This is a genomic window from Frankia sp. Cppng1_Ct_nod, from assembly GCF_920656135.1.
GTDB lineage: Bacteria > Actinomycetota > Actinomycetes > Frankiales > Frankiaceae > Protofrankia > Protofrankia meridionalis.
Genome location: NZ_CAKKTK010000034.1, coordinates 1 through 45518, shown reverse-complemented (window position 1 = coordinate 45518; position 45518 = coordinate 1). Strand labels below are relative to the sequence as shown.

General features: G+C 69.5%; 41 protein-coding genes. 20 read left to right on the top strand and 21 right to left on the bottom strand.

Annotated elements, in window-relative coordinates; all coding sequences use genetic code 11:
- Positions 1–1526 precede the first annotated feature (1526 nt).
- Positions 1527–2345, top strand: a complete 819-nt coding sequence (locus tag NBW77_RS12005) for a tetratricopeptide repeat protein (protein ID WP_131747541.1) — start codon at positions 1527–1529, stop codon at positions 2343–2345.
- Between the two features lie 112 nt (positions 2346–2457).
- Here NBW77_RS12005 and NBW77_RS12000 read toward each other — a convergent pair whose 3' ends face one another.
- Entirely contained in the window at positions 2458–3765 is a 1308-nt protein-coding gene (locus tag NBW77_RS12000; protein ID WP_250279699.1) for a DUF1015 family protein, read from the bottom strand.
- 267 nt (positions 3766–4032) lie between these two features.
- On the opposite strand from NBW77_RS12000, the gene NBW77_RS11995 reads away from it, so the two are divergent.
- The 3 genes from NBW77_RS11995 (at position 4033) to NBW77_RS11985 (ending at position 6156) form a co-directional block, all read left to right on the top strand.
- Complete coding sequence (locus NBW77_RS11995) at positions 4033–4500, top strand: tetratricopeptide repeat protein (RefSeq protein WP_131747540.1); 468 nt, start codon at positions 4033–4035, stop codon at positions 4498–4500.
- 50 nt (positions 4501–4550) lie between these two features.
- Positions 4551–5705, top strand: a complete 1155-nt coding sequence (locus NBW77_RS11990) for an HAD-IIA family hydrolase (protein ID WP_242605953.1) — start codon at positions 4551–4553, stop codon at positions 5703–5705.
- Positions 5706–5808: 103 nt separating this feature from the next.
- The gene (locus tag NBW77_RS11985) at positions 5809–6156 is read left to right on the top strand and encodes a hypothetical protein (RefSeq protein ID WP_165486209.1); all 348 of its coding nucleotides are present in this window, start codon (positions 5809–5811) and stop codon (positions 6154–6156) included.
- A 173-nt stretch (positions 6157–6329) separates the two neighbouring features.
- Here NBW77_RS11985 and NBW77_RS11980 read toward each other — a convergent pair whose 3' ends face one another.
- A complete protein-coding gene (locus NBW77_RS11980; protein ID WP_131747537.1) occupies positions 6330–6917 on the bottom strand; it encodes a hypothetical protein in 588 nt (195 codons plus the stop codon).
- 137 nt (positions 6918–7054) lie between these two features.
- Complete coding sequence (locus tag NBW77_RS11975; RefSeq protein WP_131747536.1) at positions 7055–7393, bottom strand: SCP2 sterol-binding domain-containing protein; 339 nt, start codon at positions 7391–7393, stop codon at positions 7055–7057.
- 448 nt (positions 7394–7841) lie between these two features.
- Here NBW77_RS11975 and NBW77_RS11970 point away from each other — a divergent pair, with 448 nt between their 5' ends.
- From NBW77_RS11970 to NBW77_RS11940, 7 genes are all read left to right on the top strand, one after another.
- On the top strand, positions 7842–8060 hold the full coding sequence (locus tag NBW77_RS11970) for a hypothetical protein (RefSeq protein WP_131747535.1): 219 nt from the start codon (positions 7842–7844) through the stop codon (positions 8058–8060).
- Positions 8061–8080: 20 nt separating this feature from the next.
- Complete coding sequence (locus NBW77_RS11965) at positions 8081–8968, top strand: TlyA family RNA methyltransferase (RefSeq protein WP_131747534.1); 888 nt, start codon at positions 8081–8083, stop codon at positions 8966–8968.
- Complete coding sequence (locus tag NBW77_RS11960) at positions 8965–9852, top strand: NAD kinase (RefSeq protein ID WP_250279698.1); 888 nt, start codon at positions 8965–8967, stop codon at positions 9850–9852. Before NBW77_RS11965 ends, NBW77_RS11960 begins: the two co-directional genes overlap by 4 nt.
- 68 nt (positions 9853–9920) lie before the next feature.
- Positions 9921–11675 (top strand): DNA repair protein RecN, encoded by a 1755-nt coding sequence (recN, locus tag NBW77_RS11955; RefSeq protein ID WP_250279697.1) that lies wholly within the window; start codon positions 9921–9923, stop codon positions 11673–11675.
- Between the two features lie 298 nt (positions 11676–11973).
- Positions 11974–12588 (top strand): malonic semialdehyde reductase, encoded by a 615-nt coding sequence (locus tag NBW77_RS11950; protein WP_131747533.1) that lies wholly within the window; start codon positions 11974–11976, stop codon positions 12586–12588.
- Positions 12589–12936: 348 nt separating this feature from the next.
- The gene (gene pyrG / locus NBW77_RS11945) at positions 12937–14718 is read left to right on the top strand and encodes a CTP synthase (protein ID WP_131747532.1); all 1782 of its coding nucleotides are present in this window, start codon (positions 12937–12939) and stop codon (positions 14716–14718) included.
- 11 nt (positions 14719–14729) lie between these two features.
- Positions 14730–15407, top strand: a complete 678-nt coding sequence (locus NBW77_RS11940; protein WP_131747548.1) for an NUDIX domain-containing protein — start codon at positions 14730–14732, stop codon at positions 15405–15407.
- Positions 15408–15461: 54 nt separating this feature from the next.
- Here NBW77_RS11940 and NBW77_RS11935 read toward each other — a convergent pair whose 3' ends face one another.
- Both NBW77_RS11935 and NBW77_RS11930 read right to left on the bottom strand, forming a co-directional pair.
- Positions 15462–16373 carry a PKD domain-containing protein gene (locus tag NBW77_RS11935; protein WP_242605952.1) on the bottom strand — a complete coding sequence of 304 codons (912 nt, stop codon included), beginning with the start codon at positions 16371–16373 and terminating at the stop codon, positions 15462–15464.
- Positions 16370–16975, bottom strand: a complete 606-nt coding sequence (locus tag NBW77_RS11930) for a hypothetical protein (RefSeq protein ID WP_131747530.1) — start codon at positions 16973–16975, stop codon at positions 16370–16372. The genes NBW77_RS11935 and NBW77_RS11930 overlap by 4 nt, the downstream gene beginning before the upstream one ends.
- 90 nt (positions 16976–17065) lie before the next feature.
- Here NBW77_RS11930 and NBW77_RS11925 point away from each other — a divergent pair, with 90 nt between their 5' ends.
- Positions 17066–18163, top strand: a complete 1098-nt coding sequence (locus NBW77_RS11925) for a site-specific tyrosine recombinase XerD (protein WP_502799476.1) — start codon at positions 17066–17068, stop codon at positions 18161–18163.
- Between the two features lie 175 nt (positions 18164–18338).
- Here NBW77_RS11925 and NBW77_RS11920 read toward each other — a convergent pair whose 3' ends face one another.
- Entirely contained in the window at positions 18339–18557 is a 219-nt protein-coding gene (locus tag NBW77_RS11920; protein ID WP_131747529.1) for a hypothetical protein, read from the bottom strand.
- Positions 18558–19022: 465 nt separating this feature from the next.
- Here NBW77_RS11920 and npdG point away from each other — a divergent pair, with 465 nt between their 5' ends.
- Together npdG and NBW77_RS11910 are read left to right on the top strand one after the other, a co-directional pair.
- Positions 19023–19703 carry an NADPH-dependent F420 reductase gene (gene npdG / locus NBW77_RS11915; RefSeq protein WP_131747528.1) on the top strand — a complete coding sequence of 227 codons (681 nt, stop codon included), beginning with the start codon at positions 19023–19025 and terminating at the stop codon, positions 19701–19703.
- Positions 19704–19830: 127 nt separating this feature from the next.
- Positions 19831–20610 (top strand): helical backbone metal receptor, encoded by a 780-nt coding sequence (locus NBW77_RS11910; RefSeq protein WP_131747527.1) that lies wholly within the window; start codon positions 19831–19833, stop codon positions 20608–20610.
- 91 nt (positions 20611–20701) lie between these two features.
- Here NBW77_RS11910 and panB read toward each other — a convergent pair whose 3' ends face one another.
- A complete protein-coding gene (panB, locus tag NBW77_RS11905) occupies positions 20702–21634 on the bottom strand; it encodes a 3-methyl-2-oxobutanoate hydroxymethyltransferase (protein WP_131747526.1) in 933 nt (310 codons plus the stop codon).
- Positions 21635–22098: 464 nt separating this feature from the next.
- On the opposite strand from panB, the gene NBW77_RS11900 reads away from it, so the two are divergent.
- Complete coding sequence (locus NBW77_RS11900) at positions 22099–22794, top strand: TetR/AcrR family transcriptional regulator (RefSeq protein ID WP_250279696.1); 696 nt, start codon at positions 22099–22101, stop codon at positions 22792–22794.
- Here NBW77_RS11900 and NBW77_RS11895 read toward each other — a convergent pair.
- Complete coding sequence (locus NBW77_RS11895; RefSeq protein ID WP_131747524.1) at positions 22780–24651, bottom strand: NAD+ synthase; 1872 nt, start codon at positions 24649–24651, stop codon at positions 22780–22782. The two genes, NBW77_RS11900 and NBW77_RS11895, sit on opposite strands and share 15 nt — an antisense overlap.
- A 226-nt stretch (positions 24652–24877) precedes the next feature.
- On the opposite strand from NBW77_RS11895, the gene glnA (NBW77_RS11890) reads away from it, so the two are divergent.
- Entirely contained in the window at positions 24878–26236 is a 1359-nt protein-coding gene (glnA, locus tag NBW77_RS11890; RefSeq protein ID WP_131747523.1) for a type I glutamate--ammonia ligase, read from the top strand.
- Positions 26237–26249: 13 nt separating this feature from the next.
- On the opposite strand, the gene NBW77_RS11885 is transcribed toward glnA (NBW77_RS11890), so the two are convergent.
- On the bottom strand, positions 26250–26654 hold the full coding sequence (locus NBW77_RS11885) for a helix-turn-helix domain-containing protein (RefSeq protein WP_131747545.1): 405 nt from the start codon (positions 26652–26654) through the stop codon (positions 26250–26252).
- A gap of 319 nt (positions 26655–26973) precedes the next feature.
- On the opposite strand from NBW77_RS11885, the gene NBW77_RS11880 reads away from it, so the two are divergent.
- Together NBW77_RS11880 and NBW77_RS11875 are read left to right on the top strand one after the other, a co-directional pair.
- Positions 26974–27423 carry a peroxiredoxin gene (locus NBW77_RS11880; RefSeq protein WP_131747522.1) on the top strand — a complete coding sequence of 150 codons (450 nt, stop codon included), beginning with the start codon at positions 26974–26976 and terminating at the stop codon, positions 27421–27423.
- 186 nt (positions 27424–27609) lie between these two features.
- Positions 27610–30714 carry a bifunctional [glutamine synthetase] adenylyltransferase/[glutamine synthetase]-adenylyl-L-tyrosine phosphorylase gene (locus NBW77_RS11875; RefSeq protein WP_250279700.1) on the top strand — a complete coding sequence of 1035 codons (3105 nt, stop codon included), beginning with the start codon at positions 27610–27612 and terminating at the stop codon, positions 30712–30714.
- A gap of 62 nt (positions 30715–30776) precedes the next feature.
- Here NBW77_RS11875 and glnII read toward each other — a convergent pair whose 3' ends face one another.
- Complete coding sequence (gene glnII / locus NBW77_RS11870) at positions 30777–31838, bottom strand: glutamine synthetase GlnII (protein WP_131747521.1); 1062 nt, start codon at positions 31836–31838, stop codon at positions 30777–30779.
- A 355-nt stretch (positions 31839–32193) separates the two neighbouring features.
- On the bottom strand, positions 32194–33618 hold the full coding sequence (gene glnA / locus NBW77_RS11865; protein WP_131747520.1) for a type I glutamate--ammonia ligase: 1425 nt from the start codon (positions 33616–33618) through the stop codon (positions 32194–32196).
- Positions 33619–33800: 182 nt separating this feature from the next.
- Between glnA (NBW77_RS11865) and NBW77_RS11860 the strand changes: the two genes are divergently transcribed.
- A complete protein-coding gene (locus tag NBW77_RS11860) occupies positions 33801–34268 on the top strand; it encodes an RDD family protein (RefSeq protein WP_131747519.1) in 468 nt (155 codons plus the stop codon).
- A gap of 63 nt (positions 34269–34331) precedes the next feature.
- Here NBW77_RS11860 and NBW77_RS11855 read toward each other — a convergent pair whose 3' ends face one another.
- From NBW77_RS11855 to NBW77_RS11830, 6 genes are all read right to left on the bottom strand, one after another.
- Positions 34332–35075, bottom strand: a complete 744-nt coding sequence (locus NBW77_RS11855; RefSeq protein WP_131747518.1) for a DUF4191 domain-containing protein — start codon at positions 35073–35075, stop codon at positions 34332–34334.
- Between the two features lie 53 nt (positions 35076–35128).
- Positions 35129–35338, bottom strand: coding sequence for a hypothetical protein (locus tag NBW77_RS11850; RefSeq protein ID WP_131747517.1), 210 nt, complete (start codon positions 35336–35338; stop codon positions 35129–35131).
- 122 nt (positions 35339–35460) lie between these two features.
- Positions 35461–36441, bottom strand: a complete 981-nt coding sequence (lipA, locus tag NBW77_RS11845; RefSeq protein WP_131747516.1) for a lipoyl synthase — start codon at positions 36439–36441, stop codon at positions 35461–35463.
- Positions 36438–37178: a lipoyl(octanoyl) transferase LipB gene (gene lipB / locus NBW77_RS11840; RefSeq protein ID WP_250279695.1), complete on the bottom strand. Its 741-nt coding sequence runs from the start codon at positions 37176–37178 to the stop codon at positions 36438–36440. Before lipB ends, lipA begins: the two co-directional genes overlap by 4 nt.
- Complete coding sequence (locus NBW77_RS11835) at positions 37175–37900, bottom strand: Type 1 glutamine amidotransferase-like domain-containing protein (RefSeq protein WP_131747515.1); 726 nt, start codon at positions 37898–37900, stop codon at positions 37175–37177. Before NBW77_RS11835 ends, lipB begins: the two co-directional genes overlap by 4 nt.
- 78 nt (positions 37901–37978) lie before the next feature.
- Positions 37979–38230, bottom strand: coding sequence for a hypothetical protein (locus NBW77_RS11830; protein WP_131747514.1), 252 nt, complete (start codon positions 38228–38230; stop codon positions 37979–37981).
- A 214-nt stretch (positions 38231–38444) separates the two neighbouring features.
- Here NBW77_RS11830 and NBW77_RS11825 point away from each other — a divergent pair, with 214 nt between their 5' ends.
- Positions 38445–40040: a protein kinase gene (locus NBW77_RS11825; RefSeq protein WP_250279694.1), complete on the top strand. Its 1596-nt coding sequence runs from the start codon at positions 38445–38447 to the stop codon at positions 40038–40040.
- Positions 40041–40088: 48 nt separating this feature from the next.
- Here NBW77_RS11825 and NBW77_RS11820 read toward each other — a convergent pair whose 3' ends face one another.
- From NBW77_RS11820 to NBW77_RS11805, 4 genes are all read right to left on the bottom strand, one after another.
- Entirely contained in the window at positions 40089–40997 is a 909-nt protein-coding gene (locus NBW77_RS11820; protein WP_131747513.1) for a TIGR01777 family oxidoreductase, read from the bottom strand.
- 93 nt (positions 40998–41090) lie between these two features.
- Entirely contained in the window at positions 41091–42479 is a 1389-nt protein-coding gene (gene sucB / locus NBW77_RS11815; RefSeq protein ID WP_502799475.1) for a 2-oxoglutarate dehydrogenase, E2 component, dihydrolipoamide succinyltransferase, read from the bottom strand.
- A 178-nt stretch (positions 42480–42657) separates the two neighbouring features.
- A complete protein-coding gene (gene lpdA, locus NBW77_RS11810; RefSeq protein WP_131747493.1) occupies positions 42658–44040 on the bottom strand; it encodes a dihydrolipoyl dehydrogenase in 1383 nt (460 codons plus the stop codon).
- Positions 44041–44276: 236 nt separating this feature from the next.
- Positions 44277–45518, bottom strand: a 1242-nt coding sequence (locus NBW77_RS11805) for a leucyl aminopeptidase (RefSeq protein ID WP_250279693.1), incomplete at its 5' end; no start/stop codon positions are given.

Below are 45518 nucleotides of genomic sequence, written 5' to 3'. Positions count from 1 at the left end.
AAGAGTGTTACCCGGAGAGACCGGCACCGATACGGACGCGAATGGCGCGGGCCGAGGGAGGCAGCGACGTGGAGAACAAGAAGGGCGACGGTGGTCGTCCCCGTCGCAGCCAGCGCGACAGCGCGACCCAGGCAACCACTTCAGCAACAAGCTCACATGCGGGGGCTTCAGGAACGAGGACACCGGCTCGTCGCTCCGCAGGTACGCAGCGGGATGCCCGGTCCTCCGGTGACGGCCTGGCGGAGAAGCGTTGGCGTACGGCCCGCGAGGCCCGACGTGAGGCCGGGACCACCGGTGGACGTCAGCAGGGTGGACGTCAGCAGGGCCGCTATCGCGACCAGTCATCGGCGGACGGTCGCCCCACATACGGCAACCCTGCCCGGCGATCCTCCTCCGGTGGGGACCGCCCGTCGGAGTACGGGTCGAGTGTCCGGGGTGGGCCCGGATCCCGGCCCCGGGTGCAGAACGATGAAGGTGGCCGTAGGTCACTTCGCCCGGCGGGTACCCGTGCGGGTGCGGGTGCGCGTGGCGAAGCGCGGCAGCCCGCTGAGGACAGGCGCGAGTTCCGCGGATCTGACCGGGGAGGGCACCGGCAGAGCGGGGCGGGGCGCACGGAATCCGCGCAACATCCGGAAAGCAGGCAACGCCCGGCCGCGCAACGGCCTGCCGGGCAGGGGAACGCTGCCGAGAGGTGGGCACGGCAGGGGTCCAGAAGCGACGGGTCGGCGGCATCGCCTCGGACGTCGGGTGATCGGACGTCGGGTGATCGGACGTGGCGTGATTCGTCCGTTTCTCGCGGGCGGGGTGGCAGCGAACGGGGGCCGGAGAGGGACCGAGGCTTCGGGCCGTCACGTGCCGGAGCCGCAGAGCGTGGCCGCGGTTCGGATGACCGCAGGTCGTTCGGCAGGCCCACGGGCGAGCGCTCCGCACAGCCGCCCCGGGTGTCTCGAGGTGAGGCGCCCTCTCGGGCATCCCGGGGTGATGGGCCTGTCCGTAGCCGTGGCGCCGACGATCGCTTCACCGATCGACGAGGTGGAGCTGACGGCACACGTCGTACGCCGCCTGCCGCGGTGGCTCCGAGGACGGCTGCTGGCCGGTCCGCTTCCGATCGCTACGCTGCCCCTTCCCCTGGCCGTAGCACTGGGGAGCGGCCCGCTGACCACTCCCGCGGATCTGCCCCGCAGCGGCGGACGCCGTCGGGTGAGACCTCGCAGCGTCCGGGGCGCTCGGGTGATTCCCGTGATTCCCGGGAGCGGGAGCGGGGCGCGCAGCGTCCGGGCGGCGATCGGAGATCGGACGGACGGACGGCTCCTGCGGACCGGTCGGGTTCAGCCCCCTCCGAGATGAGCAGACAGGGCACGCCGGGACGCAACGCACCGCGTTCGGGTGCACCTGACCGCGGCGCGTCCAGGCAGGGGACGTCCGGGCGCGGCACGCCGGAATCGCGTACGCGTGGGGGCAGACCGACCGGATCGAGATCGTCGGGACCTGAGCGCGCCAGGCCCACCGCCGGCCGCGGTGGTGCGGTGGGCTCCGCCGGAACAGGGGCTCCTCGAAATCGTCCGACGGGTACCGACAGCGGAACGGATGCCAGCGGACGAACGGCTCGCGACACGGGGAGCAGACGCACACAGCGACCGGGACGGCTGCCCGCGCCGGCGCTCCCGGACACCGCCCGCGCCGAACTGCTGGACCATGAGATCACCCGGGAGCTGCGAGGTCTCGGTATCTCGGTTGCCGAGACCGTCGCCCGGCACCTGGTCGCCGCGGGTATCCATCTCGACGAGGATCCCGCGCTCGCGCTTGAGCACGCCCGGGCTGCCGCGGTGCTTGCGTCCCGTATCGCCGCTGTGCGCGAAGCGGTCGGACTCGCCGCCTATCACGCCGGGGAATTCACCACGGCGCTCGCGGAACTACGTGCGGCGCGCCGTATCGACGGCTCCCCGCGACACCTTCCCGTGATGGCGGACGTGGAACGGGGGCTCGGACGTCCCGAGCGGGCGTTGTTGCTCGCCCGCGATCCGGGTGCGGCCGAACTTGACGAGGCAGGCCGGATCGAGCTGCTGATCGTCCTGTCGGGGGCACGCCGCGACCTGGGTGAGCCGCAGGCAGCGGTCCTGCTGTTGCAGGACGAGGTGACCGCATCCGGGCTGAAGCAATGGACCCCGCGACTGTGGTACGCCTATGCTGAGGCGCTTTTGGCCGCGGGCCGTCCCACCGACGCGACGCGCTGGTTCACCTCGGCGGCGACCATTGACGAGGCCGGCGAGACCGACGCCGCCGACCGGGCCGCGCTGCTCGACGACGGCGAGCCGGACCCGACCGCGGACAAGGCCGGTTCCTGACCTCCGCCGGTTCCTGACTTCAGCAAGCATCCGGCGCCGGGCATGATGCCCGGCGCCGGATCTGTTAATCGGGAATATGGCGGTTGATCCGAACCACAGCAGGTGGCCCGGACTACTGCGCGTCCACAGGACGGATCAGCAGGCCGCTTCGTGGCTTGGGGGTGAACAACGTGGACTTGCGCGGCATGCGTTCGCCGGCGGCAGCCACGGCGGCGACATCCGCTGCCGGCGTCGGGTTCAGCAGGAGCGCGGTCGCGCCCGTCTCGACAGCGGCCGCGATGGCGGCGGGGGCGTCGTGACGGTAGCCGACCACGTCCTCGGTGTCCGCCAGGCCCCAGACCTTCACGATCAGTGCGAGATGCGCGACGGTGACGTCCAGCCCGCGGAAGGCGGCGGACCGGTCCGCTGGTAGTGCCTCCGCGAGCAGCGCCGGATCCGGATCCGTCAGCAGGAACGCCACCTGGCCGTCAGTGATGACAAAGGCATGGCCGTCCTGGCCGGCCTTGGCCAGTTCGCTCAGCAGATCCGCCCCGGTCGGGTCTCCGACGGCGTCCATGGCAGTTACCCGGAAGGCCGGGGCGGCCCGGTGGGCTGCCTCGACGACATCGAGGCCGGCCACGACCCGGTGGATCGCGTGGACCTGTGGCCCGGACACCCGCGCGTCGGCGAGGAACGCCAGGCCGAAGTCCCACGGCCCCGGGCCGTCCCCGGCGGCGTGCCGGTCCGCCTGATAGCGGCGGTAGGTCGCATACCGGTGATGCCCGTCGGCGATCACCGCCCGTCGCTCGTGCAGGTCCTCGGCGATGCGGGTCAGCATGTCCGGGTCGGTCAGCGCCCAGATCCGGTGTGAGACGCCGTCGTCGGTCGTGGTGGTCAGCAGCGGTGGGGTGGTGACGGTGGCCGAGACGATCTGGCTGGTGGCCCCGCCACCTTCGTACAGCAGAAAGATCGGCTCAAGGTTCGCCTCGGTGGCGACGGTCAGGGCGAGTCGGTCGGTGACCGGGCCCGCCATCGTGTTCTCATGGGGAAGGATGATCCCCGCGTCCGGGTCGGCGAGAGCGACGGCACCGACCAGACCCCGCTGGATGTGGCCGCCGTGCGACTCCTCGTAGACGTACAGCGCGGGGGTTTCGTCGCGACGCAGGACCCCGGTGGAAATCCACTTACGCAGCGTGTCCCCGGCGCGGGGGTACCGACTCGCGGGGGAGCCCTCGTCGATGTCACGGGGAAGGATCAGCCGGACGACGTTGTGGGGATGCGTGGCCTCCAGCGCCGTGACCCCGGCATCGTCGATCACGTCGTACGGCGGGGCGGTTCGCGCCGCCAGGTCGGGACCGTCACCGACCGCGTACCGCAGTGCCCGGAACGGCGAGAGGACCAGCCCGTCGGGCGTCGGCAGGACCGGATCGGGAGCACCCATGCCCGAATCGTATGGGGTTACCAGCACAGGTGCTCGGACCCGGTCGAGCAACGGTGCGTGTGCAGGGAAACCGATCAGTGCGATCGGTGGGAGCGTAACCCTGTTTCCGGCGACACTGGGAGGCGGAGCATATCAACTAGACGTCCGGCCGCCATCGGCGTCGGCTGACGTGCGCGTCGGTGGTCTGGCAGGCGCCGTACAGCAGGCGTGATTTCCACCATATGGCGATACGGCAGGTGCGACGCAGCGACAACGAGGGAGGCGCGGATGTCGGGTGGGCACGATGGACCGGTGGCCGGTGAACCAGGTGGATCGTCTCGCGGGTGGCTGTCGTCCGCCGGCACCGGCCCCGGTGGAGGCAGCCCCGGTGGTGAGGTCTACGACTGGTATACCCGGGGGATCGCCCTGCTCGATCGGGGCAACGCGAACGCCGCCGTGCAGCTGCTGGCTCATGCGGTGGCCGCGGAACCGGGCTCGCGCAGTGTCCGGGAGGCGCTGGCCCGCGCTCAGTTCGACGCCGGCCAGTACCGCGCCGCTCGGGAGAGTTTCGCTTGGATAGTCGACCACGACCCGGCGGACGACTATGCGCAGTTCGGGCTCGGGATGGCGGCCCGCCGAACGGGCGACCTGCGCGCCGCCGTGGAGCATCTGGCACTCGCCGCGGCGATGCGTCCGGACCTCCGGCATTACGGCCAGGCCCTGCGGGGTGCCCGGGCCGCCCTCAACCGGCCATGACCGGCTACGGCAACCCGGCCGTGACGGAAAGCAGGGGCCCGATGTGCCCGATGGGCTCGTCGCATCCGCTGTCGGCGTCGCCGTCCGTGCTCGTCGACGCCTTTGACGTCGCCCTGATGGACCTCGACGGCGTGGTGTACCGCGGATCCGAAGCGGTGCCACACGCCTCGCGGGCGATCGCGTCCGCCCGCGCCCACGGGATGCGTGTGGTGTTCGTGACCAACAACGCCCTGCGCACGCCGGACGAGGTCGCGCGCCGGCTGGCGTCGTTCGGCGTGCCCGCGGTCCCGACCGATGTCATCACCTCGGCGCAGGCCGCCGCCCGGGTACTCGCCGCACGTCTGCCCGGCGGTGCTGCTGTCCTGGTCCTCGGTGGTCGGGGGCTGCGCGACGCGGTGAACGACGTGGGCCTGCGGCCTGTTGCGACCGTCGAGGAGCAGCCCGCCGCGGTGGTCCAGGGATTTGACCCCGACATCGACTACGCCCGGCTTTCCGAGGCGGCCCTCGCGATCCGGGCTGGCGCGGTGTGGGTCGCGAGCAATGCCGATGCGACCGTGCCGACCGAACGTGGCCTGATGCCGGGTAACGGCTCACTGGTCGCGATGCTGCGTACCGCGACCGGTTCCGAGCCGATAGTGGTCGGCAAGCCTGAGCGGGCATTGCACGAGGAGTCGGTCCGCCGCAGTGGGGCGCGCTACCCGCTGGTGGTCGGAGATCGCCTGGACACCGACATCTCCTCCGCGGTCCGCTCGGGTACACCGTCCCTGCTGGTGCTGACCGGGGTAGTCGGTCCGGGTGACCTTCTGCGCGCCGAGCCGCTGTACCGACCCACCTACCTGTCGGCCGACCTGCGCGGCCTGTTCGCCGGCCACCCGAGCGTCGTGGTGAACGGTGATGGGGTGCCGCCGCAGGGGGTGGAAGTGGGCGGCGGCCCGCGCTCTGACGACGTGTCGGCGGTGTGCGGCAGCTGGGTCGCGCAGGTGCGCGATTCGACCTTGACCTGGCGCCGAGCAGGGCCGACGACCCGGGCAGGCGGTACGCGCGGCACTGTGGACGGCGTTTTGTCAGCTGACGGCATGCCACCGGACGACGGGCTGGACGCCCTGCGGGCAGCGTGCGCCGCCGGGTGGGCCGCGGCGGACCGGGGCGCTCCCGTCCGGGCGCTGGCCGGTACCAGGCCGCCCGGCTGTGCCGATCTTGGTTAGCGTCCGTTCGACGTCCGGAGCAGATGGCCCCTACAGCCCTGTACTACGGCCTGGCGCGGGCACGGGGTCTTGAGTTTCCGGGTTGTAGTCGCGGTACCGCGTTGTGTTGCCTGACGCCGACGGCGGTGATGATGATCCCGAGGAGCGGCAGCCAGATCTCGAGGGAAGCGATCTGGACGTGGCGCAGGACGACCTGCGTGTCGTCGGTGGTGACGCCAACAAGCCAGCCGACCGCGCTCCCGAGCACGCCGGAGAGGATCTCCAACCTGCGGCCGGGATGGGAGCCACCCCTGATCGCGGACACAATCTCGGCGGGCCCGTCGACGATCCAGAACAGAGCGTCGCCGAGAAACTGGGCATGAGGCTCGACCACTACGAGGTGCTGCACGGCACCGACAGCGCCGTCCATACGATCAGCCGCACCGAGTGGGTGGCATGGACCACCGGCTGACCTCACCATGTCTGGCACTGGCAGCATGAGCGGCCGACTCGGCGAAACTTGACGACCGGCAGCCGGACGTCGAGTTTGAACTCGACGCCGTCCTATCGCGGTGGGTACGGAAGTGAGCCCCGGGAGATCCTGCCGGACGACAGGGCCTGGGGCTTCGCGCTGTCTACCCTCCGTCAGTACCCGATCGAGATGATCGTCAGCCGGGACTCGATCGTCTTCACGAACGCCGGCTCGCCGGTGCGGGCACGCGTCATCGCCCCGCAGACGGCGTCGGCAGCCACAGCAGCGGCTCCGCCGGGCCGGGGGAGATGATCCATCCGTAGGACACTGGACACGGCCTTGATTGCGCGGAGAACGTCAATCATTTTCCAGTCGCGCTGGTCGTCTGCCGGTCCCCGGGATTCCAACACCATCCGTATGACGCCCATCTGGTCGAGTTCGTAGCACAGGCGCTTCAGGCACTGCTTCCGCCGGCGTTCGGATTGTTCACCCTGCCGCCCGTCGTAGACGACCACCAGGTGCTCGACAGGTGCCCCGGCCACCTCTTCGATGATGGCGTGACGGCGCCTGTCGGACTCGTCGCGCCAGTGAAGCTTGCGCTGCCCGGGCTGCAGCAGTTCCCGCATTATGTTACGTGTTTGTCCTAGATTGTCAGTATCCCCCACTGCGGCGGCGAGCATGTAGGTATTCGGGTCGAGCCGGCTGTCCGACTCCGTCTCGTCGACGTAGGCATGCCACCCGAGGGAAGGCCCGGCGCTCACGGTGCCGACCTGGACAGCCGGAAAGACGGTGGGTCGCCGCCCACCCGCCGAAACCGGGACCCGTCGGTCACGTCAACCGAGTCTGCCAGCACCCCGTCACAGGTCCGGGCGCAGCCCAGCGCGGACGCCGGATCGCCCTACAGCAGTGAGCGCATCCGCAGCAGATCCCGGATGCTCGCGTCCACCTTCAGCCGGCCGCTCGACCAGGCCGAGGTGAACCGGAGGCTTCCGTCGGCCATGGCGATGAGATCGTCGCTGCTGACGGTGAACGTCACCTGGGCCGCTTCGCGTTCGCCCTCGTCGATGTCGAGGAGGTTGCCGCCGCGGAGTTCCGCGGAGAAGCTCGTCCCCAGATCGGGGATCCGGCACACGATCGTGCGATCGGGCGTCAGACCGCGCACGCGGTCGTCCGCGAGTTCGTTGAGCCGGTCCGCCAGCGTGCGTAACGCCGCCGCGCACTGCTGCGTGGTCGCCATGCCGGCCGGTTCCTCCCTTCCGCTGGGCCGTGTCCCCCGGGGAGGCAGCATTCCCCACGAGGGTCGGGGCCGCCACCGGTGGCCTGTCAGCGAGTGGCTAGGCCATCGCGCACCGCACCGCACCACCGTTGATCATATTTGCCGTCGACCATTCCGTTGCCGATGGTGGTCCCGGTGACATGTCACCGGCATGACGTCGCCATGACGAACGGCGGTCCGTTGTCCAGGAGGCTAGTCTTCGTGGGTCGGTCGGTGGGTCTTCGACACGGCTCGAGGGTGAATCCGCGACCGGCGGCCACCGGTCGCGCCGAGGCGAAACACGTGCACGCGGTGTACCTGTCCGCAACGGTCACCACTGCGGACGGGATCCGGGCATGCTGGATGGGACGACAGCGGCGTGCCGCGGGGTGACGGCCCTGCCGTCGCTGTTACGGAAGAGGAACACCTCATGACCGTTGACGTCCCGGACGATGTCCGTGGCGCGCTCGCCCAGGTGGACCGGTTGCCCGCACTGCCGGTGTCAGCGCACGTCGCTGTTTTCGAGGAGGTCCACCGGCTCCTGGACGGCGTGCTGTCGGATCTTGACGGGGTCGCGCCCACCGGTTCGCGGTCGGGGATGCCCGGCCCGCCGCGTCCGCCCGACAAGTCCGGCCGGGCATCAGCGTGAGTGGGACGAGGCGTTCTGTCATGGTCCGCAGGACACGGCTGGATCGGGAACTCGTCCGGCGGGGCCTCGCGCGTTCCCGGGAGCAGGCCGGCGAGGCGATCACGGCGGGCCGTGTCCGGGTGGCGGGGCGTCCGGCCACCAAACCCGCGACGGTCGTGGACGACGCGACGCCGATTGTGATCGTCGCCGGCGACGATCCCGGCTATGCGTCGCGGGGCGCGCACAAGCTGCTCGCGGCCCTGTCCACCTTCGGCGGTGATGATCCACCCCTGCGGGTGGCGGGGCGGCGATGCATGGACGCCGGGGCGTCCACCGGTGGCTTCACCGACGTCCTGCTGCGCCACGGTGCCGGTGAGGTCGTCGCGGTCGACGTCGGATACGGCCAGCTGGCGTGGAACCTGCGTACCGACCCGCGGGTCCGCGTGCTCGAGCGCACCAACGTCCGGTACCTCACCGTCGAGGACATCGGGGAACCGGTCGACGTGGTCGTCGCCGACCTGTCGTTCATCTCCCTGCGGCTGGTGCTGCCGGCGCTGCGGACGTGCGCCCGGCCTGACGCGGATTTCGTCGTCCTGGTCAAACCGCAGTTCGAGGTCGGGCGTGCGGGGCTCGGACCGGGCGGGGTGGTGCGGGACGTGACCCTGCACGAATGGGCGGTGCGGGAGGTGGCCGCGGCCGGGGCCGGGCTGTCGCTCGGTGTCCGCGGGGTCGTCGCGAGCCCGCTGCCAGGCCCGGCGGGCAACGTCGAGTATTTGCTGTGGCTTACCGGGAACGTTCCGTTCCTGTCCGGGCCGCGGCTCGTTGAGGCGATCACCGCCGCGGTCGCAGCCGGCCCCGCCGGTCCCGGTGCGCGCGGCGAGGCTTCCCGGCCGGACGGTTCCGTCGAGCCGGATGAGGACCGAGGATGAGCCGGGAGGTCCTGGTGGTGATCCATCCGCGCCGTTCGGTCGTGCGTGAGATCGCGCAGCGGGTTCTCGACCAGTTCGTCGCCGCGGGGGTCGCTCCGCGGGTCCTGCGGGACGAGGCCGAACTGCTCGACCTGCACTGCGAGAACGTCGTCCCCCCGGATGACGCCGCCGCGCTCGGGGTTGAACTCGTCCTCGTCCTCGGCGGGGACGGCAGTCTGCTGCGGGGCGCGGAACTCGCCCGCAGCGCCGAGGCCCCGCTGCTCGGGGTGAACCTCGGCCACGTCGGTTTCCTCGCCGAGGCCGAACCGGACGCGCTGGAGTCCACCGTCGACCATGTCGTCCGCAAGGACTACCAGGTCGAGGAACGGATGACCGTCGACGTGACCGTCCGCCACCGCGGTGAACTGACCTACCAGGGCTGGGCGCTCAACGAGGTGTCCCTGGAGAAGGTCGACCGGTCCCGGATGCTGGAATGCATCGTCGAGGTCGACAACCGCCCGCTGTCGCGGTGGGGATGCGACGGCATGATCTGCTCGACACCGACCGGGTCCACGGCCTACGCGTTCTCGGCCGGCGGCCCGGTCATGTGGCCGGGCGTCGAAGCCCTGCTGGTCGCGCCCATCAGTGCCCACGCCCTGTTCGCCCGACCGCTGGTGCTGGCTCCGACGTCGTCGGTCGCCGTGGAGGTGCTGCCCTCGACCCCGGCCGTACTGTCCTGCGACGGCCGGCGGTCGGTGGACGTCGTGGCGTTCTCCCGGGTCGAGGTGACGAGGGGACGCCGCCCGGTGCGGCTCGCAGTGGTGCACCCGCGGTCGTTCACGGACCGGCTGGTGGCGAAGTTCGGCCTGCCGGTGTCGGGATGGCGGGGGCGGACAAGGACCTGACCCGGCACTGACGGCTCATCTCGGGTGTGACTGTCACCGCGGACGTGACACGCCATAGAGTCACGTCTGTGCTCGAGGAGATTCGCATCCGCGGCCTCGGAGTCATCGACGACGCCGTGCTCGAGCTGGCATCCGGTCTGACCGTGGTCAGCGGTGAGACCGGAGCCGGAAAGACCATGATCGTCCAGGGTCTCGGGCTGCTCACCGGTGGGCGGGCCGACGCCGGCCTGGTCCGCCCAGGGGTGGCCCGGGCGTTCGTCGACGGGCGGATGGTCGTCGCGTCGGACGGTCCGGTGGTCGAACGCGTCCGGGATGTCGGCGGTGAGTGCGACGACGACGGCCTCGTGATCGGACGGACGCTGAGCGCCGAGGGACGCTCCCGCGCGCATGTCGGTGGGCGAGCGGTCCCGGCCACCGTCCTCGCCGAGATCACCGACGGCCTGATCGCCGTGCACGGCCAGTCCGACCAGCAACGGCTGCTGCGGGCGGGTGAGCAGCGCGCCGCCCTCGACCGGTTCGCGGGTGACGCGGTCGCCCGGCCGCTGGCGGTCTACACGGACGCGTACACGCGGCTGCGGAAGGTTTCCGTGCAGCTCGCCGAGATCGTCGAACGGGCCCGGGAGCGTTCGACCGAGGCCGAGCTTCTGCGGATCGGACTTGCCGAGATCGAACGGGTCGACCCGGCACCCGGTGAGGACACGGCGCTAGACGCCGAGCTGTCCCGGCTGGAACACGCCGAAACGCTGGTGGCGGCGGCGAGCAGCGCCCACGCGGTGCTGGTGAGCGACCCCGCGACCGGTGACGGTACGCCGGGCGCCGCCGACCTGCTGGGCACCGCGCACCGCATCGTCGCCGCGCAGGCGTCCCTCGATCCCGACCTGTCGGACCTGGCCGGCCGTCTCCACGAGGTGGGGATGCTGCTCGCCGACGTTGCCGCGGACCTTGCCTCCTACGCTGCCGGGGTCGAGTCCGACCCGGTCCGCCTCGCCGCCGCCCAGGACCGTAAGGCGGCACTGCTGGGCCTGTCCCGCGCGCACGGTACAGATCTGACCGGGGTTCTGGCATGGGCCGAGACGGCCGGGTGGCGGCTGCTCGAGCTCGACTCCGACACGGACCGGGTCGGCGCGTTGACGTCCGAACGCGACCGGCTGGTGGCCGAGCTCGCCGCGCATGCGGATGAGATCAGTACGGCTCGCCGCGCCGCCGCGGACCGGTTCGCCGCGGCCGTGGCCACCGAGCTCGCGGTCCTGGCGATGCCCAGGGCGCGGGTCGAGGCGGTGGTCTCCCGGCGTGCCGATCCCGTGGGCATCCCCGTCGACGGACAGTTGGTCGCCTACGGGCCGACCGGGGTCGACGAGGTGGAACTGCGCCTGGTGCCGCATCCGGGAGCGCCGTCACGTCCCGTGCATAAAGGGGCGTCCGGTGGCGAGCTGTCCCGGGTGATGCTTGCCATCGAGGTGGTGCTCGCCGCCGGCGACGTGACCACGACGATGGTCTTCGACGAGGTGGACGCCGGGGTGGGTGGACGCGCCGCGGTCGAGGTCGGGCGGCGGCTCGCCCGGCTCGCCCGGACCCACCAGGTGATCTGCATCACCCATCTGCCGCAGGTGGCGGCCTTCGCCGACCGCCATCTGGTGGTGACGAAGGCCGACGACGGTTCGGTGACCCGCAGCGGTGTGGTGACCCTGGACGACGCCGGCCGGGTGCGGGAACTGTCCCGGATGCTCGCCGGCGTCGAGGAGAGCACGATGGCGCGTGGCCACGCCGAGGAGCTGCTGGCCAACGCCGCCGCCGACAAGAACGCCGCCGACAAGGCGCGGTAGCCCGGACCGTCTCTTCATCGTGGGCCGGCATCGAATGGTGAACCCCGCCAGCTGTAGGTGGAAACCGTCGCTATGACAACGGAAATGACCTACACGGTCCGTCGAGAGCGCACCTGGAGCCGGGAACCGGAACCGAGGCGAAGGTCACAGCGGTGTGGGGACGCTGGGCGTGTACTTGTGTGTTCAAGCAGTATCCCCTGAGGCCCCCGGGCGCGTGAGAGGAGCAGTGATCGCGTGCCCTTTGGCCTCGATCGCCGGGCCTCATGGCAACCATCGACTATCAGGAGTCCCTACCTTAATGACCATCACCGATACCGGCAGTAGCGCTCTTGTGCTGGATGCCGCTGCTGCGGATCTGCTGTTCCACACGGCCCGAACTGCGAACACCTTCAGTGACGAGCCGGTGTCCGATGAGCAGGTCCGCGCTATCTACGATCTGGTCAAGTGGGCGCCGACCAGCATGAACGCGCAGCCGTTGCGGATCGTCCTGGTCCGCTCGTCCGAGGCACGCGAGCGGCTGGTACCGCACCTCAGCCCGGGTAACCAGACGAAGACGCAGTCCGCGCCGCTGGTGGCCATCGTTGCCGCGGATGTCGACTTCCACGAGAACCTGCCGCAGGTCTTCCCGCATCTGCCGAACGCCAGGGACTTCTTCACCGAGCCGGTCGCCCGCGAGCAGACCGCGCGCTTCAACGCCGGCCTGCAGATCGGTTACCTCATTCTGGGGATCCGTGCCGTGGGGCTCGCCGCCGGCCCGATGACGGGCCTTGACACCGCCGCCGTCGACAAGGAGTTCTTCGCCGACCAGCCACTGCGCACCCTGGCTGTGATCAACATTGGCAGGCCCGGAGAGAACCCGTGGTTCGGCCGCAGCCCACGGCTGGACTACGAGCAGGTCGTCTCGGTTCTCTGACGCCCGTTTCCCGCACTCGCACCCTGCCCCTGTGCGACCGGCGCGTTCCGGTGGACGATCTGGCCGTCGCGACCGAGAACGCGGTGCCGGCCGACGAGGACCAGCCCGAGTTCGCCGGCCCCGAGTTCGCCGCCCATGGTGTAGGCGGGCAGGGCTGCGGTGACACGTGCCCGATCGATCAGCGGTACGAATCCCCCTTCCGTCCCAGTGACGGACGGTATGGGCCTACTGGTGGGTACGGATCTGCCGGACGTGGTCGAGGCGGGCGGGGAGCAGGGGTGTTACCGTGAAATCCCGTGGACTGGCCGGGTACGGTCCGGCTGGCAATACCCACGGAAGGGTCTCAGCGTGGCGCAGGCGCACGTGACCAGGCACATCTTTGTGACCGGAGGTGTGGCCTCCAGTCTCGGCAAGGGGCTTACCGCCTCCAGCCTCGGTCGCCTCCTCAAGGCACGTGGCCTCCGGGTCACCATGCAGAAGCTTGATCCATACCTCAACGTCGACCCCGGCACGATGAACCCGTTCCAGCACGGGGAGGTCTTCGTCACCGACGACGGTGCCGAGACCGATCTCGACATCGGCCACTACGAGCGGTTCCTGGACGTCGATCTGGACGGCAGCGCCAACGTCACCACCGGCCAGGTCTACTCGGAGGTGATCGCGCGGGAACGCCGCGGCGGTTATCTCGGGCAGACCGTGCAGGTCGTTCCGCACATCACCGACGAGATCAAGGACCGGATCCGTCGGCTTGCCACCGACGCGGTGGACGTGGTCATCACCGAGGTGGGCGGAACCGTCGGTGACATCGAGTCGCTGCCCTACCTGGAGGCGATCCGGCAGGTCCGCCACGAGGTGGGACGCGACAACGTCCTGACCGTCCACGTGAGCCTGGTGCCCTACCTCGCTCCGTCCGGAGAGCTCAAGACCAAGCCGACACAGCACTCGGTCGCGGCGCTGCGCAGTATCGGCCTCCAGCCGGACGCGGTGGTCTGCCGCTCGGACCGCCCGTTGCCGGATGCGCTCAAGAACAAGATCGCGCTGATGTGCGACGTGGACGACGAGGCCGTGGTCGGGGCGCCGGACGCGGTCTCCATCTACGACATTCCCAAGGTGCTGCACCGCGAGGGGCTCGACGCCTACGCGGTCCGCCGTCTCGGCCTGCCCTTCCGCGACGTCGACTGGACCGAGTGGGACACCCTGCTGCGCCGGGTCCACTGCCCGGCCGGGCTGGTCACCATCGCGATTGTCGGCAAGTACGTAGACCTGCCGGACGCCTACCTGTCGGTGACCGAGGCGGTGCGCGCGGGCGGGTTCGCGGTGAACGCCCGGGTGGAGATCAGGTGGGTGCCGGCGGACTGCTGCTCGTCCCCGGAGACCACCGCCGCCGCGCTGGACGGGGTGGACGGGGTGCTCGTCCCGGGCGGCTTCGGCATCCGCGGGATCGAAGGCAAGATCGAAGCGTTGCGGCACGCGCGGAAGAACATGATCCCCGCTCTCGGTCTCTGTCTGGGCCTGCAGTGCATGGTGATCGAGGCCGCCCGCAACATGGCCGGGCTCGTGGACGCGAACTCCACCGAGTTCGAGCCGGACACACCGCATCCGGTGATCTCCACCATGGCGGACCAGCGGGCGGTGGTCGCGGGCGAGCGGGACATGGGCGGCACGATGCGCCTCGGGCTGTACCCGTGTGCGCTGGTGCCCGGGACGCTTGCTCGACGGGTGTACGGGACCGCGGAGGTCGGCGAGCGCCACCGGCACCGTTACGAGGTCAACAACGACTATCGTGAACGGCTCACCGCGGCCGGGCTGGTGATCTCCGGGACGTCGCCGGACGGTCGGCTCGTCGAGGTCGTCGAGCTTCCGCCCGAGGTCAATCCCTTCTACGTCGGTACGCAGGCGCATCCGGAGTTCCGGTCCCGGCCGACCCGTGCTCACCCGCTGTTTCGTGGGCTGGCCGCGGCAGCGGTCACCCATGCCGAGCAACGCACCGGGGTGCTGCCCGTCGAGGTCCCGGCCGGAATCCGGGACGGCACAATCGGAGACCCCGGAATCGGAAACCCCGGAATCGGGACCGTGGGCGGCCAGTCGCCGTCCACCGGCATGAACGGTGAGGAGCTGGTGTCGTCGTGACCGCCCACAACATGACCGCCGATGACGGGATCGCCGATGGGGTGACGGCGGACGACGGGACCGGCTACCGGTCCGAAACCGGACACCACTACGAGGTTGTGGACAGCGAGGTCACTTTCGCTGGACGGATCATCGCGGTTCGCCGGGACATCGTGCGGATGCCGGACGGAGTCGTGTCCCAGCGTGACATTGTCATGCACCCGGGAGCCGTCGGTGTGGTCGCGCTCGACGAGGCCGGCCGGGTGGTGATGGTGCATCAGTACCGCCATCCGGTCCGCCGGGCGCTGTGGGAGCTGCCCGCCGGAATCCTGGACGTGGCAGGGGAGCCGCCCGCGCAGGCGGCAGCCCGCGAGCTCGCCGAGGAGGCGGGCCTGACCGCCACCCGGTGGGATCTGCTGGTCGACGTCCTCGCCTCGCCCGGGATGACCGACGAGGCGTACCGGGTCTTCCTCGCTCGTGATCTTGTGGAGATCCCGGCCGTGGACCGGCACGTCGGCGTCCACGAAGAAGCGGACATGCGGACGGCGCGGGTGGACCTCGACGAGGCCGTGGCCCGCGTCCTGTCCGGCTCGATCACCAACGCGATGGCCGTGGTCGGGCTGCTCGCGGCGGCGACGGCACGGGCGGACGGATTCAACTCGCTGCGTCCGGTGGACGCGCCGTGGCAGGACCGTCCCGGCGCCGGCTGATCCCGCGCGCTGATCCCGCGCGCTGATCACCCGCGCGCTGTTACCCGTGTGCCGTCAGCCGTTGCCGGTGAGAACCCCGGTGGCCTCGTCGACGACGATGGCCGCGTTCACGGCGAGGACGACCGGGGCGAGCGGGAACGCCTGCGCGACACCAGGCACGGCAAACGTGCCTGCCCAGGTCACCGTCAGCGTGACGGTGTAGGTGCCGGGCCGGGCGTAGGCATGTGCGACGTAGGCGTCGGGGTGGTCCTTGGGCGAGATCGCCGGATCGTAGGGGCGGCCGGGTGCATCCTGGCCGAACGTGCCATCCCCGAAGTCCCAGCGGTAGTGGGGCACCGCGCTGATCGTGGCCAGCACGGGCTGGTCGACGTTGAAGGTGAAGGCCGGGGGGACCGGCGTGTAGAGGACCGTGAGGAGGTTGGCGAAACTTCGCCCGTTCGGCTGGATGACGAGCGTGGGCCGTGGCAGCGCCTGTTCCCGCAGGTAGTTCACGAGTGCTGCCTGTACCTGGGGCAGGGTCGGGGGTGCGCCGGGCGCGGCGGCCGGGTCGCACCCCGCGTTCGTCGCTATCGCCGCGTCCGGGAAGGCCGCCCACAGGGCATTCTGGAAGTTGGCGAGGGCCTCCTGGGGCTTGAGATTGCAGAAGTCGACCGGTACGGAGCAGTCCGGGCATGGATCGGTTACTCCGGCACGCGCCGTGGTGCCCGCCCCGGTGGCAGGCGTCCGCTTCAGCCGTCCGTCGCTGAAGGTGTAGATGTAGCCGTTGTCGGTGGCGCGTGTGTCGCAGGATCCCCACGGCGTCGAGCAGATCAGGTTTGTCCGCTGGGCGTCCGGCGCCGCGTCGACGGAGGTCGCCGTCGGCAGACTTACCGTGACGACGAACAAGCCGACCGCCAGCAGCCGCAGGATGTTCGTTCGACGTACGCGTGGATTTCGACGTACGCGTGGACACCGATATCCGGTCATGACGGCCCTCTGGAGTACAGGACGTTCTCGATGCGCCATCCGGTGGCGGTCAGCGAGAGCGTCGCGGTGGCTGCCCGGGGTGGTTGAGCGGGTTGGGACTCGATGGTGTGCCCGGCCGCGTCGAGCAGGTGGATGGCCCTGATCGTCACAGTCATCCGCGCGGTGATCATCTTGTCTCCGAGTGGACCCATGGTCACCGGACCGACTGCGAGAGGGCCGACATCGGCGTGCACGCCCCGGGCATGGAACGTGCGGGTCGCCTCGATGTCGAGCATGCACGTCTGGCATCCGGGCATGGCGGTTGCGGTCACGTCCGCCACCCGTCCCTCCAGACTGGCTCTGTCGATCTCCTCGAAGTATGCGTTGACCGTGGCCAGCGCCGCCCGGGTGGGATCGGTGCTGGCGGCACCGGACTGCGCCGGCGCTGTGGTCGGTGGCCCGGCGGTCACGGTCCGATCGCCGGCCGACTGCAGTGCCGGTGCCTGGGGTGGAGCGGACGCACCGGTGACGTTCGTGCCGTTACCGCAGCCGGTCGTCACCATGATGACGGCAGCGGACAGCAGATACAAGACATACCGTGACGGTTTGCTGTCTGTCCGCATGCATCGGAGGATAACCGCATATTGCTGCCGGCGCGGAACGGGCCCCCCGAACAACAGGCGCCGCACCGCCTCGCCGGGGGATGTCGTCCAATGGCACCCACGGTCCCCGAAGGCACCTACACTCACGTCGATGGTGAGCGCAGGCATACCGGGCGGGTTCTCGACCCGTGGGGTCCGGCCGGCCCAGGTTCATGGGGTTGGCATGGTGCTGGTATCGCGCCGGTGAGCGGTTCGGTTGACCCGGGGCCTGTGGTCGAGCGCTTTCTCGATCACCTGGAAGGGGAGCGCGGGCTCGCGCGCAACTCCCTCCTCGCGTATCGGCGTGACCTTCGCCGTTACCTTGAGCACCTTGGCGCGCGCGGGGTGCGGTCCCTGGCGGACGTGGACGAGTCCGAGGTGGCCGAGTTCGCCGCCACGTTGCGCGAGGGCGCGCAGGGGCATCCGCCGCTCGCGGCGTCATCGGTGGCCCGGATGCTGGTCGCCGTCCGGGCGTTGCATCGCTTTGCCACGCAGGAGGGTGAGGTGAGCACCGACGTCTCCCAGCCGGTCCGGCCACCGACCCCGCCACGTCGGTTACCCAGGGCGCTTACGGTGGACCAGGTAGCGGCTGTTCTCGCCGCCGCGGCCGGACCGGCCGGTTCCGATCCCGTGGAAGGCAGCCGGCGGGATCGGGCGGTTGCGTTGCTGGAGCTGTTGTACGGCACGGGCGCACGGATTTCCGAGGCGGTGGGCCTCGACGTCGACGACCTTGATCTGGATGCGGCGTCGGTGCGCCTGCAAGGTAAGGGCGGTCGAACCCGGGTCGTCCCGCTCGGCCGGTATGCCCGGGAGGCGCTCTCGGCGTACCTGACCCGGGCCCGTCCCGTGTTGGCGAGTCGGCGCGCGTCCCCGGCGGTGTTCCTGTCCCGCAGGGGGAACCGCCTGTCGCGGCAGAGCGCCTGGACGGTGCTGCGGACCGCGGCACTCGCGGCGGGTGTCGAGGGTGTGTCACCGCATGTACTGCGGCATTCCTTCGCGACGCACCTGCTGGACGGTGGCGCGGATGTGCGGGTCGTGCAGGAGCTACTTGGTCATGCGTCGGTCAGCACCACCCAGATCTACACGTTGGTGACTGTGGACCGGCTCCGTGAGGTGTATGCGACGTCGCACCCACGCGCGCTGGGCAGCCATCGACCGGTCCGGGGCTGACCACACCGAGGTCTGCCCAGCAGCCGTTGGGCCGGGAGCCGTTCGTCCGGCAACAACTCGGCAACAACTCGGCAAGGGCGACAGCCGGCCAGGTGGTGGTTGCCGCAACCACCACAGCCGGTCGGTCACACCCGGGTGGCCATCCGTAGCCGCCGCCGGGGCGACGGCTGGAGTGCTAGGACGGGGTGTAGGGCCCCAGGCTCGGCATGCCGTTGGACGGAGCCGGTGCGGGAACACCACCCACGCCACCCACGTTCTGTGTGCTGCGTTCGGCCAGCGTTTCGCCGACCTTGCGTGCGATCGCCTCCATCAGGCGCAGTGCCTGCGGCAGCGACAGGTTGAGCACCACTTCGCTGTCGTTCGTCATCGCGAAGCGAACCGATACGTCCGCCATTGCTCGACCTCTCCCGCCTGACTCCGTAGATCTCTCCGCTGTCCGTGGAATGGAACGGTACGACCCGTCGTCGAACGACGTGCGCCCGGGGCTCCCCATACCACCATGGATATCACGCAATGTCATATCCCGTTCGCGAAGCGTCGCAGTCATGGAGTTGCGTCCGTCGTTCACCTTCCACCGCTCCTTTGCCTGGTCGGTACGGCTACGTCTCCGAAAAGACTGGGCCCCCGGCGTTTGCCAACCTTCCGCGGAACGATCTAAACCCGTAGCTGTCATGTTGTGTAGGTATAGTCTCCTATCGGCTTTGCCGCCGGACGGCGGGGGTGCCTGAAGGTGAATCCGGCTGTGGGGTTATCCTCAACGCGCGGCCCGGTGCCCAGAAACCAGGCAATGGTCGCCGACGGCGATCGGTGGGTTCTGATCGGAGCGCCCCGAAAGCGGGTTGTGCGGCAGGATGCGCTTATGGGTTCACTTCGTGATCTACCTGATGTCTCGCTGTTGACGATCTCCATTCTTGGTGGGACCGGCCCGCAGGGCCGCGGACTCGGCCGCCGGTTCGCCATCGCAGGCAACCAGGTCGTGCTCGGTTCGCGTTCCGCCGAGCGTGCGCAGGAGGCTGCCGCGGAACTGAGCGCGGCCGACCTGCCTGTCGTCGGCGCGGACAACTCCACCGCCGCGGCCAAGGGCGACATCGTGATCGTCGCGGTGCCCTGGGACGGCCACGGGGAACTGTTGGTCAGCCTGCGTTCCGAACTGGCAGGGAAGATCGTCGTCGACTGCGTCAACCCGCTGGGTTTCGACAAGGGCGGCGCGTTCGTGCTTGCGGTACCAGAGGGAAGCGCCGCCCAGCAGGCCGCCGCGCTGCTGCCGGACAGCACGGTCGTTGCCGCGTTCCACCATGTCAGCGCGGTGCTGCTGGCCGATGAGACGGTCGACGAGGTCGACACCGACATCCTCGTACTGGGCGATGACCGCCAGGCCACGGACACCGTCGCGGCCCTTGCGAGCAGGATCGCCGGTATGCGCGGGGTATATGCTGGCAAGCTGCGCAACGCCGCGCAGGTCGAGGGGCTGACCGCCAACCTCATCTCGGTGAACAGGCGCTACAAGGTACACGCGGGTCTGCGGGTCACCGACATCTGAGCTTCCCCTGAAGATTGCCTTCGGTGTCCGGCGATGGTGAAGGATCTTCCGGTGGTCGCCTTCGGTGATCTTCAGGGAACCCTGCTTCCGGGGTCGGGCGTCGTGGGGGTACGTACCGGAGGAGCCGATGGTGGCCATGGGCGTCATTGATGATCTGGGGCTTGAGGTGGATGTGCCTCGCCGGATCACCCGGGTGGTCTCGCTCGTCCCGAGCCTCACCGAAGCCATCGCGGTGACCGCGCCCGGACTCCTCGTCGGGGCGACGGACTGGTGCGTGCGCCCGACCGAACTTGAGGTGGTCCGGGTACGGGGGACGAAGAACCCGGACGTCGCACGGATCATCTCGCTTGCTCCTGACGTGGTATGCGCCAACGCCGAGGAGAACCGGGCCGTCGACCTTGACTCGCTGCGCGTCGCAGGGATCCCGGTGTGGGTGACCGCGCCGACCACCGTGGACGCCGCGCTGGTGAGCCTCGACCGGATGCTGTGTCACGGCTGTGGGCTTGACCGGCCGACGTGGCTGGACGCCGCGGTGCGGACGTGGGCGGTGCCGCACCGGGGCCCGCGGCGGACGGCTCTCGTCCCGGTGTGGCGACGGCCCTGGATGGCCGTGGGGCGCGAGACCTTCAGCGGTGACGTCCTGCGCCGGCTCGGGATCGACAACGTGCTGGCCGACCACCCGCAGCGTTATCCCCGGATACGCCTGGAAGACATGCCGGCATGCGATCTGGTGGTGCTGCCCGACGAGCCGTATCCGTTCGGTCCCACCGACGGCCCGGAGGCGTTCGCAGGCATGACGACAGCGTGTGTGTCCGGTCGTCACCTGACCTGGTACGGGCCGTCCCTGGTGTCGGCCCGCGCGGTGCTCGACGCCCAGCTCGCCCAGCCCGTCATCGCACGGCCCTGACCGGGTGGAGCCGGGCTGGGAACTCGGCGTCCACCCGTGGGGCCGCGATCAGGTGGCAGAGCATGCACCCGTCAGGACGGGGGAAGTCTCCTCACTGGTAGCTGTGTTCGATCGTGGGGAAGGTGCCGTCGCGGACATCCTCGGCGAACCGCAGTGCCGCTTCGGTCAGCGTCGAACGTAGGTCGGCGTAGCGCCTGACGAACCGGGGAGGCCGGCCTTCGGTAAGCCCCGCCATGTCCTGCCAGACCAGAACCTGCGCGTCGCAGTCCGTGCCGGCTCCGATGCCGATGGTCGGGACTGTCAGTTCCTTGCTCACCCGGGAGGCCAGGTCGGAGGGGACGACCTCCAGTACGACGGCGAACGCGCCGGCCGCCTCCAGCGCGAGTGCGTCCGCGAGCAGGGCCTCGCCCGCGTCACCGCGTCCCTGCACCCGGTAGCCGCCGAGGACGTTCACGCTCTGCGGGGTCAGGCCGAGGTGGGCCATGACCGGGATGCCGGCCGCCACCAACGCGGCGACCTGCGGTACCACCCGGACGCCGCCTTCAAGCTTGACCGCCTGGGCGCCTCCGTCCTTCAGGAAACGCGCCGCGCTGGCCAGTGCCTGCTCGACGGACCCCTGATAGGAGCCGAACGGCAGGTCCGCGACGACCATCGCATGGGTGGTGCCGCGCACGACCGCCCGTACGAGCGGCAGCATCTCCTCCATGGTGACCGGGACGGTCGTGTCGTAGCCGTAGACGACATTGGCCGCCGAGTCGCCGACGAGCAGTACGGGCACGCCCACCTCGTCGAAGATCCGAGCCGTGGTCGCGTCGTAGGCGGTGAGCATCGCCCATTTCTCTGCGCGGTCCTTGGACGCCTGCACATCCCGGACGGTGGTCCTGCCCCGGCGCGGCGAGGCGCCGCCGGCCGTGGTGGTCCGAGCCGGTGTCGTCGAAACGCCCGGTGCGGTCGGCGCACCGTACAGCGTCGCCTCCGCGGCCACTGAAGTGACCTGGGAACACACCTCTGCTGTGGTTTCCATCCGATCTCCTGTGAGTCCGTCCAGGCGCTGGCGCGTCCCGGCGTGCCTACCATGCTGCCACCGCTCCGGTGGTAGCGCCGTGCGTGCTACCAGCCGTTTCCTGCCGGTCTGACCGGGCACACGGATGGTGACGGCGTGGGCGGGGCAATGAAACGGATGCGTGTGAGCGCGGCTCACCGTAAGCTTCGATCTTGGATTGTTGAGGCGTCCCAAAAACGGCGGACGGCGGGATCGATGCAGCACAGATCGATGCAGCACAGATCGATGCAGCACAGATCGATGCAGCACAGACCGACGCAGCACAGACCGATGCAGCACAGACCGATGCAGCACAGACCGACGCGGCGCAGTGGGCCCGGCAACGGTGTGCACAGGCAGATCCGGGCAGGTAGGCGGGTCCGGGCGGTAGGCCGTGTCGCGCGAGGCGACCGGGTCGGCCATCTCGTCGGAGGATGCGCGGCACGGTGTGCGCGGTGACGATGTCCGCCGGGCGTGCCCCCGGCTCGGCGCGGTCGGCGGGAACCGGCATGCCGTTCCGTACACCGGGACGCCCCCGCGACACCCGCTGTGACGATGCGATCATCAGTGCGACGCTGCAGGCGCTTGCGGACAGCGGATTCACCGGGTTGTCGATGGAGGCGGTCGCCGCCCGGGCCGGAGTCGGCAAGGCAACGGTGTACCGGCGATGGCCGAGTAAGGACGCGCTGGTCTCGGACGCCCTGCGGACGCTGGCCAACGTGTCGGGTGGGGTGGAGACCGGGTCACTACGAGATGATCTTGTCGCCTGGCTCAACACCGTGCGCCGGCACAACATCCAGACGTTGTCCGGACGCATCATGCCGAGGCTGCTGGCCGAGAAGGAAGCCCACCCGGACCTGTTCGAGGCCTACCGCAAACGTGTCATGGCGCCGGCACGGGAACGGGTCGCCACCGTGCTGCGTGGCGGCGTCGTGTCGGGAGAGCTGTGCCCCGATATCGATATCGACCTGGTCACCGACATGCTGATCGGACCTGTCGCGTACTGGCAGTACACCGGTCATTCACATGATGTCAGCGGCTCCCGGGTCGCGGGCGTGGTCGACACCGTCCTGCGGGGGATCGTCCGACGTTCTGGACCCGGACCCGGACCCGGACCCGCCGGTCGGTCAGCCGCGGGCTGACGCACCGTCCATACCGCCGTCGAGCGGCGCGTCGGTGTTCGGCGTCGGGTGGTTCGGCGGTTCGGTGTTCGGCGACGGGGTTCCGCGCTCGCGCCAGCGGGAGGTGATCGGCAGCCGGCGGTCGCGGCCGAACGCCTTCGACGTCACCTTCGGCCCCGGGGGGTTCTGCCGGCGCTTGTACTCGGCGAGGTCCACCAGTCGGATTACCCGTTCGACGGTCTCCGGATCATGACCGGATGTGATCAGTTCGACCCGGCCCTGGTCGCGCTCCACGTAGTCGTCGAGTACCGCGTCCAGCGTCGAGTAGTCCGGGAGCCGGTCCGAGTCGAGCTGGCCCGGAGCAAGCTCGGCGGACGGCGGCTTGATGATGATCTCTTTTGGGATGGGTGGGGTCTCGCCGCGGCGGACCGCTTCGGCATTGCGCCACCGTGCGAGTTCCCACACGAGGGTCTTGGGTACATCCTTGATCGGTGCGAACCCGCCCGCGCTGTCTCCGTAGAGGGTGGAGAATCCCGTCGCGAGTTCACTCTTGTTGCCCGTGGTCAGAACAAGGTGACCATGGGTGTTCGACAGTGCCATCAGCAGTGTGCCGCGAACCCGGGCCTGAAGGTTCTCCGTGGCGAGACCACCCAGACCGCCGGTAGCGGCGAGCGCGGCGTGGAAAGCGTCGACCACCGGCTGGATCGGGGCCACAGTGTGCACGACACCGGTGCGCAGCGCCAGCTCCGCCGCGTCGTCCACCGATCCGGTCGACGAGTGCACCGAAGGCATTGCGACGGTGTGCACCCGGTCGGCGCCGAGGGCGTCCACCGCGACCGCCGCGACCAGTGCCGAGTCGATACCGCCGGACAGCCCGAGTACGACCGACCCGAACCCGTTCTTGCGGACGTAGTCGCGGGTGGCGGTGACCACCGCGGCGTACAGCTCGGCGGCGGGCTCCAGCCGGTGCGCCACGACAGGCGGTTGCGGTGGGTAGGACGGTACGGGTTCGCTCGTGAGCACGGTGCGGGTCACCGACATCACGGTGCCGTCGCCGGCGTCCACCGGGTCGATGCCGGGCGGGTCGGCCGGACCGGAAGGCAGGTCGAGGTCGACGGTCAGCAGCGTCTCGGTGAACTGTCCGGCGCGGGCGAGCAGCCGGCCGGTTGCGTCCACCGCGAGTGAGCCGCCGTCGAAGACGAGCTCGTCCTGGCCGCCGACCAGGTTGACGTATGCGAGCGCGGCCCGGGCCTCCCGGGCCTTTGTCGCGGACAGCTCGTCGCGCTGGAAGGCCTTACCCCGTTCGTAGGGGGATCCGTTGAGGCACACCAGCAGCCCGACCCCGGCCGTGCGGGCGACGGCGACGGGTCCACCGTCCTGCCAGAGGTCCTCGCAGATCGTGAGCCCGACATCGACTCCGTGGATGCGGAGCACGGGGAAGTCATAGCCGGGAACGAAGTAGCGGAACTCGTCGAACACGCCGTAGTTCGGCAGGTGGTGTTTGGCGTAGCGGGCCACGACCTCGCCCCGCCAGAGCACCGCCGCGGCGTTCTGCGGCTCACCGGCGGGACGACCCAGACGTGGCGTGGGATTACGGGAACGATCGAGATAGCCGACGATCACGGCCAGTTCACCGGCGCCCTCGTCGTCCAGGCGTCCGGCAAGATGGTCGACGGCGTCACGGGACGCCTGCGTGAACGACCGGCGCAGGACGAGATCCTCGGCCGGGTATCCGGTGAGTGTCATCTCCGGGAACGCCACCAGGTGGGCTCCACACCGCAGCGCCCGTCTCGTCCAGGTGCTCACCAGGTCCGCGTTGGCTTCAAGATCGCCGACTGTGGTGTTGACCTGGGCGAGCGCGACACGCAACTGGGCCATATGCGCAGCCTAGCCGGACGAAGATTCACCGATCGTCCTTGCTCCTGCCCGGTCCGGATCCGAAGGTAACGTGGGGTTACCGATTCGTTTGCCGGTGGGCAACGTCGGAGCGTTCGGGCAGGCCAGTCGCTATGGTCCTCCTGGACATGCCCAAGAACCCTCGCCCGCCCACTGATCCACCAGACGGGTCCTGAGGCGAGCCCAACCCCTCGGCGCGGAGGCGGCCATGGACAAGCAGCAGGAGTTCGTCCTGCGTACGTTGGAGGAACGTGACATCCGGTTCATCCGGTTGTGGTTCACCGACGTGCTCGGGGTGCTGAAGTCCGTCGAGATCGCGCCGGCGGAGCTTGAGGGGGCGCTCGCCGAGGGCATCGGCTTCGACGGTTCCTCCATCGAGGGTTTCGCGAGGGTGCACGAGGCGGACATGCTTGCGAAACCGGATCCGTCGACCTTCCAGGTGCTGCCCTGGCGTGGTGACAATCCGGTCACGGCCCGAATGTTCTGCGATCTCGTCATGCCCGACGGAAGGCCGTCCCCGGCGGACTCGCGATGGGTCCTGAGGCGGACGCTGGCCAATGCCGCGGATGCCGGGTTCACCTTCTACACCCATCCCGAGATAGAATTCTTCCTGTTGCGCGAATCGCCGAAGCGTGGCGCTCCGGTACCCCCGCCGGTTGACGATTCGGGTTATTTCGACCTTACTCCGAACGACATCAGCCATGATTTCCGGCAGCAGGTCATCGGGGTTCTGGAGCGGTTGGGGATCTCGGTCGAGTTCAGCCACCACGAGGTGGCGCCCGGGCAGCAGGAAATCGACCTGCGGTATGCGGACGCGCTCACCATCGCCGACAACATCATGACCTTCCGTCAGGTGGTGAAGGAGGTCGCCCTCCGCCAGGGGGTCTATGCGACCTTCATGCCCAAGCCCTACAGCGATCAGGCCGGGTCGGGCATGCACACCCACCTCAGCCTCTTCGAGGGCGATCGGAACGCATTTCACGACCCGACCGACACCTACCATCTCTCCAAGGTCGCCCAGGCGTTCATCGCGGGTCTCCTCGTCCACGCGGCCGAGATCACGGCGGTGACCAACCAGTGGGTGAACTCCTACAAGCGGATTGTCGGCGATCAGCGTGCGGGTGAGGTGCTGGAGGCACCGGCATACGTGTGCTGGGGGCACAACAACCGCTCCGCCCTCGTGCGGGTGCCGTTGCACAAACCGAACAAGCCGAACACGACGCGGATCGAATACCGCTCGCCGGACAGCGCCTGCAATCCCTACCTTGCCTTCGCGCTGATCCTCGCCGCGGGTATGCGGGGCATCCAGGAGGGTTACGAACTCCCGCCGCCGGCCGCGGACGACGTGTGGACGCTGACCGAGTCGCAGCGGCGTGAGCGGGGTATCACGGCGCTGCCCGGTTCGCTGGAGGAGGCGATCGTGACCATGGAGAAGTCGGCCATGGTGCGCGACACGCTCGGTGATGATCTTTTTGAGTTCTTCCTGCGGAACAAGCGGGCCGAGTGGGCCGAGTACCGGCGGCAGGTCACGCCCTTCGAAGTCGATCGGTACCTGCCGATACTGTGACGCAGTTGATCCCCTACCCTACATCAGGTTGGGGGTGGTCGGGTCGGTGGCCCGTGTCATCGCGTGCGCGGGCATGGCGCAGAAGCGATTCGACCAGCGCCGTCACGTGTTTGCGGTCCACCGGGCTGAGCTGTTCGACACCCGCGACGAGGGCGGTCACCTCGGGGTCCGAACCCGCCTCGGCATGCAGGGTCAGACCGGCGGCGGCTGCCGCCGCCGACCGCACCACCGGTAGCGGGAGCTCCAGGCCGCGGGCAAGCCCGTCCAGGGTGGCCGGTTGGGGCAGCCTGAGCAGTCGGGCGTTCGTGGCGAGGTTGTGGACGGTGGACCGGGGCAGGCGACCGCGCCGGGCGACCTCGGCGTAGGACCATCCCCGCTCGTCGATACGGCTGCGGATGAGCTGCTGAAGCTGGTTCACGTGTCCGCCGTTGCCGCTGGCACGAGTGGGTCGGGACAAGGCTCGCGGGCTGCCGGGCGGGCCGTGCGCAGGCTGGCCCACCGCATGGACATCCACATCTCAATCGGTACCCACCGGGTACCCGTCATAGGACGCATCGTGAGGCATTGTGTCAGGACGGTCGGATACCGGGGGCGGCTTCAGCGCACAGCGGGACGGTCCCGTGGCGAATGCCGGTCGGTGCCGTGGCTGTCATGGCCACTGCCGGATCGGCCATCGTTGGCGAAACGGTGCATACCATGCCGAGACATCCCGGTCCGTTCCGCGAGAGGATCGCCGCATGGATATCGGGGATCGGGTCACGGACCTGTCGGGCGTTGACGAGACGGGCGCTACCCTGCGCCTGGCCGACCTGCTGGCCAAGGGGCCGCTGGTGGTCTTCTTCTACCCGGCGGCGATGACCTACGGCTGTACCAGGGAAAGCTGCCATTTCCGCGACCTCGCGGCCGAGTTCACCGCGCTGGGAGCCGGCATCGTCGGGGTCAGCGCGGACGACGTCGCCAAGCAAGCCGAGTTCAGCGCGAGACATTCGCTCGGCTTCCCCCTCATCGCAGACACCGACCGCACGATCGCCGACGCTTTCGGAGTCCGCCGCAGGCGGGGTCCGAACAAGCGCTCCACATTTGTTCTCGGCTCCGACGGCATCGTGCTCGCGCGCATTGATTCCGAACTGTCCATGGACCGGCACGCCGACACCGCCCTGCAGACGCTGCGTTCCGCGGCCGGGTAGCAGCCGCCGGGGTGGATGCCGCCGGGGTGGATGCTGCTGCAAAGCCGATCGAAAGGCCCGCGAACCCGTCCGGGGACGAGGATGGGATGCGTGAGCGGAGCGTGCGAATCCGGGCCCGGGCAGGTACGTGGCGGCCCCGGTGGCACGCACCCGCGCGGGAGTTCCGTGCAGGCCCAACTGGCCAGGATGGGATTCAGCAACGTCGACAGGTCCACGACCACCATCCGGCGGCTCGGCCTGGCCGCCGAACCCGACGGACGTCCTGACGGTGACACAGGGGCTACGGCGCACGGCTCGGTCGATTCCCCCAGTATCGATCTTTCCGGTAATGCCGTGCTCGTGGAACTCTCGCGCGCGGCCGATCCCGACCTCGCGCTCGCCGCGATCGAGAGGGTCGTGGACACCTCGCCCGACGAGATCGGGCACGAACTGCTTGCCGTGCTCGCCGCTCACCCGGGCCTGCGCCGGCGGCTCGTCGCGGTGCTCGGGGCAAGCGCCGCCCTTGGCGATCACCTCGTCCGCCATCCCACCGACTGGCGGGTGATAGCCGACGACGACCTGATGCGCGCCACCCCGAGCGCCCGCCGTACCCGCGAGCACCTGCTGCGTGCGGTCGGCGCGGACCCGGACGCGGCCGTGCCTCGGGCCGCGGGCGAGGGCATCGCCATCCTCGATGCGCTGCGTGTCGCCTACCGCCGTGCCCTGTTCGTCCTCGCAGCCCGAGACCTCACCGGCGCCGTGCCGTTCGACGATGCCACCGCGGAGCTTTCCGACCTTGCGTCGGCCGCCCTTGACGCGGCGCTGGCGGTCGCACGGTCGACGGTGTCGCCGGCGGCTCCGTCGGTCCGCCTGGCCGTCATCGGCATGGGCAAGTGCGGTGGCCGGGAACTGAACTACGTGAGCGACGTCGACGTGCTCTTCGTCGCCGAACCCGGGCAGGCCGGCGAGGATGCCGACCCCGTCGGTAACGGTCCGGGCTGTATCGGTCCGGGCCGCAGCACCGTCATCCGCAACGACGAGGTGGCGGCGCTCGCCGCGGCGACCCGCCTCGCCGAGGGCATGGTGCGTGCCTGCGGGGCGGTCACCGGCGAGGGCGCGCTGTTCCAGATCGACGTGGGGTTGCGGCCCGAAGGTCGCAACGGCCCGCTGGTACGCACCCTGGCGAGCCACGACGCCTACTACCTGCGATGGGCCAGAACCTGGGAGTTCCAGGCACTGCTCAAGGCGCGTCCGGTCGCGGGTGATCGTGAGGTGGGGGAGCGGTTCTGCGCCGCGGTCGGACCGTTGGTCTGGTCGGCCGCGTCCCGGCCCGGGTTCGTCGCCGACGTCCAGGCGATGCGGCGACGGGTGGAACGGTCGCTGCCACCGGGGGAGGCCGACCGTGACATCAAACTCGGCCCGGGTGGGCTGCGCGACGTCGAGTTCGCAGTCCAGTTGCTCCAGCTTGTGCACGGCCGGACCGATGTGAGGCTGCGCACGGCCTCGACCCTGCTGGCGCTCGGCGCGCTCGCCCGCGGTGGTTATGTCGGACGCCGGGACGCAGCCGGTCTGGCGGACGCGTACCGCTTCCTGCGTGGCACCGAGCACCGCCTGCAGCTCCAGCGTCTCCGACGGGTACACACGTTGCCCCGCGATCCCGGTGAACTGCGCTGGCTGGCCCGTTCCCTCGGCCTGGCCTCCGCCGGGGAGATGGCGGCCGAGCACGTCCGTGTCACCCGCTTCGTCCGCCGCCTGCACGAGCGGCTCTTCTACCAGCCGCTGCTGGAGGCGGTGGCGAGGCTGTCGGCGGAGGAGGTCCGCCTGACGCCGCAGGAGGCCCGGGACAGGCTTGCCGCGCTGGGCTTCGTCGACACCGCAGGTGCGCTTCGCCATATCGAGGCGCTGACCAACGGCGTCAGCCGGACGGCGACGATCCAGCGTCGCCTGCTCCCGGCGATGTTGCACTGGTTCGCTGACGCAGCCGACCCCGACGCCGGCCTGCTCGCCTATCGTCAGGTCAGCGACGCCCTGGGACGTACCCCGTGGTACCTGCGGCTGCTGCGGGACGAGAGCGGTGCGGCCGAACGGCTGTGCCGGCTGCTGGCCACAAGTAGTTACGTGGCAGATCTGATGCAGCGGGCTCCGGAGTCGGTCCGGCTGTTGCGGACCACCGACGACCTACGCCCCCGCACCCGTGCCCAACTGATCCAGGCGCTGATCGCGATCGCCCGCCGCAATCCCGTCTGGGAGCAGGCGGTCGGGCGGGCCCGCGCGGTACGGCGGGTTGAACTGGTGAGGGTGGCCTGCGCGGACCTGCTCGGGCTGCTGGACGTCGCCGCGGTGGGCCGGGCACTGTCGGACGCGGCGGCAGCGACGATCGAGGCGTCCCTGTTCGTGGCGGAACGACGTTTCGAGCAGCAGGCCGGCCACCCGCTACCGGTCCGGATCGCAGTGATCGCGATGGGTCGTCTGGGCGGCGGGGAAATGTCCTACGGCAGCGACGCGGATGTCGTGTTCGTGCACGAGCCGACCGATGGGGCGACGGATGGTGAGGCGGCTGACGCCGCGCGGACGGTCGTGGCCGAACTGCGGCGGCTGCTCGCCCTCCCCGCGCCGGACCCGCCCCTGCTACTGGACGCACAGCTTCGCCCGGAGGGCCGTTGCGGTCCGATGACCCGCACACCTGCCGGCTATGCCGCCTATTTCCGCCGGTGGTCGCTTGGTTGGGAGGCGCAGGCGCTGCTGCGGGCGTGCCCGGTCGCGGGCGACGGCGAGCTGGGTGACCGGTTCTGCACGTGGGTGGATGAGATCCGATATCCCGTTGTCCTGCCACCTGGAACGGTCACCGAGGTTGTCCGGCTACGCGGCCGGATGGAGGCGGAACGCATCCCGCGCGGGGTGGACCGCACGCTGCATCTGAAGCTCGGACCGGGCGGTCTCACCGATGTGGAGTGGGCGGTGCAGGTGCTGCAGCTGCGACATGCCCATGCCGTGCCGGCGTTGCGCACCACGTCGACGCTTGGCGGGCTGCGCGCGGCTGCCGCCGCCGGGCTGCTCGATCCGGTCGAGGCGGCGACGCTTGCGGACGCGTGGACCATGGCGTCGCGCATCCGCAACGCGATCATGCTGACCCGCGGTCGCCCAGGCGACGTGCTGCCGCGCGAACCTCGGGCACTGGCCCAGGTGGCAAGGGCGGTCGGATACCCGGCGGAGCAGGCTGAGGAGCTGGTCGGCGACCACCGGCGTGCGGGAGCGCGCGCACGTTCGGTAACCGAGGCGCTCTTTGCTCGCGAGCAGGCCGCCGGACGTTAGGGCGGGCCCGGCGGCCTCGACGATGGTGCGAAAGTTCAGTGGTTCAGCCGCGCGGGTATGCCTCAGTCCGTGACGACCGTCCCGGCCGCGTCCTTCTGGCCGGGGATGGCGAGGAGCGGCTTCTCGCCGGCCAGCGCGCTGCAGCACGTGTCGACGATCAGGCCGGTGACCAGGTACGGGTCCATATTGGCGTTGGGACGACGGTCCTCGATCCAGCCTTTCTTGGCCTTCTCCACCGCCCACGGGATGCGGACGGACGCGCCGCGGTCCGAAGCGCCCCAGGAGAACTTGTCCCACGGTGCGGTCTCGTGCTGACCGGTCAGGCGGTCCTCGATCCCGTGACCGTAGTTCTTGACGTGCTCGAGTACCCGGGTACCGAGAGCCTCGCACACGGTGACGATGGCATCCCAACCCGCCATCGTGGCCTTGGTGGAGAAGTTGGTGTGGGCGCCGGCGCCGTTCCAGTCACCGGGGATCGGCTTCGCGGCAAACGAGACGGTGACGTCGAACTCCTCGGCGATGCGGTGCAGCAGCCAACGGCCCACCCAAATCTGGTCACCGATGGCGGTGGGTGCGAGCACGCCGATCTGGAACTCCCACTGGGCCATCATGACCTCGGCGTTGGTGCCCTCGATGGCGAGGCCCGCGTCGAGGCATGCCTGGGTGTGCTTCTCGACGATCGCACGGCCTACCATCCCCTCGCCACCGGCACCGCAGTAGTAGGGACCCTGCGGGGCCGGGTAGCCCACTTCGGGCCAGCCAAGTGGCCGGCCCTTCTGGAAGAAGGTGTACTCCTGCTCGATGCCGAACATCGGTGCCTGGTCCGCGTACTTCTCGCCAGCCTGGCGGCAGAAATCGCGGGTGTTGGTCGGGTGTGGGGTGAAGTCGGTCAGCGCGACCTCGCACAGGACCAGTATGTTGTCCCCGCCGCGCAGCGGGTCTGGACATGTGTACACGGGCTGCAGGACGCAGTCCGAGTTGGATCCTGGTGCCTGGTTGGTGCTCGAGCCGTCGAACCCCCAGATGTCCGGCTTCTTGCCGTCCTTCACGATCCGGGTCTTGCTGCGCATCAGGGGCTCCGGCTTGGTGCCGTCGATCCAGATGTACTCGGCCTGGTAACTCACTCATACTCCCCGTGGTTGGCGTGGCACGTAGCGGAGTGTCTCATCGCGCACCTGCGGATTGTTCGACCCCGGCCGCGGGTGACAGAAGGGTTCCGTCCGGAGCTTCGCCGTGTCCAGTTACCTTTCAGTTCCGCCACGGTAAATTTTCGGTCAATCGCGAATTACCGGTCAGTTCAGTTTTCCGGCTTTTGTCGAACAGCGCCTTCGGCCGCCGGACAAGCCACTCGGAAACGCGATGACGCCCGGCCCGCGGACGGACTGGGGCCCGGCGTCATCGCATTCGTGGTTGTTGTCGGGACCGCGTCAACCGGCCCGGTGACGCGGTCCCGGTGACGCCGGCCCGGTCGGCGGCCGATCAGATGTCGTAGTAGAGCTGGAATTCGTACGGGTGGGGTCGAAGTCGAATCGCGTCGACCTCGTTGATGCGCTTGTAGTCGATCCATGTCTCGATCAGGTCGGGCGTGAAGACGTTTCCTTCGGTCAGGAAGTCGTGGTCGGCCTCAAGAGCGTCGAGCACCTTCTCGAGCGACCCTGGCACCTGCGGCACGGCGGCCAGTTCGTCCGGTGGCAGATCGTAGAGGTCCTTGTCGATCGGGTCCGGCGGTTCGATCTTGTTGCGGATGCCGTCCAGGCCGGCCATCAGCATTGCCGCGAAGGCCAGGTAAGGGTTGCAGCTCGGGTCGGGGACCCGGAACTCGATCCGTTTCGCCTTGGGTGAGACGCCGCTGAGCGGGATCCGGCAGCAGGCCGAGCGGTTGCGCGCCGAGTAGACGAGGTTGACTGGAGCCTCGTAGCCCGGTACGAGGCGCCGGTAGGAGTTCGTGGTGGGGTTGGTGAACGCCAGCAGCGCCGGTGCGTGGTGCAGCAGCCCGCCGATGTAGTAGCGGGCCAGGTCGGACAGGCCGCCGTAGCCGCTCTCGCTGTAGAACAGGGGATCCTCGCCCTGCCACAGGCTCTGGTGGACGTGCATACCCGAGCCGTTGTCCTGGAAGAGCGGCTTCGGCATGAAGGTCACGGTCTTCCCGCGGGACAGCGCGACGTTGCGGATGATGTACTTGTAGAGCATCAGGTTGTCGGCGGTCCGCAGCAGCGTGTCGAACCGGATGTCGATCTCGGCCTGGCCTGCGGTCCCCACCTCGTGGTGCTGCATCTCGACGGTGATGCCGGCCCGGAACAACGCCCGGACCATCTCCGACCGCAGGTCGGTGAAGTGGTCGGTCGGTGGCACCGGGAAGTAGCCGCCCTTGAACCTGGGCTTGTAGCCGAGGTTCCCGCCCTCCTCCTTGCGGGCCGTGTTCCAGGCCGCCTCGACGGAGTCCACGGCGTGCATGGAACCGTACGGGTTGTAGTCGTAGCGGACGTCGTCAAATATGTAGAACTCGGCTTCCGGGCCGAAGTAGGCGGTGTCGGCGAAACCCGTTCCCCGCAGGTAGGACTCGGCCTTTTTTGCGGTGTTGCGCGGGTCGCGCGAGTATTCCTCCTTGGTGATCGGGTCATGGATGAAGAAGGTCATCGCGAGCGTCCGGTGCTCCCGGAACGGGTCGACGAAAGCCGTGCTCGGGTCCGGTAGCAGGAGCATGTCGGACTCGTGGATCGCCTGGAACCCGCGGATCGAGGAGCCGTCGAACATCAGGCCTTCGGTGAATATCGACTCGGCGAAGACCTCGGTCGGGATCGTGAAGTGCTGCATAATCCCAGGAAGGTCACAGAATCGGACGTCGACGAATTCGACGCCATCGTCCGCAATATAGCGGAGTACGTCATCGGCGTTTGTGAACATCCATCCTCCAGGGGAGCTTAATTCCTGTGTGGATAGGAAGGATACGCCATGCCTTGATGCGGAACGTAACCCCATGCGGTTCCGTGAACATAACGAGGAAGTTTCGTGACTGTAACATGCCGTAATATTGTCACTCTTGGTGACGAGGATGTCGGGGTGGCGACGCGGCATAAGCTTGCGCCGTGGGACGAGCACTTGGAAACTGGCTGGAAGGTCCGCAGCATCCGAAGGACATCCCGCCCGGTGTGCGGCTGGGTCTGCCGGCCGAGGGCCCCGGCGCGGTGAGCGGCTTCGGCCATCGACTCGCGGCGTTCGCGGTGGATGCGGTCATCGCGAACCTGCTGGTCGGCGTACCGGTGCTCGTGGGGGTCCGCTACTCGGTCGATGCCCGCGGGCTCGCCGTCTACCTTGCCTTCCTGCTGCAGGAGTTCATTCTGATCGCGGCGAACGGCCAGACCATCGGGATGCGTCTGGTGGGTCTGCGCGTCATCCGGGTGAGTGACCACGGCCGAGTGGGATGGGGCTGGACAGCCGTTCGTACCGTGTTGCTTGGCCTGCTGGTCCCGGCGTTCATCTGGGACCGGGACCAGCGAGGCACCCACGACCGCGCCGCCGGCACCGTGATCGTCCGCGATCCCGTGCGGGCCTGACCCGGGCGGGATCGGCGCAGTCGCGCTGGCGACCTCTTCAGGGGATCGACAGTCCCGGGACCATCATCGGATTTTTCCGCCGCGGGGGATGTTGCGGGGGATGGGACCCTTCGGGATGGGCAGGGTCGGCGCGCTCACCGCCCGCAGACGGCGCTCGACGGGGTCCACCTCACCGCGTCGCAGTGTGCGGGGCAGCCGCATGAGCGTCGCCTGCAACTTCGGTAGCGGAACCTCGCCGGGTCCGTTGCCGACGACGATGTCGTGGATGGGAGTTTCGCCGATCACTTTGCGGACCCGGCGCACCTCGTTGCCGAGCAGCTCGCGCTGCCCGCGTCCCCGGCCTTCGGCGATGACCACCACTCCGGCGCGACACACCACGCGGTGCACGACGTCCTGGTGGCGGTTCACCGCGACCGCGGGGGTGAGTCGCCAGTCTCCGCGCATCCGCTCGACGATCCCGGCAGCCGCGCCGGGCTGGCCCTCCATCTCGGCATAGGCGGTGTTCTGCACCCGCCGGCTGAAGACGTTCATACCGCTGACCAGGCCAAGCATGACCCCGATGGGCAACCACACCCACAGCGGGCCGACGAGGAGCGCGAGCAGGATGCCGATGCCGAAAGGGATCAGCAGGCCGGCCAGCGACCACCAGAGCGCACGCGGATCACGCTGTCGGGTCAGCCGGTACACCGTCCTGATCTGGGTGAGGCGTCCCGGCCCCGCGACCCCGCCATCCGTCTTCTGCTTACGCTCTGTTGCGGTCGTGCTCGCCTTCGGCGAGTCGCCCTCCGACCTGTTCCTGCGCGCCATGACCGCGAGCCTACGACCTGGCGTGAGCTTCGCCGACCGCGGTGCGCCGTCGTTCAGTGTTCGGTGGCCACCGTCATCCGCACACCGGTCTGCGGCGGGATGCGGGCCACCGTCCACGGGGTGTCGGTGTGCTGGTCGCTGCCCACATGCAGGTCGGCGGCGGCGCGCCAGGCATTGCGGCGGGCGGTTCGCTGACCGCCGTGTGGTAGCAGGAGGAGAGTGAGTTCTTCGATGGCGGTGAGTAGCGACCTCAGCACGACCACGCAGACCTCCCAGGTCGGTCGTATGCGGTGTCAATCATGGCCTGGACCTTCGTTCGCTGGTAGCGGGCCGGTGACTTTCGGATGACACTAGCGCTACCAAGGTGCACACACCACCGCGACAACTACTCTGCGTAACTTTCGAGTTGGGGCTTGGGTTCTTCCGTGACATCCGTGACATCCGTGCGCTGTTCGACGGCTCGTTGGTACATCCGGCCCGCGCGGTAGGACGAGCGCACGAGCGGCCCCGCGAGTACCCCCGCGAACCCCATCCGTTCGGCCTCCTCCCGCAGTTCGGTGAACTCCTCGGGAGGCACCCAGCGCTCCACCGGGTGATGGCGGGGGCTGGGCCGCAGGTACTGAGTGATCGTCAGTAGTTCGCAGCCCGCGTCCAGCAGGTCCGCCATGGTCGTCAGGATCTCCGCCCGCTCCTCGCCGAGCCCGAGAATCAGGTTGGACTTGGTGACCAGACCGGCGGTCCGGGCCAGGTGGAGAACCTCCAGCGACCGGTCGTACCGGAACCCGGGCCGGATCCGGCGGAACACCCTCGGTACCGTTTCGATGTTGTGGGCGAGGACCTCCGGGGCTGCCCCGAACACCTCGGCGAGCTGCTCCGGCCGGGCGTGGAAGTCGGGGATCAGTAGTTCGACCCCGACACCCGCGCACATCCCGTGGATCCGGCGCACCGTCTCCGCGTACAGCCATGCCCCGCCGTCCGGCAGATCGTCTCGGGCGACCCCGGTCACGGTCGCGTAACGCAGCCCCATGACGCGCACCGACTCGGCGACCCGGCGTGGCTCGTCGGCATCGAACGGGGCCGGGCGCCCCGAGTCGATCTGGCAGAAGTCGCAGCGCCGGGTGCATACCTCCCCGCCGATGAGGAAGGTCGCCTCCCTGTCCTCCCAGCACTCGTAGATGTTCGGGCAGCCGGCCTCCTCGCATACCGTGTGCAGGCCCTTTTCGTGGACGAGCGCCTTGACGTCGGAATACTGCGGGCCGGTCCGCAGCCGGGTCCGGATCCACGGCGGCTTGCGTTCGATGGGCGTGGCCGCGTTGCGCACCTCCAGCCGCAGCATCATCCGGCCCTCCGGGGTAACCGCGGTCACCGTGCCATCTCCGTCTCCTGTACTACCTGTGGTGTCTGCGATACCGGTCGCGGGCGGGTCGTGAAGGCCGTCAGCACCTCCACCAGGTGGCGTTCCAGCACGGGCAGCACCTCGTCGACGGTGACGGTCCGTCCCAGCTCGCGGCTCAGGCTGGTGACCCCGGCATCGGAGATCCCACAGGGGACGATCCGGCTGTAGGCGTCCAGATTCGGACAACAGTTCAGGGCGAAGCCGTGGAACGCGACGCGGTAGCGAACCCGGACGCCGATCGCCGCCAACTTGCGCTCGCCGTCCGCCGTCCACGCCCCGCTGCGCTCGGCCACTCGCGCGGCCGGCACACCCAGGTCGTCGCAGGTGGAGATCAGCGCGTCCTCCAGAGCGCGGACGTAGGCCACGACGTCTAGCGGCATGGGCAGGCGCACCACCGGGTAGCCGACGATCTGCCCGGGCCCGTGCCATGTGATCTTTCCGCCGCGGTCGACGTCCACCACCGGAGTGCCGTCGAAGGGGCGCTCCCACGGTTGCGTACGCCGACCGGCCGTGTAGACGCTCGGATGTTCCAGGAGAATCAGAGTGTCGTCCGTATCACCCGCGACCCGCCGGTCGGCCAGCGACCGCTGGAACTGCCAGGCTTCGTCGTAGGGCACCAGGCCCAGCCGCATGACCTCCACAAAAATGAGGCTACGCTCACCCGCGGTGTCCTCCCAGCCGCGGCGGGAAGACCCCGCCCGTGTCACACTCCCGACAGTCGCCGGGGCGTGACCGTCGTTTCCACCACATTCCCGTCCGGGTCCATCTCGACCTGCCATGCATACGCCTGTGCCCGGTCAGCCACGGCTTCTACCAGTTCGGTCCCGTGGAAATGCAGGCCGACGCCGTCGTCGGTGGCCCAACCCGGCGGCAGCGTCCCGTCGGCGACCAGCTTCTGGTAAAGTGGACGCCGGCCGGGTTCCGAGTCGTAGTGGGGGGTGTTGCTGAACGGTAGCAGTGCGAGCCCGTCGGTGACCGGCCGCAGGTCCGGACCGAACGAGTCGGTGGTGCCTCCGACGTGCCAGCACAGTGATCCCGCGGACACCCCGGCGAGCACCACGCCCGCCTCCCAGGCCTCTCGCATGATTATGTCAAGGCCGTGTGTGCGCCACACCGCGAGCAGGTTCGCGACGCTGCCGCCGCCCACCCAGACCACGTCCTGTTCCAGCAGGTGCGCGCGGACGTCGGCCACGTTCGGCATCGGGAACAGGGCCAGGTGGGATGCGCGGAGGTCCGGCAGGTCACGGGCGAGCGCGCAGTAGTAACGCGCGTAGTGCGTCAGGTCGTCGCCCGTGGCCGTGGCCAACAGGCAGAGCTTCGGCCGTGACGGATCCCCGGCCAGGTGCAGCGCATGGTGGATGAGCGGGCCGACCCGCGCGCCCCACCTCCCGTCCGGTACGAAGCCGCCGCTGGTCGCGAGGATGTTCATCCTGCCGTCTCCGATCCGGGTGTGGTGCCGTTCCTGACGCTGCGATAACAAGCGTGGACCCGATGAGAGCGGGTCCGGTCACCCGCCCTGCCCCGCGACCACCCGTCCCCGCATCACGATCAGTGAGGGCGCGGCCGGTACACGTACGTCGGCTCGGGGGTCCTCGGGATAGACGACAAGATCCGCCTGCGTCGGTGCCGACGTAGATCGCGATTCCCGCGTCGAAGGCGTGAACGTGATCTTTCCGTCCACCACCCACAGCTCGTCCCGGATCTCCTCGGGCCCGACCGGTATCCGTCCAGTGATCCTCAGCGTCTCGGAACCGCTCATTCCCCCTGCTTACCCACATGTCCGGTGCGTGGCAACGCCGGGGCCGGCGGGGGCCGCGACGGCCGATGTTGCCCGACCCGACACTGATGACGGACAGTATGATTGTCCTAGAAAAAACTACCGAGAGTAGCTATTTACACGTATTATCCACAGGTTTACATAGAGGACTGCACAAAACCGTTTTTTCGGCTTACCGTCACTGTTCGTGACATCAATGTACGATTCTGCGGGTTCTCGTGGCCGGCGCGGGGATCCGGCCGACCAGCCCGTACCGGGGGTGGTGCTACGCGCACGCGTGCGGGACGCGGGTGCCGGGGATGTCTGGGCCGGCCGCGTCGCGGGCACGGGGGCCGAGTGCACGGTCCGGCGGGTCAGGCTGCCGGCGGACGCGGCGGTCCGCGTGGCCGCGATGCGAACGGCCCGGGCCCTGGTCGGGCTCGAACATCCCCATCTGGTCCCGCTCATCGACGTGGTTGCCACAGCCGACGGCATCGCGGTCGTGGCCGAGCCCGTCACCGGGGCGATCGACCTGGCACGGCTGCTCGGGGTACGGGACCGTCTCGACCCGGGCGAGGTGGTGACCATCGGGCTGCCACTGGCTCAGGCGCTGGCCGTGGCGCATGCCGTCGGCATCGTGCACGGCCGGCTCGATCCGGCCGACGTCCTACTCGAACCGAACGGTCGACCGGTACTCGCGGGCATCGGTCTCGCGGGCATCGGTCTCGCGAACCTCGCCGACGGGTCCGCGACACCGCCGATGGATGTCGGTGACCTCGCCGGTCTGCTGCTCGCGGCGATGCCGCATGCCACCGGCCCGGATGCGGTGGCGGTCGCCGTGGCGGTCGCCCCGGCCCTGGTCGATGATCCGGCCCGTAGACCCACGGCGGAGGACCTGGCCGCGGCACTGGCCCGAAGCTGCAACCCGGCGCCGATCCGATTCGTCAGCGATGCCGTAACCCCGCTCCCGCTGCCCCCACCGCCGCCCGGCGTGGACGATGCCCCGGCCGGGCCGGCCGGCCCTCGTCTCCGGTCCATGCCGCCCCCGCGGACAGGTCCACGTCCTGCCCGGCTGTCCCGCTCCGTTCTCGCGTCTGACCGGGTGGCCGACCGGGTGGCCGACCGGGTGGCCGACCTGGGGGCCGACCTGGGTGTGGGGCGGGTGGGCCGGCCGGGAACGGCCGTGGCCCCCGGCCGTCCCCGTTCCACAGGCACCCGTGTCGGCGTGAGCCGGCCCATCCCCGCCACACGCACGGACACCCCGCGTGGCGGCTTGCGGGTCTCGCGAGGCCACCAGCGCGGGCTTCTCGTGATCGCGGGCGTGGTGGCCGTGCTCGCAGCCCTGGGCCTGTTGCTTGCCGCCAGGTCCATACCGGGGAGAAACGGGCAGGCCGACACCGCCGTCGCAAGAAGCTCGTCGTCTCCTGAACAGGCCTGGCGCGACGTCCTCGGGAGTCTGGACAGCGCCCGCAGCCGGGCGTTCGAGCAGGCGGACGAGGCGGGCCTTGCGGGCGTGGACGCTACCGGCAGCACCGCCTACGCCCGTGACGTCAGCTTGATGCGGCAGATGGTCGACCTCGGCGGTCGGGCCTCCGGCCTGCGCCAGGAGATCCTCGACCTCGCCATCCGGGACTCCGGCAGCGAGAAGGCCGTGCTGCGGATCACCTATCGACGCCCGCCGTACACCTATGTCGACAAGACCGGGAAGGTGCTGGCGCAGCAGCCTGGGCATGACCGGTGGCAGTCCGACATCACCCTGGTCAGGACCGAGCAGGGATGGCGCATCGCCACCCAGGTGGACGTCGTGGGCTGAACGTCTGCCCGGCCCGGCCCGGGTAAACGGCTCCCGGCGCCGTGGTCATCACCGGCCGTCGGTTTCGCTGATCATGGCTGTGAGGGCGGAGTCGAGGTCGGCGTGGGAGAACACGTAGCCGGCGTCGGTGAGAACGCCCGGCATGACCCGCTGCGAGACAAGCGCGCCTTCGTCCGCCAAACCGCCCAGGACGATCCGCAGTACGACCCCCGGGATGGCCAGGAACGCCGGCCGGTGCAGTGCCGTGCCGAGCGTGCGGGTAAAGGCCGCGTTGGTGACCGGGCCGGGGCTGGTCAGGTTCACCGGGCCCCGGACGGTCTCCGCGGTCAGCAGAAAGCTGATCGCCGCGATCTCGTCATCCAGGCTGATCCAGCTCAGCCATTGCCGCCCTGATCCGAGCCGACCGCCGAGCCCGAACCGGAACAGGGGGAGTTGTCTGGCAAGTGCCCCGCCGTGGGGTGACAGAACGACCCCGGTACGTAGATGGCATACGCGTACTCCCGCGTTCGCCGCGGCGGCGGTGGACGCCTCCCAGGCGGCCGAGACCTCCGCGAGAAAGCCCGTTCCGCCGGGCGTGGACTCGTCGACAGTGTGATCACCGGTGTTGCCGTACCAGCCGATCCCGCTGGCCGACAGCAGCACCCGCGGACGCGGGTCCAGGTCCGCGAGGGCACCTGCGAGCAGCGTCGTGCCGGCGACCCGGCTGTCGAGGATCTGCCGTTTGTAGCTGTTGGTCCAGCGATGGTCACCCACGCCTGCGCCGGCGAGGTGGACGATGGCGTCGACGCCGGCCAGCGCCGCCGGGTCCAGCGTTCCGCTGGCCGGATCCCACGAGATCTCACTGCTGTCGCGGGGCTGGCGGCGGACGAGGGTGCGAACGGTGTGCCCGCCGCTGCGAAGAGCGGGCACGAGCGCCGAGCCGATCAGACCCGAGGCGCCGGTTACGGCGATGTCCATCATCGGCATTCTTGCCTGTTTGCGGTGGGCCGGCGAGTCGGCCCACCGCAAACGCCGTGTCATGGGCCGTTCCCCGGCCCCCGGAGGGTGGTTCTACAACCCCAGTTCGGCTTCGAACGCGCCTTCTTCCAGACGCCGGCCGACGCTGGTGAGGAAACGGGCGGCGTCGGCGCCGTCGACGATCCGGTGGTCGTAGGTGAGCGCCAGATACACCTTCGACCGCACTGCGATGATCTCGCCCAGTTCCGGGTCGTCCACGACAGCCGGCCGCTTTACCACGGAACCGGTGCCGAGGATGCCGACCTGCGGCTGGTTGATGATCGGCGTGTCGAACAGGGAGCCACGGCTGCCGGTATTGGTCAGTGTGAAGGTGCCACCGCCCAGTTCGTCCGGTGAGACGCGGTTCTCCCGGGTACGGGTCGCCAGATCGTCGATCTTACGGGCCATTCCGGTGAGGTTGAGATCCCCGGCATGGTGGATCACCGGGACGAGTAGCCCCCGGTCGGTGTCCACGGCGATACCCAGGTGCTCGGTGTCGTAGTAGGTGATCGTCCCCTGTTCGACGTGCACACTGGCGTTGAGGTTCGGGTGCTCCCGCAGCGCTTCGCAGACGGCGACCGCGAAGAACGGCAGGAACGAGAGCTTGATGCCTTCCCGTGCCTCGAACGCCTTCTTCGTGCGGTCCCGCAGCCGGGCGATCCGGGTGACATCCGCTTCGACGACCGTCGTGAGCTGGGCACTGACCTGGAGGGACTCGACCATTCGCTGTGCAATGACCGACCGCAGCCGTGACATCTTCTCCGTGCGGCCACGCAGTGACACCGCCTCGGGAGCGTGCGCGGGTACGGCCGCCGGTGCCTGGCGTGGCGCAGCGGCAGGCACCGTGCCGGCCGGCACGGGTGCCGGCGCGGGCGCGGGTGCCGGCGAAGAGGAGGAAACGGGCGTGCGGGCCGCGTCGATGACGTCCTGCTTGCGAATGCGTCCGCCGACACCTGTCCCGGTCACCGTGGACAGGTCCACGTCGTGTTCGGCGGCGAGGCGCCGGACCAGCGGCGTGACGTAGGTCCCGAGGGATCCGCTGCCGTTGGACGGTGATTCGGGTACCGGTGCCGGTGCGGACTCCTGCGCCGGCACGGCCGGCATGGCCGGCACGGGTGTCTGGGCGGCTGCCGGCGCAACAGGAGCCGGTGCCGGTGCAACGGGCGTGGGTGCCGGTGCGGCGGGTACGGGAGCAGGCACGACTGCGGTTTCCGCACCCGCCGGTGCGGCCTGCGCCGCCGATCCGCCCTCGTCGATGACGGCAAGTTCGACGCCGACCTCGACCGTCTCGTCCTCGGCCACCTTGATGGCGCTGATTATTCCGGATGCGGGGGCGGGGATCTCGGTGTCGACCTTGTCCGTACTGACTTCGAGAAGCGGCTCGTCGGCCTCGACGCGCTCGCCTTCCTTCTTGAGCCAGCGGGTGACGGTGCCCTCGGACACGCTCTCACCCAGACGGGGCATCGTGACGGACACAGACATGGGTAAGGACTCCTTCGTGGCGTCCGGCCCGACCGCGGGCGACGGGAAAGGGCTGCGGACGCTGTGGGTCTGCCAGTAGCTGCTGACCGAAGGCTACGCGATCATGATTTTTTCGCGCGGCCGGAGGCTTCAGAGGACGCTAGTTGTGAGAGTGCAGTGGCTTTCCGGCGAGGGCCAGGTGCGCCTCGCCCACCGCTTCCGACAGGGTGGGATGCGGGTGGATGAGTTGGGCGACATCCGTGGGGGTGGCTTCCCAGTTGGTGATGAGCTGGGCTTCCGCGATCAGTTCGCCGACCCGGTCACCCACCATGTGGACGCCCACCACCGGCCCGTCGGGCACGGCGACCAGTGTCACTGCACCCGTGGTCTGGAGGATCTGTGCCTTGCCGTTGCCCGCGAGATCGTAGGTGTGGGTCGCGATCTCCCCGTAGAGCTCCGCGGCCCGGGCCGAGGTGAGCCCCACCGAAGCCACCTCGGGGTGGGAGTAGGTCACCCGCGGGATGTTGTCGTAGTCGACCGGCGCCGGGTTCAGCCCGGCCAGGTTCTCCGCGACGAAGATGCCTTCGGCGAATCCGACGTGGGCGAGCTGTAGACCCGGGCGCAGGTCACCGACGGCCGAGATGCTCGCGACGTTGGTGCGCAGCTGATGGTCGACCAGGACGTAGCCACGGTCCATCGCGACGCCGACCTCGTCGTAGCCCAGCCCCTCGGACACGGGACCGCGCCCGACGGCGACCAGCAGGAGTTCGGCCTCGATGGTCGTGCCGTCCTCGAGGGACACGGTGACGCCCGCGTCGGTGGTCTTCACCCCGGCGAACCTCGCGCCCAGGTGCTGCTTGATCCCGCGGCGGCGGAAGGCCCGCTCCAGCAGTTTGGAACTGGACTCCTCCTCCAACGGCACCAGGTGGGGGAGGGCCTCGACGATCGTCACCTCCGCGCCGAAGGAGCGCCACACCGACGCGAACTCGCAGCCGATCGCGCCGGCGCCGAGCACCACGGCGGACGCGGGCACGCGGTCGAGCTCCAGGGCGTCGTCGCTGGTGATCACCTGGTGGTGATCGATCTCCAGACCGGGCAGTGACTTGGACTGCGACCCGGTCGCGAGAATCACGTGGCGGCCGGAGATGACACGGTCGCCCACGGCGACGGCGGTCGGGGACACCAGGCGCCCATGGCCCTCGACAACCTCGATATCGCGGCTCTTCACCAGACCGGCAAGGCCCCGGTAGAGTTTGGTGACCACCGAGTCCTTGTAGGCGTTGACCTTCGCTATATCGATTCCGTCGAAGGTCGATCGAATTCCGAAATTCTCGCTTTCGTGGATATTGTCCGCAATCTCCGCCGAGTGCAGCAGCGCCTTGGTCGGAATGCACCCGCGATGCAGGCAGGTTCCGCCCAGCTTGCTCTTCTCGATCAGAATGACGCCGAGGTCGAGCTCGGCGGCACGCAGAGCTGCAGCATAGCCGCCGCTACCACCGCCGAGGATGACAAGGTCGACGGGGCCGGCCGCAGAGTCCACCACGCCAGGCGTCCCTTCTCGTTGACTGGTTGGGATGCGTTCAGTCTTTCACGTCGCCGGATGCTACCGTCACAGGTCCCGGAGACTGTGGTGCATCACGCCGGGTATTTCGTCGCAGCACTTCCGCCTGTTGCCTGCTACTCGCAGGTAGTTGGTACACCCGACACGGGACCGACGGTCCGGCGTCATCGCCATGGCCTCCGCCTGCCGCCGGAGGCCATGATCGCGCCGCCTTTGGCCTAGCCGCCGGCGACGTTCTCGGCAAGCTGGATGAGGGTCCGAACGATCATCCCGGTGCCACCCTTCGGGGTGTGACCGTAGGGTTCGCCGCCGTTCCAGGACGGCCCGGCAATGTCGAGGTGCGCCCACGCGGTGCCCTCGGGAACGAAGACGCTCAGGAAGTGCCCTGCGACCAGCATTCCGCCGTCACGGTTGCCACCGCCCGCGACGTTGGCGAGGTCCGCCACGGCCGAGTCGAGGACCTTGCGCAGCTCCGGTGGCAGTGGCATCGGCCACACCGCCTCACCGGTCTCCCCCGCTGCGGCGGCGACCTTGTCGATGGCGCTTTCGCGCCCCATCAGGCCGCTGGTCCGCTGACCCAGCGCGACGATCTGCGCACCGGTGAGCGTCGCCACGTCCACCAGGAGACCGGGGGAGTCCTCGGCGGCCCGAGCGAGGGCGTCACCGAGCACGAGGCGTCCCTCCGCGTCGGTGTTGAGCACCTCGACCCGGGTACCGCCCCGCAGGGTCAGGACATCGGACGGCCGGATCGCCCCGCCCGAGGGCATGTTCTCGGCCAGCGGCAGCCACCCGGTGATGCGCGCCGGCAGATTCAGCCGGGCCGCCGCGATGACCGTGGCGAGTACCGACGCGGCGCCGGCCATGTCGGTCTTCATCCATTCCATCGCGCCCGCGGGCTTCAGCGACAGGCCGCCCGAGTCGAAGGTGATGCCCTTACCGACCAGGGCCAGCGCCGGAGCGCCGGTGGTGTCCGCGCCGGCCGGACACCACTCGAGGCGGATCAGCCGGGGCGGGTTCACCGATCCCTGGCCGACGCCGAGGATCCCGCCGTAACCGCCGTCGGCCAGTGCCTTCTCGTCGAGCACGTCGACCGTGACACCGACCTCGCCGGCGCGCGCCACCGCGATGTCGGCGAACCCGGCGGGCGGCAGATGCCCCGGCGGGGTGTTCACCAGGTCCCGGGTCAGCGCCACGGCGTCCACCGCGATTTCCGCCCTGCGCACGGCGTCCACGGCGGCGGCTTCGGACGCGTCGTCCACCACAAGGACGATCTCGCTCACCGGCGGGCGCCGGGTGCCCGCGGACGTGGTCCGGAACGCGTCGAATGCGTACGCGCCGAGTAGCGAGCCCTCGGCGACCGCGCGCAGCTCGGCCGGACCGGGCGTCCCTGCGGCGAGGGCGAGGGTGGTGGCGACCCGGGCGGTGCCGGCCAGCGCGCGCACGGCGGTGCCCGCCGCCCG

Excerpts from the sequence above, each read along its gene's own strand:
- NBW77_RS12000 (WP_250279699.1), bottom strand. The coding sequence starts at position 3,765 with ATGGGTGCTCCCGATCCGGTCCTGCCGACGCCCGACGGGCTGGTCCTC.
- NBW77_RS11995 (WP_131747540.1), top strand. The coding sequence starts at position 4,033 with ATGTCGGGTGGGCACGATGGACCGGTGGCCGGTGAACCAGGTGGATCG.
- NBW77_RS11990 (WP_242605953.1), top strand. The coding sequence starts at position 4,551 with ATGGGCTCGTCGCATCCGCTGTCGGCGTCGCCGTCCGTGCTCGTCGAC.
- NBW77_RS11975 (WP_131747536.1), bottom strand. The coding sequence starts at position 7,393 with ATGGCGACCACGCAGCAGTGCGCGGCGGCGTTACGCACGCTGGCGGAC.
- NBW77_RS11970 (WP_131747535.1), top strand. The coding sequence starts at position 7,842 with ATGACCGTTGACGTCCCGGACGATGTCCGTGGCGCGCTCGCCCAGGTG.
- NBW77_RS11965 (WP_131747534.1), top strand. The coding sequence starts at position 8,081 with ATGGTCCGCAGGACACGGCTGGATCGGGAACTCGTCCGGCGGGGCCTC.
- NBW77_RS11960 (WP_250279698.1), top strand. The coding sequence starts at position 8,965 with ATGAGCCGGGAGGTCCTGGTGGTGATCCATCCGCGCCGTTCGGTCGTG.
- NBW77_RS11950 (WP_131747533.1), top strand. The coding sequence starts at position 11,974 with ATGACCATCACCGATACCGGCAGTAGCGCTCTTGTGCTGGATGCCGCT.
- NBW77_RS11940 (WP_131747548.1), top strand. The coding sequence starts at position 14,730 with ATGACCGCCGATGACGGGATCGCCGATGGGGTGACGGCGGACGACGGG.
- NBW77_RS11935 (WP_242605952.1), bottom strand. The coding sequence starts at position 16,373 with ATGACCGGATATCGGTGTCCACGCGTACGTCGAAATCCACGCGTACGT.
- NBW77_RS11930 (WP_131747530.1), bottom strand. The coding sequence starts at position 16,975 with ATGCGGACAGACAGCAAACCGTCACGGTATGTCTTGTATCTGCTGTCC.
- NBW77_RS11925 (WP_502799476.1), top strand. The coding sequence starts at position 17,066 with ATGGCACCCACGGTCCCCGAAGGCACCTACACTCACGTCGATGGTGAG.
- NBW77_RS11920 (WP_131747529.1), bottom strand. The coding sequence starts at position 18,557 with ATGGCGGACGTATCGGTTCGCTTCGCGATGACGAACGACAGCGAAGTG.
- npdG (WP_131747528.1), top strand. The coding sequence starts at position 19,023 with ATGGGTTCACTTCGTGATCTACCTGATGTCTCGCTGTTGACGATCTCC.
- NBW77_RS11910 (WP_131747527.1), top strand. The coding sequence starts at position 19,831 with ATGGTGGCCATGGGCGTCATTGATGATCTGGGGCTTGAGGTGGATGTG.
- panB (WP_131747526.1), bottom strand. The coding sequence starts at position 21,634 with ATGGAAACCACAGCAGAGGTGTGTTCCCAGGTCACTTCAGTGGCCGCG.
- NBW77_RS11895 (WP_131747524.1), bottom strand. The coding sequence starts at position 24,651 with ATGGCCCAGTTGCGTGTCGCGCTCGCCCAGGTCAACACCACAGTCGGC.
- glnA (WP_131747523.1), top strand. The coding sequence starts at position 24,878 with ATGGACAAGCAGCAGGAGTTCGTCCTGCGTACGTTGGAGGAACGTGAC.
- NBW77_RS11880 (WP_131747522.1), top strand. The coding sequence starts at position 26,974 with ATGGATATCGGGGATCGGGTCACGGACCTGTCGGGCGTTGACGAGACG.
- NBW77_RS11875 (WP_250279700.1), top strand. The coding sequence starts at position 27,610 with ATGGGATTCAGCAACGTCGACAGGTCCACGACCACCATCCGGCGGCTC.
- glnA (WP_131747520.1), bottom strand. The coding sequence starts at position 33,618 with ATGTTCACAAACGCCGATGACGTACTCCGCTATATTGCGGACGATGGC.
- NBW77_RS11855 (WP_131747518.1), bottom strand. The coding sequence starts at position 35,075 with ATGGCGCGCAGGAACAGGTCGGAGGGCGACTCGCCGAAGGCGAGCACG.
- NBW77_RS11835 (WP_131747515.1), bottom strand. The coding sequence starts at position 37,900 with ATGAACATCCTCGCGACCAGCGGCGGCTTCGTACCGGACGGGAGGTGG.
- NBW77_RS11830 (WP_131747514.1), bottom strand. The coding sequence starts at position 38,230 with ATGAGCGGTTCCGAGACGCTGAGGATCACTGGACGGATACCGGTCGGG.
- NBW77_RS11825 (WP_250279694.1), top strand. The coding sequence starts at position 38,445 with ATGTACGATTCTGCGGGTTCTCGTGGCCGGCGCGGGGATCCGGCCGAC.
- NBW77_RS11820 (WP_131747513.1), bottom strand. The coding sequence starts at position 40,997 with ATGGACATCGCCGTAACCGGCGCCTCGGGTCTGATCGGCTCGGCGCTC.